A 56,547-nucleotide genomic window follows, 5' to 3' on the forward strand; every position below is an offset into this window, starting at 1 on the left:
GCACTGCGCGACGCCGCGGCTCTCGCCCGGGCCCTGGAGCGCGCCGCCCACGGCGACACACCCGTGGCGGAGGTCGTGGCCGAGTACGAGACCGAGATGCGCGCCGAGGTCTTCCCCATCCTGCGCGCCTCGGCCGACCCGCGGGCCGCCGACATCGACTTCCTGCCCGACGACCTCCCCGTCAGCCGCACCTGATCGCCGACTTCCCGACACGAGCCGCACCACGAGGAGAACCATGCCCGTCACCGAAGACATCGAGTTCCGAGTGTCGGAACTGACCCTGCGGGGCAAACTGTTCAGCCCGACCGACGGCCCCGAACGCCCGCCCGTCGCCATCCTCCAGGGCGGCCTGGGCGGTCCCGCGGAATCCATGTTCGCCATGGCCCGGGGCTTCACCGACGCCGGTCTGGCCTGCCTGATCTACGACCACCGCAACACCGGCTACAGCGACGGCGAACCCCGTCAGCAGTTCGATCCCTGGCAGCAGTGCCGGGACCTGCGCGACGTCATCACCCATCTGACCCTGCGCGAGGACATCGACCCCGACCGCATCGCCCTGTGGGGCATCAGCATCGGTGGCGCCAACTCCCTCTTCACGGCCGCCACCGACCGCCGGGTCAAAGCGGTGGTCAGCATCATCCCCCCGGTCAGCGGCTGGAGCGCGCGCACCCTGCAACCGGCCGACACGCTCGCGGAGCTGGAAGCCCTCATCCCCGCCGACCGTCAGGCCCAGCTGCGCGGCGAGCCGGCCGCGAGCATCCGCCTGCACGGCGTCCCGGAACCCGGGGACCCGGTCATGTTCAGCGACCAGGAGGGTCTGGAATTCGTCGAGAACATGATCCACCATCTGCCCAGCTTCCGGAACGAGATCACCATCTCGACCCTCGACCGCATCTTCGAGATGGAGGTGCGCGCCTACGCCGAACGCATCACCGCCCCGGTCCTGATGATCCTCGCCTCCAAGGACACCGTCGCCCCCGTCGAGGAGGCCCGCGAGATGTACGAGCGGATCCCCGACCCGAAGGAGGTCATCGAGTACCCGGGCCAGCACTACGAGATCCTCTCGAACCACTTCCCCGAGATCATCACCCGCAGCGCCGACTGGCTGGCAGCCACCCTGCGCGGCTGACCGCCCTGCCATCCGCCCCCGTCCGGTCCGCCGGAGCCCGCGTGGCCCGGCGGACCGACCCCATCCCCCGAACACCGAGAGGTGTCGTCGATGCGTCTGCTCGGACTTGCCTGCGGGCAGGAGGGCGGCAGTGCCGAGGTACTGCTGAAGGCCGCGCTCACCGCGGCCGCGCGCGAAGGGACAGCCGTGGCCTGGTTCTGCGACCAGCTGCTCGACGCGGACGGCGTGATCGTCAGCTCCCCCACCTACACCCGCAGCGCACCGGGCGCGTTGAAACTCCTCATCGACCGCGCCTTCGGTCCGCGCACGGACGTCATCTTCGTCCGTGAAGCCCTCGCCCACCGCGAACACGGCCCGGCCGAGCAGAAGGAGACTCGCGGCCTTCTGGGCCTCGACACGGCCCCCGACCCGCGGGTCCTCAAGCCGCGCGTGGCCGGCTTCATCGCCGTGGGAGGCTGCCCGTCACCCCACTGGCGCACGCTGACGCTGCCCACTCTGCACGCCCTGGCCTTCCCCCTGCACATGGCCGTCGCCGACCAGATGGAAGTCCCCACCCCCGGCGGCCTGGGCGGCATAGCCACCGACCCGGCAGCTGTGCTGGGCGCCGAGCGGCTGGGCGCCGCGGTTGCCCGGCAGCTCGGTCTGCCCCACGACGAGGTCCGGTTCCTGGGGGAGCCCGGCACCTGCCCGATGTGCCACCTCGACCTGATCGTGCTGCGCGGCGGCCGCGCCGAATGCGGCACGTGGAACTGTTGAGCGCCGCCTCACTGGAGCCGGACCCCCAGGAGATCGACAAGCACGCCGCCGCGTTCCGTGACAGCGTCCCCGTCCTGCGCCCACCGCGGCCGTAGACGACCGTTCGCGGGCTCTCAGGCACCGACGATGCCGGGGCCGTCAGCGGACCGGTCGACCCCAGGATGCACCGGCGTGTGGGACATGCTCGGCGAGATCCAGTACGAGTTCGCGCTGCCGTCCATGAGGACCACCGGCACCCTCTCGGTCCGGGGCAGGTCATACAGGGTCTCCGGTGAGAGCCGGCTCGACCGGCAGAGGGGCCGGGTGCCAGCGTCCCCCTCGATGCGCTGGACCTGGATGAACCTCAGCTCCACGGGCACGGCCCCAGGTGACGTCGACCTGCTGGCGGCCTGCACCCGGGCCCTGGGGACCGCCAGGTCGCCGCCTGGGACCTGGACACCGAGCCGGAGTCCGTCCGCAACGGCCCGTTCGAGGGCCGCGCCCCGTAGCGGGCCGATGCCCGGCAAGCCGTCCGCCTGAGGACTGGAGGAACTCGGCTGTCACCACCGAACTGGCGGTCAGATGTCCGCTTTCTACCAGGCCGACGCGGTCGGCCGCTGCGGGTGTGATGGCGACGAGGCACCGGTGCCGCCCTCCGTGGCCGCAACAAGCCCTGCACAGTGCGAGTGCCCGCCCGTGGCCCGATTGGCATTGCGGCTATGCCCTGCGCCATCTCGTGACAGTGGAGGTGGCCGCCGCAACCCCTTGCGAGCCGGGGTTGCGGCGGATCAGGAGCGGGGCGTGACCAGCCCGGCGTCATAGGCCATGATCACGGCTTGAATGCGGTCGCGCGCACCGATCTTCGCGAGGACCCGGCCGACGTGTTTCTTGACGGTGGATTCCGTGAGGACCAGCCGCTCGGCTATCTCCGCGTTGGTCCAGCCTTTGCCGATCGCCACCAGGACCTCGTGCTCGCGCTCGCTCAGCGTCCGCAGCCTGGGATCGGTGTGCGGCTCTGCGGGGGAGGCGGGAGAGAGCACCCGATGGGCGTGGGCGTCCAGCAGGCGTCTGGTCAGTCTGGGAGCGACGACCGCGTCGCCCGTCGCCACGGCATGGATCCCGGCGACGACTTCCTCGGGGCGGGCGTCCTTGAGCAGGAAGCCGCTCGCTCCGGCGCGCAGCCCCTCGTACGCGTACTCGTCCAGGTCGAAGGTGGTGAGGATCAGCACGCGGGTACGGCCGCCGGCGGCGACGATCCGCCGGGTGGCCTCGATGCCGTCCATGCCGGGCATGCGGACGTCCATGAGGACGACGTCCGGGCGCAGTTCGGCGGCGATGCGGACGGCTTCGGCGCCGTGTCCGGCCTCGCCCACGCACTCCATGCCCGGGGTGCCCTGGAGAAGCATGCGGAAGCCGAGGCGTTGCAGAGGCTGGTCGTCGGCGATCAGCACGGTGGTCATGGGGTCTGCTCTCCCTGGGGCTGCGGGTCTCCTGGGGCGGGGGCTTGTGCGGGGGACGGGGCAGACGCCGGCGGATCGGTGAGTGTCACGTCCACGGTCCAGCCGGGCCGGTCGTCACGCGGCCCCGCGGTGACGGTGCCGCCGTACATTGCGGTCCGCTGTCGGATACCGACCAGTCCGTGTCCCGGACCGTCGGCCTCTGCCAGGGGCCGCGCAGATGTCCGGGCGCCGGGGGGCGGCCCGGTGTCGGAGACGCTGATCCGGATGTGTCCGTTCCCGGCGGTGACGGTGACGTTCGCTGCCGAGCCGGTGCCGGCGTGCTTGAGGGTGTTGGTCAGGGCTTCCTGGACGACGCGGTAGACGGTCAGTTGCACCCCGCTGCCGAGGGCGTCGATGTCTCCTGACGTCCGGCAGGTGACATTCACACCGGCCGCACGGACCCGGGTCAGCAGTGGGTCCAGATCGCGGACGCCGGGCTGCGGGCTGAGCCGCTCGGCCTGGTCGTCGGATTCGTCGCCCAGGACACCCAGGACGCGCCGCAGTTCGCTCATCGCCTGCCGTCCGGTGTCCCCGATCATGCGCAGGGCCTCTTCGGACCGCTCACCCGTGCTGGAGGCGAGGGTGGCGGCGCCGTCCGCGAGTCCCACCATGACAGACAGGTTGTGGCCGACGATGTCGTGCATCTCGCGGGCCACCCGGGAGCGTTCGGCGGCGGCGGTCAGCCTCTCGCGCTGCTCACGCTCGATCTCCAGTCGGGCCGCCCGGTCCTCCAGCGCCGCGAGGTACACCCGCCGGGTGCGCAGGGCCAGGCCCAGGGCGATCGCGGCGATCTCCTGGCTCGCCACCGTCAGCAGGCCCTGCCACAGCCGGTCGGCGGGTGCGAGGAACCACACCGCCGCGTTCAGCTCGACGGTCGTCGCGGCGGCCGCCCAGCCAAGCCTGCGCAGGGGGCCGTTCAGTGCCAGGTTGAACAGGGCGATGAGCAGACACCCGCCCGTCGGCAGCAGCAGGCCGAGCGCCATGAGGGCCGGGGCGCACACCGCGATCACCGTGAAGACGGCCGTCGGCGCCCTGCGCCGCCACCACAGCGGCACGACGAGCATGGCGGACAAGGCCGTCTCGAGGCCCAACGGCAGGTCGGCGAGCGCCCGGATCTCGCCGAACGGGCCGTGCTCGCCCGGGGAGCGGAACACCGTCACAGCGGCGACGACCAGCACGATTGCCGAGTCGAACAGCCACGGATGCCGACGGCCGCCCCACTTCAGGTGCCGCTGCGCGCGCAGCAGACGCCCCATGAGCGGATGCGACCAGGCCGCCTCCAAGCCGGGGGGCGGCGCGAGGGCCAGCCGGCCGGAGCAGGGGCGGCGGCCCGCGCTCCCGGCCTCCGCCCGTCCTGTCGTACCCGTCGCAGGCATGCTCTCGCCCAATCGGTCAGACGTCCGCACGGACAAGCCGGTATGCCGCCCCGGCCAGTGTCAGCGCCACCCATCCGGCGAACACCGCCAGGCCCGCCCAAGGGCCGAGCGAGTCGGTGGCCTGGTGCAGGTGCGTCACCGCTTGGCCGGCGTTGCTGGGCAGATACGGCGTGATGTCGTCCTTCCAGGACGCGGGCAGCAGCGAGGTCAGGCCCGGCAGGATCAGCAGGCTGCTCACCAGCACGGTGATGCCGCTGGCGGTGGAGCGCAACAGCGAGCCCAGGGCCACACCCCACACACCCACCAGTCCCAGATAGAGGCCCGCTCCGATCAGGGAACGCAGCACCCCGTCGTCCCCGAGGGACATGGAGATGCTCTGGCCGTCCAGGGACGCAACACCCAGCCCGAACGCTGCCAGCGCGCCGATGACGGCCACGGGCACAACGAGAACGCCGGTGACGACGCTCTTCGACCACAGCACCGGCAGCCGCCTGGGCACCGCCGCCAGCGTGGAGCGGATCATGCCCGTACTGTACTCACCGGCTGACATCAGGACCCCCAGGACGCCAACGGCCAGTGAGGCGAACGTCAGGCCCGTCAGGGCCACGCTGACGGCGTCCTCGGGGCCGGAGGACGATCCGGGCGGACCGCCGCCATTGCTGCCCGGGCTGTATGTGGCGGCGGCGATTGCACCGATGGCGGTCAGCAGGAACAGGGACACGCCCAGGGTGATCCAACTGGACCGCAGCGACCAGAACTTGCCCCACTCCGAGCGCAGCACCCCGAGCGCCGTGACCCGGTAGGCGGGCCGGTCGGGGCGGGCAAGTGCGGCGTCCGCGATGTCCGGCGTGACGGTGATGGTCATCAGGCGGCCCTCCGGGCGGCAGTGTCGGCGGGGACGCTGTGGTACTCCACCGCGTCGCTGGTGATGCCCATGAACGCCTCCTCCAAGGAAACGGTCTGCGGGGTGAGCTCGTACAGCGGAATCCCGTGTTGCGCGGCGATCGCGCCGATGCCACGCGCGTCCACGCCCAGGACGACCAGTTCCTCCGCGGTCGAGGACGTGACGCTGACGCCCGGCCCCGACAGCAGCGAGCGCAGTTGTTCCGGCTCGGTGGTGGCGACCTTCACGCCCCTGCCTCCGACCTCCTGGATCAGGCCGTCGACCGTGGTGTCCGCCAGCAGCCGGCCCCGGCCGACGACGACCAGATGGTCGGCGATCAGCGCCGTCTCACTCATCAGATGCGAGGACAGCATCACCGTCCGTCCCTCGGCGGCCAGCCCCGCCAGCAACTGGCGCACCCACAGCACGCCCTCCGGGTCCAGACCGTTGACCGGCTCGTCGAGCATGATGATCTCCGGGTCGCCGAGCAGCGCCGCCGCGATGCCGAGCCGCTGGCCCATGCCCAGGGAGAAGGCCCCGGCCCGCTTGTGAGCCACACTGTGCAGCCCGGCCAGGTCGATGACCTCGTCGACGCGGCGACGCGGGATCCCGTGAGTACGGGCGAGGGCCATCAGGTGGGTGAAGGCGGTGCGGCCCGGGTGGACGGACCTGGCCTCCAGCAGCGAACCGATCTCCTGCAGTGGCGCGGCGTGCCGGGCGTAGCGGCGGCCGTTCACCATCGCCGAGCCGCTGGTAGGCGCGTCCAGGCCGATGATCACGCGCATCGTGGTGGACTTGCCGGCTCCGTTGGGACCGAGGAAACCGGTGACCTGGCCTGGCTTCACGCTGAAGCTCAGCCGGTCCACCGCGGTCTTGTCACCATATCGTTTGGTCAACTCTCGAACTTCGATCATGGGTTGATCCCGATCCACTCCCGCTGCTCCGGCCGGTCCGGAGCGCGTGTCTCAAAGCTAGGTACGGAACGGGCCGCGTCCCTGGGACCAGGGGGGACACTTCGGCATCGCCGTGGTACCTCGGTACCAGTGGGGTCGCACAACGTTGACCCCACCACCGGCGAGATCCGCCGCCACCGCGTCGCAGTTGCCGCTGCGCGGTCCAGGGGCTGTCGGGGCTGTGCTCTGGAAGAGCCAGGCGCTGCCGGGCATGCAGGCCGGTTCGACCGTCCGGTAAGAGCTCAAGACCTTCAGGAGGCTGAACAGCTGAACTTGACGGGGAACTCGACCAACACGGGGGAGGACGACACCACCACGGGAGAGCGCACTGCTGCCGAGTTCGTCGCCACAGCGTTGAGCGACGCCGGCTATGAAGTGCACTACGTCGACGCCGGCAACGACCGTCACTCAGTGGTGGTCCGCCTGGAAGGGACCGACAAGAACCGAGGCGCGCTCCTGGTCCACGGCCATCTGGACGTCGTTCCCGCCGACCCGCTCGACTGGACCGTCCACCCCCTCTCCGGTGAGATCCGCGACGGCTACGTCTGGGGCCGCGGTGCCGTGGACATGAAGAACATGGTCGCCATGAGCCTCGCGCTCGCCATCCGGTACAAGCGCTACGGCATCGTCCCCGCCCGCGACATCGTCTTCGCCTTCGTGGCCGGCGAGGAAGCGGGCGGAAGAATGGGTTCGGGGTATCTCGTCGAGAACCACCCGGACCTACTGGGCGGAGTCACCGAGGCGATCGGCGAGGTCGGCGGCTTCTCTCACACGCTGGACAACGGGACCCGCGCCTACCTCATCCAGACAGCCGAGAAGAGCAAGCGCTGGTTGAAGATCCGCGCCCACGGAGTGGCCGGTCACGGCTCCATGCTGGCCGAGGACAATCCGATCGGCCGGCTCGGCGAAGCAGTCGCCACGCTGAGCAAGCACCGGTTCCCCCTCACTCTCACCCCGACGGTGCGGCAATTCCTGGAAGGCATCAGCAAGGCCGGCGGATGGGAGTTCACCGAGGACACGCAGGCCGAGGAGATCGTGGGTCGCCTCGGCGGACTCGGGCGGATCATCGGGGCGACGATCCGCGACACCGCCAACGTCACGGTCGTGAACGCCGGCTACAAGTCGAACGTGATCCCGGCAGTCGCGGAGGCCGAGGTCGACTGCCGCCTGCTCCCCGGCCGCCAGGAAGCCTTCGACACCGAGCTGGCCCAACTCCTCGGCCCCGGGATCGAGCTGGAGTGGCACGAACAGGAAAGCCTCGTCACGACGTTCGACGGCGACATCGTCGACGCCATGGTCGGCGCACTGCTTGAGCACGACCCGAACGCGATCGTGCTGCCCTACATGATGTCGGGAGGGACGGACGCGAAACGCTTCGCACGCCTCGGTATCCGGAACTTCGGCTTCTCGCCTCTCCTTCTGCCTCCCGACCTGGACTTCGCCGCGCTGTTCCATGGCGTCGACGAGCGCGTGCCCGTGGACTCCATCCGCTTCGGGGAACGGGTCCTCGACGAATTCCTGCGCACCGCCTGACAGTTCGCATGTGGCTTCGTCCGAGCGCGTGGCGTCCGAGGGCGGCAGACCTGTGCTCGGCGGCACGGGGATCCGCGGGGGAGGGGACAGCCAGGGACGCGGGTGACGTCGTCGCCATCTCCTCCGGTGCGGGAGCGCTCCTGCGTCGCTCTGCACACCGTCGGCAGTTGGTGCGCGGCTCTTGACCCCCGGGGGATCTCGGCCTTAGCGTTCCGGCGTTTACATCGTATTGAAACGATTCAACACCTCTGCTGCCTCCCTCTCTCCGATCCCTTGTCCACTGCCTGAACCACACCTTGGGGCGAACCATGCACAAGCCCATTCCGCAGCGTGGCGGGATATCCCGGCGCGCGGTACTGACCGTCACCCTGGCCGCGGGCGCGGCCACGGCGCTCACCGCGGCCGGTGCGCCGCTTGCCGGTGCCGTACCGCTCACGGGGCAGGAGCAGTCGGCCGGCGCCTGGTTCACCGCGCCCCCGCGCTCCGTGCGCCCCAAGTTCCGCTGGTGGTGGCCCGACGGGCTGGTCGACCCGGGGGAGGTCGCCCGTGAGATCGACCAGATCGCGGACGCCGGCTTCGGCGGGGCGGAGATCGCCGCCGTACACCACAGCATCAAGGACAAGTCCGTCCTGGACACGGCCCGTCACGGCTGGGGCAGCGCACCCTGGCGCAAGGGCGTCGAGGCCGCCCTGAGACAGGCGGCCCGCCGCGGCCTGACCGTCGACCTCACCCTCGGCCCCAGCTGGCCCGCGGCCGTCCCCGGGCTCGCTCCCGACGACGAGGCCGCCGCCCAGGAACTCGCCTACGGCCGCACCCCGGTGGCCGCCGGCGCCACCTACCGGGGCCCGGTTCCCGAGCCGGTGCGCGAGGCCGCGGACGGTGCCACCCGGCGCAGCCTGCTGGCCGTCCAGGCCGCCCGCGTCAACCCGGCCAACGCCACCCGCAAGGAAACCGGCCTGGACCTCGACAGCGTTCAGGACCTCACCGACACCGTCCGCGACGGCACCCTGACCTGGACCGCGCCCACCGACGGCGACTGGGTGCTGATCTCCTACTGGCAGCGCGGCACCGCCCAGCAGCCCGAGTCCGGCCCGCACTCCGCCCCGGCCGCCTACGTCGTCGATCACTTCAGCTCCGCCGGCACCGCCGCCGTCACCGGATTCTGGGAGCGCACCGTCCTGACCGGTACGGTGCGCAGACTCCTCAAGGCCGCCGGCGGCGCCTTCTTCGAGGACTCCATCGAGCTGGAGACCGACGCGCTGGTGTGGACCCCGGCACTGCCCGAAGCCTTCCGGACGAAGAGAGGTCGCTCCCTCCTGCCGTACCTGCCCGCCGTCGTCCTCGACAACAGCAACCAGGTCTTCGCCTTCGACGCCCAGACCACCCGGCAGATCAGACACGACTTCTGGCAGACCGTCTCCGAACTCTTCAACACCCACCACGTCACCGCTCTGCGGGAGTGGGCCCACTCGCTCGGCATGGAACTGCGGTCGCAGCCCTACGGCCTGCAGACCGACGCCATCGCCTCCGCCGCGATCCTCGACATCCCCGAGGGAGAGTCGCTCGGCTTCAAGAACCTGGACGACTACCGCTGCCTGGCGGGCGGACGGGACATGGCCGGACACACCGTGCTGTCCTGCGAGTCGGGCGCCTACAACGGCTCGGCGTACAGCACGACCTGGGACCGGTTCCTGCGCACCATGGGCGGTGCCTACGCCGCCGGCGTCAACCAGACGGTGGTGCACGGCTTCTCGTACGCGACCGCCCCCGGAGCCGCATGGCCCGGCTTCGCCGCCTTCAGCCCCTACAACGGCGCCCCCGGTTACGGCGAGTCGTGGGGCCCCCGACAGCCCACCTGGCGGCACGTCGAGGACATCGCCGGCTACCTCGGCCGCGTGCACCAGGTCCTGCAGACCGGCGCACCCCGTGCGGACGTCGCGGTCTTCCGGCAGACCGGCTACACCGCCACCGGCATCGGCGCCTCCTGGTTCACCGCGACCGGCGTCCCGCTCGGCTGGACCCACCAGTTCCTCAGCGGCCCCCTGCTCGACCTGCCCGGCGCCCGTGTGTCGAACGGCCGCCTGGCCCCCGACGGCCCCGCCTACAAAGCCCTGTTCGTCGAAGGCGACTTCTTCTACGGCTCCACCCCGACCCTCGCCCTCGCCGACGCCCGCAAGCTGCTGAAACTGGCCCGGGCAGGACTGCCCATGGTCCTGCTCGGCGCCTTCGACCAGGCCCTGACCCCCGGCGTACCCGCCCAGGACGAGCCGGCGCGCCTGCGCGAGGTGCTCGCGAGCCTCCTCGCCCTGCCCCACGTCAAGGCCGTCACCGACAAGAGCGCCGTCGGCGAGGCCCTCGCCGCCCTCGGCATCACCCCCGACGTCCGCTACGCCACCACCTCCACGCTCCTCAACGCCCACCGCGTCACCGGCGACACCGACCTCTACTACCTCTGCAACGGCAAGCACGCCGAGACCGTCAAACCGCCCGTCGCGGCCATCGACCACGACATCACCCTGCGCCGCACCCGCCGCGGCACGACCGTTCCCTACCTGCTCGACCCATGGACGGGAGAAGCTGCCCGGATCGGCCGCTACACCGAGAACGCTGCCGGCATCACCGTGCGCGTCACCCTCCAACCCGGTCAGGCGACCGTCATCGCCCTTGGCCGGCCAGGGCTTTTCGGGGACCACAACGGCAACCGGCAGCACGCCGTGGACAGCACCGCCGAGCGCGTGTTGTTCACCGACCGCGGCCTTGCCGTCCGCGCCGCGACCGGGGGCACGTACACGACCAGGCTCTCCGAAGGCCGTACGGTCACCACGACACTGCCGCCGGTGCCCGCCCCCATCACACCCGACCGTTGGCAGCTCGACGTCGAGGACTGGCACCCCGGCGCGCAGCCGACCTCCACCGAGATCGTCCGGCGCACGCTGGCTCTCGACACCCTCCTGCCCTGGTCGCAGATCCCCGAACTGGCCGACTCGGCCGGCATCGGCCGCTACCGCACCACCGTGACCCTGCCCGCCGACTGGGCCGCGGCCCACGGCGCGTACCTCGAACTCGGCACCGTCAGCGACACGTTCCGTGTCACGGTCAACGGCACCCCGCTGGCCCCCGCCGACCGTCTCCGCCCGGTCGTCGACCTCGGCGGACACCTGCGACCCGGCGCGAACACGATCGAGGTGGAGGTGGCGATCCCCCTCATCAACCGCCTCCGCGTCAGCCAACCGTCCGTCTTCGGCACGGCCGCCCGCCAGGCGTACGGCCTGTCCGGCCTCGTCCGCCTGGTGCCGTACGCCCAGGTGCGGGTGAGCTGACGGCACCTGCGTGCGGAGCGGCCCGCTGCCGCCGGGGGCGGTGCGGGCGTTCGCCCTCTGCCACCGCGCCGTACGGCCCCCTCCCGGCAGAGGCAATCCCGCGTGGCAGAAGGCTCACCCGGCGCCACGAGGTTCACGGTGCCGGTACGGCACCGATCTGCTGCATCACCCCGAGGAGATCGGGCTGGCCCCGTTCGCCGACGATCCGGCCGTCGGCCAGGTAGTAGAAGTTCATGGCCTGCACCGAGATCTTGTTGCCGCTCGCCGGGACCCCGAAGAATTCACCGTCGTGGGTTCCCCGCATGGTGAACCGCGCAGCCACGGTGTCGCCTTGGGCGACCGTCTCCTCCAGCGTCCACTGGACGTCGGGGAAGGCGCTGCGCATCATCCCGATGACTTCCATGTACCCATCGGGCCCGCGCAGTGGTTCCGGGTGGCTTGGTGCGTGGAACACCGCGTCCGGAGAAATGACCTCGCGGGCGAGATCCTCGTTGCCCGTGTTGATGAACTCGACGAAACGGTTCATCACTGACTCGGTGGACTGCGATGGCATCTTGCTGTGCCTCTCCGGAGACGTTTGGACGGATACCCGGGAGCGTAACATCGAATCGATGTCCACATCGATTCGATGTTCGCGTGCGAGGATGGACTCATGCTGGAACTCGCGATACTCGGCTTCCTCGCCGAGGGACCCCTGCCCGGACACGAGCTGCGCCGCCGCGTCTCACAGCTGACGGGCTACACGCGGCCGGTCAGTGACGGCAGCCTGTATCCGGCGATCAATCGCCTGACCAGGGCGGGCTTGATCGAGCGGCGCGCCGACCCGGCCGCGGGGGCGGCCCGGTACGTGCTCAGCCTGACCGAGGCCGGGCGGGCCGACATGCTTCAGCGCCTGCGCAAGCCCGCCGATCACGAGATCACCGACTTCACCCGGTTCTACGTCGTCCTGGCATTCCTCTCCCACCTGCCCGGCGTGGCCGAACAGCACGCGGTGCTGCGCAGACGGCTGGAGTTCCTGGAAGAACCGGCGAGTTTCTTCTACGACAACGAGCGGCCCCTGCGTGCCGAGGAGATCGCCGACCCCTACCGGCGGGGCATGCTGCTCACCGCCCGTGCCACCAGCCGCGCCGAACGGACCTGGCTGCGCGAGACCCTCGGGGAGGAACCGCCCGTATTCGACACCGGATACACCGACAGCGATCCGCATGCGCCCGCTGCTCCCACGAGCTGACCGTCCACGGAGGTACCCCCATGCTTGCTTCCTGGTACGACGACCAGGGCCCCGCCGCCGATGTCCTGCACGTCGGTGAACTCCCTGATCCCGTCCCCGGCCCCGGCGAGGTCCGAGTCCGCGTCACCGTCTCGGGCGTCAACCCCGGCGACACCAAGAAGCGGCGCGGCTGGCTCGGCTCGTCCATGCCCTTCCCACGGGTGATCCCGCACAGCGACGCCGCCGGAGTCATCGACGCCGTGGGCGCCGGAGTCGACGTCCACCGCGTCGGACAACGGGTCTGGGTCCACGGCGCCCAGTCCTACCGCCCCTTCGGCACCGCCGCCCAGTACACCGTCGTCCCCGATCACCAGGCCGCACCCCTGCCCGACCACCTCAGTGACGAGCTGGGCGCGAGCCTCGGCATCCCCGGGATCACCGCCCACCGCACCGTCTTCGCCGACGGCCCGGTCCACGGCCGACTGGTCCTGGTCCACGGGGTTCTCGGCGGCGTCGGCTCCCTGGCCGCCCAACTCGCCCACTGGGCCGGTGCCACCGTGATCGCCACCGTCCGCCGCATCGCGGACCTCGACCGCGTCGACCCGGCCGTCGCCCACGCCATCGCCCTGGACACCGGCGACCCCGCCGCTGCCATCCGCTCGTACGCGCCGCGAGGCGTCGACCGGATCATCGAGGTCGCGCTGTCCGACAACGCCGATCTCGACAACGCCGTCGCCGCCCAGGGGGCCGTCATCGCCGCCTACGCCACCCGCGCGGACCGCACCGAGATCCCCTTCTGGCCTCTGCTCTTCAACAACGTCACCCTGCGACTGCTCGGCAGCGACGACTTCCCCGCCGAGGCCAAGCGCCAGGCCGCCCGCGACCTCACCTCCGCCGCGGCCGTCGGCGCCCTTACTGTCGCCGTCGGCGACTGTTACCCGCTGGACGACATCGCCAAGGCCCACGACCACGTCGACGCCGGCGGTGGCCACGGCCGCATCCTGGTCACCATCCCCCAATAGCGCAGACTCGGAACCCTGCCCTGCTCAACTGCCCGGCCCTGCGGGGCGGACCGTAGCGCTGCCAAGTATTCGGACCAGTTCCCGTCGGCGGGGGTGGCCCAGCGTTCGGTTGTCTTGGGGTGGATTGCGATCAGGTCGGCGATGACCATGGGCGGCAGGTCCACCAGGGCGCCCATCATGGCGGCTGACAACCACCGGTGCGGGGCGTTGCCAAGGCAGTCAGGAGGTGAGGGAACGGTAGTTGACGAGCCGGCTCCATGGTTTGCGTTTCACTCGATCGCATGACTGACCTGCCGTTTCGCCCCCGGCTTGGTATCAGCTGCGATTCTTGCGGTGAATCGATCTACGGAGCGTGACGAGTTGGCGGGCAAGAGGGGCACGGCACCAGGGGCCGCGCGGTTGCGTCTGGCCGGCGGGGTGCCGTTACTGCGGCCGGGTGAGCAGGCCTTCGAGGCGATGCTGGACGGCTGGCTGCATGTCACCGCACTGACGCTTGGCGGAGGCCCGGCATGCGCAGACCACTAGGCCGGGGGCCTGGTGGGCGGCAGCACCCACCCGTTGATCCTCGGCAACGACGGCTTCTATTGATCAAAGGCATCATCGGCAGCGCGTTCGCTCTCATCCTCGCTCCGGTTCTCGTGGCGATCGTCGTCGGATGGCTGTCGTCGGGCGCCGATGACGGCCCCGAGGAGACCCCCGGCCCATCGCCGTCAGGTCCTGACTTCGCTGTCGTTGCGCGGTTGATGAACCAGACCGGCTGCACAGCCTTCGCCAACACCCTCTCCTCTCCTGAGGACAGGGCAGAGCTCAGTACGCAGTCCGACGCCAGCGCCGTCATCCAGAGGAACAACGGCGCCCGCGCCTCCGAGCTGAGCGTCAGCATCACCCTCCAGGGCAGCGACCGCGCGCTCACCATCGAATCGATCGACATCGAGCCCAAGACCCCTCGCCCGACAGCTCCGCTCGACGGGGGCCTCATCTGTGAGCCTTCCTCAGGAGGGCAGTCGAAGATCAAGCTGCACGCCGACATGGACGCCGCGAAACCGGCGTTTCGCAGTAGGGACTCCGGCGCCACGCCGTACTTCCGCGACAACGCCATCACGCTCGCCCCGCACGAACAGGTGCCCCTCCACATGGCCTTCAGCGCTCGGCGGGGCTATCGCGCATTCGAACTGGTCATCCACTACACGATGTCGGGCAGGGCCGAGAAGCGTGTCGTGCCCGCGCCCGCGGGCAGCCGGTGGGCCGTGACCGCCCTGGCCAAGACATACGGATCCGTCTACGAGGGGACGGTCGGCGGTCCGTTTGAACTCTCCGGGGAGGCGGACCGGTGCGGACAGGTACCGAAACCGGTGGGCTGCTGATGCGCCGCCCCGCCGCCTACGTAGCTGGAGCGCTCGCCCTCTTCTTCGTCCTCGCAGCGTGCACCGGGGCCGACGACGGAACCGGGGACGGGAAGCCCGTGTCGTCGGCGCGCGCGAATGCGTTTGAGGCTCTCTGGTCCCGGTCGGTCCCCGGTCAGTCGGGGGCTGCGGCGGTGGCGGACGATGTGGTGCTCATCCCGCACGACAACATGATCGACGTTCGTGATGCGCGCACGGGAAAGAATCGCAGAACCCTGCGGGCGGACCCAACGGATCAGATCGTGGGCGCCTACCTCACTGGTGATGTGATCGTGGCCCGTGTAGCGCACAACTCCTTCACGATCCTTCTGGGCTTCGACTTGCGTACCGGCAGGCAATTGTGGAATCAACCGTACGAGACGAGAGCGATGGTCCTGCCCGGGGAAGAGCCGGAGCTGGAGCTGATCGACTCCGGGCCGGTCACCGTCACCGAGCGTGGCGTTGTCGTCCACGCCCACGACGGTCGCAACATCGGCCTGAACCCCAGGACCGGGGAGATGACCTGGCAGCGGCAGGCGGAATGCGACAGCAGGGCGCACACGGCTGCAGGCGCCATGGGTGACTCGTTTTACGCGGCCATCACGGGCGCCACCGCCCGCTACTCGATCACGCTTTGCCTGGAGGGCTCAAAGGCCGTCCTCAAGGCCACCGACCCGCGCGACGGTGACAGCGTGTGGCGGGCAGATGTGAAGAAGCACGACGGTGGCACGACGTTTTCCACCAGCGAGGACGTCGTCGGCGTGCGGTCCGCCGACGCCGGGAACCACAAGGCCACCTTCTCCCTCTTCGACGAGTCCGGTGATCACCTGGCCGACGGCACCGTGAAGGATCCGGCGGGTGATATCCGGACCGTGGGCCGGGTCGGGGACACGGTGTACTTCCATGACGGGCGGCAGCTTCACGCAGTGCGGGCCGACGGAACGACGCTGTGGGTCCAGGACGCTCCCAGCCACGTTGGATTGAGCGCCCGGGCCATCGTCTCCGATCGCGAGACGCTTACGCCCCAGAGCGTGCAGCGCACCGGCGTGAGCGTGGTCATCGACCTGTCCGGCAAGACACGAGCGACGCTGCCGTGGCCGCTCCGCGGCGAACTCATCGGGATGAGTGGCGAACTCCTGGTCATCCGCGGCGAGGAGGAGGACGGCGCCCGGTACACGGCGTTGCGCCCGACGCGACGGGATCTCAAGGAACCTGCCCTGGGCGGAGTCGCGCCGTCGGACTGGCCGGACGCCTGCTCCCTCCTCTCGGACAAACAGCTCAACGGGCTGGGCGGGGACTATCTCCGGCTTCCCGTCGACAAGAGCCGCACCGTCTTCGGCGTCAGAGTGCCACATGAGACTCAGTGCCGGTTCGCCACCGAGTCGGGATCCGACAAGGACATCGTCCAGATCACCCTACGGTGGGTGGCCGCCGACTCCGCCACAGCACGGGAGATCTCGGCGAGCGACCTCCCGTGGGGCACCGGGGTGCAGAGACTGAGCCCGAGCGTACATCTCGTCGAGCCCCCGGAGAGAGGCCTACATCTGGCAAGGTCCGCCGTAGTGGCCTCCGGCCGCTACGTCCTCGACGTCAGCGCTCCGAAGAACGAGAAACTGGTCCGAACGGTCGCTTCGCTCCTGGCCGACTGAGCACCGCGCTGTGGTCCAGCATCGGAACCTGCCCCTAGATCCCCGACGGGCAGGCCGGAGGCGCTGTGCCGCATCTGCACGGGCTCGTGGAACACCCCGAGCATGTTCACCGACCACCACGGCGCACCGGAGAACTCCAAGATCACCGACGGAGTCGAGCTAAAGGTCCTGCTCGGCGGGGACGGCTGCGTCCAGTGGTACGGCGGAGAGGGTGAAGGGGAGTACCTCGGGCGGGAGTCCGTTGATCCAGCGGTTGTACTGGCTGTTGACGACCAGGGCCCGGTCGCGCGCGAGGGAGATGGAGCTGGGGTGGTGGAAGCCGCCGGGTGCGAGCAGCCGACTCGTGTAGCGGCCCTGGGACAGGTCGGGGGACATGGCGATGACGGTGACCTGGGGCGTGAGGCCGGGGATGTTGTTGATGTTGCCCTGGACCACGTACAGCCGCCCGTCGCGGTAGGCCAGCCCGTCGCCGTTGGGGAGTCGGTGGCCGCCGAGGTCGACCTGGAGTGCCTGGCGTGTGTGCCGGTCGATGCGCCACAGCTGTCCGGTGGAGCTGTTGACGGTCAGTAAGTGGCCGCCGACGCAGGTGATGCCGTTGAGGTTGTGCTTACCGTCGATCCATTCGACGGGGGTCGTGGTGACGTCGAGCCAGCGTTCGAGGTGCGGGCCGCTGCTGGAATGGGTGAGTCGGTAGACGACGGGCCGGAAGGAGTCGGTGACGTACGCGGTGCCGTCCGGCGCGACGGCGATCTCGTTGACGAAGCCGCCGTCCACGCCGTGCAGCAGGGCCAGCAGGGCGCCGCGCTCGGTGTCGTACACGCGCAGGGTGCCGGTGTCCGCTCCGCCGACGATGAGTCGTCCGGCGGAGTCGATCGCCATCCCGGACGTGGTGCTGCGGCCGTCGGTGCCGTCGGGCGACCAAGGGCGCAGCGCGGGCTTGGTCAGGTGACCGCGGTAGAGGGTGCCGTCCGCGGCGCTGCCGACATAGAGGTGTCCGGTGCGTGCGTCGTAGGCATGGCCGCTGGGGAAGACCCGGTCCCCGGGAAGGACGTACTCCGTCGGCAGTCGGGCGGGACCGGGCGGCGCGCTGCCGCCGGCCTGTGCGGTGGTCGGCGCCGTCCGGGTCCAGGCCGTCGCGGACATCGCGGCCGCGGTGCCGAATGCGGCGGTCAGCATCCTCCGCCGTGACACAGGGTGTTGTCCCATAAGATGCTCCGTCTCGTCGGGGCCGGGCACGGTCGTGGCCGGCGGTGCGTGCCAGGTCGTCATGGCCCGGCGGGCGGCGGGGCTCCGACGCGCCGCCGTTCCAGGGGACCGGCAGGGGAGTGAACGACATGTAGGTGGTGGAGATCGCTGAAGTTTGCCTGCGGCCTCGAACCCGGTGTGTCGATGGCGTCGGCGAGGTCGCCGATGGCCGACGCCGGCACTACGACAGGCGCGGCTCACCCCGCATTTCGAGCCTTGGCCGGGCCGGTTCCCGCGCCGGTGGCGGTGATGGCGGCGCCGATCTCGTCCAGGTCGGCGGCGGTCAGTTCCAGATCCCCGGCCCCGATCCAGCCGTCGACCTGGGAGGGCGTGCGCGCGCCCACGATGGCGCCGCTCATACCCGGCCAGGCCAGTACCCAGGCGATGGCGACCTCGGCCACGCTCACACCGTGTCGCGCGGCGATCGGCTTCAGCGCGTCGGCGAGCCGGAGATTGGCGGCCAGTCCGGTGGTGAAGTCGGCATGCGAGGAACGCCAGTCGTCGACGCCCAGCGACGCCGCCCGCTCGGCGGTGAACGCGCCGCTCAGCAGTCCGGACTGCATCGGCGAGTAGGCGATCACGCCGGTGCCGTTGGCGGCTGCCCACGCGACCTCGGCCGCGGCCGACCGGTCGATCGCCGAGAAGGGCGGCTGGATCGCGTCCACGTGCGCGATCTTCTCGGCCGCCTCCAACTGCGCCACGTCGTGGTTGGACAGTCCGATCGCACCGATCTTGCCTTCGGCCTTCAGATCGGCCATGACCTGCCAGTACTCCTCCAGCCGAGTGGCGTTGGGCGATACCGTGCCGAAGCCGTCACCGGCGTACTCCAGGGACTCGCCGGTGTCGGGCCAGTGCACTTGATACAGGTCGATCCGCTCCACGCCGAGCCGCCGCAGCGAGTCCTCGACCTCGCGGCGCACGCTGGCGGGCTTCATGATCCGCCGGGGCGCGGCCGATGGGTCGTCCCGGTCCCACACCAGGCCGGCCTTGGTGAAGACGTACGGCTTCTCGGAAAGGTTCGCGATCGCCTTTCCGACCAGCTCCTCCGCGTGGCCGAGGCCGTACACGGCGGCGGTGTCGATCCAGTTCACGCCCGAGGCGATCGCGTGCCGGATGGCGGCGATCGACTCGGCGTCGTCGGTGTCGCCCCAGCTGAACCTCCAGCCGGACCCGGCCACCACCCAGGATCCCAACCCCACCCGGCTGATCTCCATCCCGGTACGGCCCAGCGTTTGCTTGGCAAGCATGGCTCTCTCCTTCTCTTTCCATGACAGTGGACGTCTTTCCAGGACAGTGGTCGGCGGCGGGATTCCCGGCATGCCGGACGGCTTCCAGCCGGATCGCCCACATGACCTGGCGCGCGTTCTCGCGCCGCCTGGCGAATGAATGACAGGTGGTTCCACCCCGGTTACGGCAGGGCTCCGCCCTCGGCGCCGAGCACCCGCACCCGGCCGGGTGGAAGGTGCGGCGGGTGGCGCGTCAGCGCCACAGCTGGTAGCCGCTGAGTTCCAGGTGATGAAAGTCGCCGGCGATCCTGCCCTCGGCCCTGGCGCCGTTGTCGGCGCTCAGGTGGAAGCTCGTCCCGCGGACCACATAACTGCCCTTGTATGCCGCCCGGGTGCCGTTGAGATCCTCCTCGAAGGTGCCGTCACGGTCGAGCCGCAGGACGAGGTCGCCGTCCTTACTGGCCCAGGTGCCGACGAGCGCGGCGGGTATGCCCACGCTCCCCGGCGTGCCCGAGGTGCTCCGCGGGGGCGTGCCGGAGGTGCTCTGCGTGGGCGTGCCCGCCGGCGCCGGGGGTCGGGTGGTCGCGTCCCTCGCGGTCCCGGTCTCGGCGCTGCAGGCCGTGAGGGCCATGAAGACGGCGATCACGATGGCTTTGTGCCTCATGCCGACCACTGTCTGCCGGGCCGCGCGAGCCGCACCAGGGCAGGACCATCCTGGGGAAAAGCCCCCCACCCTGGCGGGGTGGTACCCGCCCATAATGAGGGTGTGGATCGACGGACAGAGCTGAGCATGTTTCTGCGCTCGCGGCGGGCCCGCGTGACGCCGCAGGAGGTCGGGCTGACCTCACACGGCCGGCGCCGGGTGCCGGGCCTGCGGAGAGAGGAACTCGCCCACCTCGCCGGGGTGAGCATCGATCACTACGTACGGCTGGAGCAGGGACGCAATCCCCACGTGTCCGAGCACGTCCTCGACGCGATCGCCCGGGCCCTGCGGCTCAGCGCCGACGAGACCCGCCACCTGCGCAACCTGGCCCGTCCCGAGTCCCGCCGCGTCCAGCAGGAGCCGGTGGCCGGCGTACGTGCCTCGTTACGGATGCTCCTTGACACCCTGGCCGGACCGGCGTACATCGTGGGACCACGCGCGGAGTTCCTCGCCTGGAACGACCTGGCCAGGGGCGTGTTCGCTGACTTCCCCACACTGCCGGCAGCCGAACGCAACGCCGCCCGGCTGGTCTTCCTCGACCAGACCTTCCGCCAGTTGTTCGGGCAGAGCCTGCCGCGCAAGTGTGCCGACACCGTCTCCTACCTGCGCCTGAACGCCGGCCGGCACGCCGACGACCCGCAACTCATCGAGCTCATCGGCACGTTGTCCATGCGCAGCCAGGAGTTCCGCCAGCTGTGGGCGCAGCAGGACGTCAACGACAAGTCCCACGGCCGCTACCAGCTCGACCACCCGCTGGTAGGACCGCTCGACCTGCACTACGAGGCCGTGGACGTGGCCGAGACGGCCGGCTGGAAGCTGATCGCCTACTCGGCCCAGCCGGGCTCCCCGTCCACCGACGCGCTGCGACTGATCGGCAGCTGGATCTCCAGCTGATCCACGCACCATGGCGAAGCAGTCGGCGTGGTGGACGTAAGCGGCCCCCGGCAGATCGGTGACGGGAACCTTGCCCGCGTCGGTGAGGTCCGCGTCGATCTCGTTGCCGACGGCTGCCGGTCCCATGCCGGGGCATCCAACTTGCGGAGGAATTGAACCCCCACCCGCTTGTCGTTCGAGAGCGGAGCCGATACGACCGGTCAGCGCCCGGTGGGCTCCCACCACACCAGGTTGGCGGCCGCCTGGGCCACCGGCTCGATGATCTCCCACGCCTCGGCGATCAGCCCTTCGTCAATCCGCCAGATATCGATGACTGCGATTTCCGGGCCGGCATCGGGGAGTTGTCGCCGCGAGTGCATCACGACATGATCACCGTCGGCCAGCAGGTGGTGGACCTCCACCCGCATATCGGCGAGCGGGGTGAGTGCTGCCTGTACGGCGGCGAGCCATTCCACTTTGGTCGAGGAAGTCGAGTCCGGCCTGTGATGGACGAAGTCATCGCTCAGCAACGGTTCGAGCGCGCCGATGCTGCCCGTCTCGATCAGTTCCGCCAGTGCCCGTTGCACGATGCCCTTGTTGTCTGTGGTCATGGACGCAGTGTTTCTGCAGTCGCAACGGTTGTCGATGAAGTCGGATTTCATGGCGCGCGGTTCCACGATGAGTACGCTCGACGACCATGCATATGGTTGGGGAGCTCCTGCGGCAGTGGCGGCATCGCCGACGACTCAGCCAACTCGATCTCGCGATCGCGGCCGACGTGTCGGCTCGTCACGTCAGCCTGGTCGAGACAGGCAAGTCCAACCCGAGCGCCGACATGGTCCTCCGGCTCGCGGCCCACCTCGATGTGCCGTTGCGTGACCGCAATCGGCTGTTGCTCGCGGCCGGCTTCGCACCTCGGTACGCCGAGCGGCCACTCGATGACGGTGCGCTGTCGGCGGCCCGGGACGCGGTCGAGAGGGTGCTGCGTGCGCATGAGCCCTACCCGGCGGTGGCCTTCGACCGCCGGTGGAACATCGTGATGACCAACCGCGCGGTCGAGCCGTTCTTCGCGGATGTCCATCCCGACCTGCTGCAGCCGCCGATGAACCTGGTGCGGCTGGGACTCGACCCGCGAGGCTTCGCCCCGCTGGTCGTCAACCTGGCCGACGTGCGTGCGGTGTTCCGCTCCCGTATCAGGCGTCAGCTCGCCGTCGCTCCCGACGCCGAGCTCATCGCGCTCTACCAGGAACTGCTGGAGCCCAGCTCCGAGGACGCGTCGAGCCTTTCGGTCGAATCCGATGTCCTGATCCCGATGGTCCTTCGCTTCAACGGACGAGAGCTGCGGCTGTTCTCGACCATCACCACGTTCGGCACTCCGATGGACATCACGCTGGACGAGGTCGCGATCGAGTCGTACTACCCGGCGGACGCGGAGAGCGCCGCCTACTTCGAGGGATCCAACGGTGACGTTCGAGCAGCTGCCCACCCCTGACCGGTGAGGATCGGATGGCCACTGACCCGGTCAGATTCGCACGGTCCGCTGGTTCCTGGGGGCCGATGCCCTGCTTGCGGGACGACGAAGGCGAGGTGCTGTGTGCCCGTGCGCGCACCGAAGCGGCCCTCGACGGCGTGCGGAATGAATTCCCTGGCGAATGGCTCAACGACTATCAGCAGGTGAACGGCTCGGCTGCCGACCGCGACGGATTGATTGGGACAGCGGAGATGGATTTCGATCAGGCAGTGAGGCCGTGTCCCTGTTGTCTGCGGCCCTGTTGGACGCAGAACGCCTGGCGGCCAGGGCCGGACGCCTGGTGACGGACGAGGACCAGCAGGTCGTTGACGATCGTCCGCCGGGGTGCTGAAGACCCCCTGAGGCTCGCTGATCTGCCCAGTGGGGGAGGGGAGTTGGGGCGCCGCGACCTGCGGTACAGTTGATCACGAGCTGGTCGCTGCAACTCACGTCGACCGGTGTTGCGTTGGTGGTCCAAGGAAAGACGCCCCGCTTCCTGCGGGGAAATGCAGGTGCAAGGCCTGCCCGGCGCTCGATCTGGGGCCTGTCCGTATGCGGACGGGCCCCATACGTTTTGTGAGGGACGCTCCGAAGCCGATCAGCCGCATTTGCTGCGCAACCGCGGCGGGTCCAGGCGGGTCGGCGCGTGGTCCTCGTACCCAGCGGTGTGTGCGGGGCGTCGGAGGACCGGAGTACCGACCGAGGGACCGGCCGTGACAGACGGCAGCACCTGTGCCGTCACCTTGTCCGACCTCAGCGGCACCCACCTGGAGCCCACGCCGCTCCACCGCCGAGGGCCGTGGAACGCGACGAGGCGGATCCGAGTCCGGCCGGTCCGAAGCCTGCGGCCCGCGCAACGGGGGACGAGTCAACCCGGTGCGAACCGCAGAACACCGAACACCCCACCGTGCTGCTGGCCAGGTCGGGGGAGTGCGCGGGTGGCCGGACCCGTGTCGCGCCCGGCCACCGGTGATGCGTACGGCGCCGCTACGGAGCCATCTCGTACGCGCCGGACAGTGCCTCGACCTGCTGCCAGACCCGCTCCGTACGCGCTGCGTCGACGACCGGTCGGCGGACCGAGCTCAGCGCCCACTCCTGCTGCTGTTCGGTGGCCGAGTCCTTGCCGTGCAGTTCGACGGCGTGCCCGGAGAAGTCCCGTACGAGGACGGCGAAGAGTTCGTCGAGGACGTCCTCGTCGAGTCCGGTCAGAGCGGCCTGCTCCAGGACGAGCTGGCCGTGTACGACGAGGGCGAAGAGCTGTCCGATCGACAGGACGAGGTCGAGGTCGCGGCTCTGCTCCGCGTCGGGGCCTGCCGTGGCGACGAACTCGCAGAGTGCGTCGGCCTGTTCACGCAGGCGGGCGACGTTCGGAAGGTGCGCGTACGTCTCGAAGGCCGGACGCCAGTCGTGGAAGCGCACCGAGCTGAGGCCGCGGGCGGGGCCCTGCCGGAACAGGAAGTCGTCGTCGGCCGCGTCGAGGCGGGTCGGGACGGCGGGGTACTCGGCCGGGTCGAGAAGGTGGCTGCGCATGAACTTCAGGATCAGTGCCAGGTTGACGTGGACCGTGCCCTCCAGCTTCGGCAGGCTGCGGATCTCCACGGCCGCCTGGCCGAAGTAGTTGTCCTTCTCGAAGCCCTTGGCGGCGATCACGTCCCACATCAGGTCGATGACCTTCTCGCCCTCCGTGGTCACCTTCATCTTCGTCATCGGGTTGAAGAGCAGGTAGCGGCGGTCGTCGGGGCCGGCGGAGCGGAAGTAGTCGACGGCGCGGTCGCTGAACAACTTCATGCCGACGAGCCGGACGTATGCGTCGGTCAGCTCGCGGCGTACGTGCGGGAAGGCGGTGACGGGACGACCGTAGAGGATGCGGTTGTGGGCGTGGGTGACGGCCTCGTACATCGCGTGTTCGCAGATGCCGATCGAGGCGGTGCACAGGTTGAACTTGCCGACGTTGACCGTGTTGAGGGCGGCGTCGAAGGCGGCACGGCCGGTGTGCAGGACGTCCTCGGCCGTGACGGGGTAGTCCTCCAGGCGGAACTCGCTGACGAACTTGGAGGAATCGACGACGTTCTTGACCAGGCGGTAGTTGGGGTGGCGGCTGTCGGCGGCGAAGAAGACGTAGCCGTCGGGGCCCTCGATGTCGGTGCGGCGGCCGAAGACGGAGACGAGTCCGGCGGCGTTGCCGTTGCCGATGTAGTACTTGGAGCCGGTGGCGCGGAAGCCGCCGTCGCCGGTGGGCTCGAGGAGCATGTCGGTGGAGTAGATGTCCGCGCCGTGAGCCTTCTCGGACAGGCCGAACGCGAACACTTCACCCTGGGCGAGGAGTTCGACGGCGCGGGCACGGACGGCGGTGTTGTCGCTCTGCCAGACCGGGCCGAGGCCGAGGATGGTGACTTGCCAGGCGTACCAGTAGTCCAGGCCGTAGAAGCCGAGGATCTCGTTGAGCGCGGCGATGCGGGCGGTGTCCCAGCGCTTGTCGGGCTCTTCCTGTCCGGTGGCGGACGACGGCGTCAGGAAGGTGGCGAACAGGTTCTCCTTCGCGGCGAAGGCGAGGAAGTCCCCGAGCCAGGCGCGGGTCCGGTAGTCCTCGATCAGTTGCCGCTTCCCCCGCTTCTCGAACCAGTCGACGGTGGCACGCAGCAGTCGGCGCGTCTCGGCGTCGAAGTGCGTGGGGTCGTAGGTGCGCGGGTTGAAGAGCAGCTGGTCAGCCATGGTGAGGGCCTCTTTCGGCAGGCGGGCGGAGGGCAATTGCGGGTGGAGTGGCCAAGGGGATCGCAGTCGAGGTCGGCAGGCGGGGATGCGTCAGCGGCCTGGGCCGAACCGGGCCAACGTCGTGAGCACGTCGTCCAGCCAGCCGATCATCATCCGCTCGTACGCGATGCCGCCGCGCAGGACGACATGCTGGAGCTCTCGCTCCGGATCGAGCGGCGCTCGCGCGGCGGCCGCGTTCGCCTCGGGACCCGTGAAGTCCCGCTCCTCGCCCGCGAGATAGTGCTCCAGCCGGTCCTGGTGTGCCTGCCGGTGCCGCTTCACCTCGTGGATCAGGGCGGTCGGGTCGTCGAACGCGGCACCACGGATCTTCACGGCCAGGTCGTGGCGGACGCTGTCCGGCTCGATCGGATCGTGCAGCCACGAGGACAGCGCGGCCCGGCCGAGGTCGGCGACGGAGTACTCCTTCTTGTCCGGCCGGCCCTGCTGCGGGACGTCCCGGACGTCGACCCAGCCGTCGTTCTCCATGCGCTTGAGCACGCGGTAGATCTGCTGGTGCGTCGCGGTCCAGAAGTAGCCGATGGACCGCTCGAAACGCCGGGCCAGCTCGTAGCCGGATCCCGGCCTCTCCAGGAGCGACACCAAGATCGCGTGTTCGAGCGCCATGGGCACCGATCGTGCTATGCAACTCGTTGCATAGCAAGTCCCACGGGCTCCGGTGCGATACGGCTCACTCTCGTTGGCCGTTCCGCATCGCGTTCACCTGGCTGTGCTTCGATCCCCGCACCCAGGTGTAGTACGAACGCCGCACTCAGGAGGGCAAGACCGACGCGAGATCGTCCGATACCTTGGGCGACATGCTGCCCGAGCGGTGTTTAACCTGGTCAGGGCGGTGTGCAGCGCCTCCTTGTTAGTCCAGCGCCCCTTCGTCACAGGGGCGCCTGTGACAGGAGTGGCGCCACGGAACCTCCCGCCGGCTCGCCTCCATCTACGGGGCTCCGTGATCGCCGAGGGCCCGGACGGCGCCGCGACGGCGAAAAACATGGTGTGCGGGGCCGACGGAACCGGGTACCGTCATGGTCATGTTCTTCCAGACGCTGATTTACGAGTGAGAGCGTGATGGGCCCCTGCTGACGTCCTTCGATGTCGCCGCGCCCGTCCCCCACCGATGAATCCGTAGATCATTTCACCTCACTTCGGGAGAACCCGTGAGCAAGAACATCAACAACCCCGTAGGCATGGGCGGCGGCCAGCGCAAGAAGCTGTCGCGCGCCGAACGGCAGAACAACGGTCCGTACCGCAACCTCGACCGCCAGAGTGCCGCCGACCAGAAGGCGGAGCTGGTGCGCAAGATGCGCGAGAAGGCAGGCGCAGCCGAGAGCGCCGGGCAGACGGGCGACGACACCGCACAGAGCTGATCCACCGCCGCCGGAGGGTGGCACCGCACGAGGCAGGGCCGGACCGCGACGCGCGGTTCGGCCCTGATGCCGTATTGGAGGGTGCCCAATGCCCTTGGTCAAGACATCTCAGGGGCCTAGGAAGTCAAGCTGGTGGACCGGGTTGGTGACCTGCTGGCGGCTCCAGACGGTGTCCTGCTGTGCTCGGGCCAGCACCGCGATGGCCTGAGCGAGTTCGCTGTCGGCAGGCAGCGGCCGGTGGGCGTGCATGTCGGTGCGCAGGATGTTCTCCAGGATCAGGGCGAGGGCGTCGCCCGGGTCGGACCTGTTGCGGCTGACGCCGTGTCGGTCGCGGTAGCGGGAGGCCGCCAACGGGTTGCTCGCGAAGACCTTGCGGCTGCCTGTGCTCAGCAAGATCCGTTCATTGATGCAGGTCACGAGCACATGCGGGTCGCGCAGCGTCCTGATCCCACGACTCACAGGTCCGCCATCTCAGTAGCTGTTCGCGACACCCGCGCGCCCCAGGTGCTCGGTCTGTCTGCAGAGCTCGCAGGCTCGCGGATGAAACAAGAGGTCGCCCCTGGGGCGGGCTCGCGCCGTGACGATCAGCGTCCGGCCGGCCGCCGGGAGTTTCGCGGTTCTCACGGAGGCGCCGGGCTGTGCCGCTCTTGACAGAGATCTCGAAGGACCAGGGAGGCGAAGGCATCAGCCCGGCGCCCGCGTCATCACCGCGAGGCGCGGACGGCAGGGGAGTCCGTGGCCATGGCGCAGGCGCCGGGTCTCGCCGCTCTAGGCGAAGGCCTCTCGGGTCAGGCTGATATCAAGCGTTGCCCGACGCCCACGACACCCCCCACGGATCCCACCGGTGGACAGCGGCGCCAGTCTCAGAGCGGGTCTCCAGGACCATGAGGACCGAAGGCGTTCCGCTGCCCGTTGTCGACCGCTCACCCAGCCCCTTGCCGAGACCGAACCGAGCCGCCTACACCCCGGATTGGGCAGTGTGTCCTGTGGATCACCGCGTGAGGTAGTTGGTCTATGAGCTACTTCATGTACGACGTCATGGGCGGGACGGTCGACGAGCCTGATCCGGAGACGATGAAGCGAGTGCTCGGCGGTCTGGCGGAGGCCGACGACGAGCACCCCGACGTGTCGCTGACCCATGAGAGCGGGTGGTGCCTCAGCGCGTTCCACGGCGGCCTGTTGGTCTGGGAGAACCCGGACGACGACTCGATGGCCGCGGGGGAGATGCGCGAGGTCGCCCGCGAGGAGATTCTCCGGCTCTTCGGGCTGCTGGCAGCGGGTGATATCGCATCGGTTGAGGCGCTTCCATGGCAGACGTGACGGCTCTTCCTGCCAGGTTCGCGTCCAGAGGAAGATCGCTGCGACGTGAATGCCGCGAGGTAGTGCACGGCGAGTTTGCCGGTGCGCATGGCGATGCCGCGCCACTGCTTGAGCCGGTTGATGCACTGCTCGACGGTGTTGCGGTGCTTGTATGTGTGGGGGTCGAAGCACGGTCGCCGACCGCCTCGCGATCCGCGTCGCTTGCGGTTGGCGATCTGATCAGCGGGCTCCAGGATCACCGCAGTGATGCCGCGACGACGCAAGTAAATGCGGATCGCGCGGGAGGAGTACGCACGGTCCGCACTCACACGGTCCGGCCTCGTCCTGGGCCTGCCGTTCCCGATTCTGGGCACTCGGATGCCGGCCATGACGGCCTCGAAGTACACAGAGTCGTGGCGGTGTCCGGCTGCGCCCAGGAGAGACAGCGGACGGTACCGGCTGTCGACTGCCGAATGGACTTCGGTCGTTATGCCGCCGCGGGATCGCCCGAGGGCGTGGTCGTCCGGTTCTCCCGCTGGAGCCCTTTCTGCGGGCGCCGGCTGCGTGCTGGTGGGCACCCGGCGGATTTGGCGACAACAGATGCCGGATCCACTCACAGCTCGCGTCACTCAACGCACCCCTGAACTCCGGGTCGGATCAAACGACCAACTGATCCACGGGAAAACTGCCTAGGGGAACGGGGGTGCGTTGGGTCGGGGAGCCGGGCAGCATGGCGGGGTGGCTGATCTGCTGTGGGATGACGTGAGTTCCTTCTTTGACCCGGACTTGATGGGGTCGTTGCCGGACGTGCGTGTCCCGGATGCCTCGGTGCAGGACTGGCAGGCGGTCTTCGATCTTGTCGCGGATAAGGGCTGGAAAAGTCAGTACTCTGAGGGAGGGACGGTGCTTCCTGTGCCCCGGGCTGAGGCCGTGCTGGCCCGCCCGGCGGACGCCGAGTGCCCGAACCTGCGGGTCTGGCCGACTGTCGATGTGCTGGCGATCTTCCGGTTCCATGCCGACGACGAAGTCGACTTCGACGTCGACCTGCGGGAGTTGCAGGGCCAGGATCGACTTGATGTTTTCTGCGGCTTCCTGCGAGAGATCGGAAACCGGCTGAACAAGCCCGTGCTAATGGAGCCGGAAGGCCACTATGGCCATCCAGTGATCGGCTTCGATGTCGAAGCCGATCGAGTCGTTCTCCTCGCAGACCCGTAGGCCAGGTGGCTGAGGCAGACGACTGAGGTTCGTAGAAGGTTCCTTCGCGGAGCATCGCGAACAGGACGTCGGCCCTGCTTCTGGCTAGGCAGAGCAGGGCTTGAGTGTGGTGCTTGCCCTGAGCGATTTTCTTGTCGTAGTAGGCCCGGGAGAGCCCTCCATCACGGAGCCACGAAGACAGTGCCGGGGGCGCTGCCGTATAGCGAGTGCGGCGATCCCGCTCAGCTCTCGGCCGAGCAACAACCAGCGCCCCAGCGCCGGACGGACGTGACCCGCAAGGCGGCCCAGTGGTGGACGCACGTGCCCTACGCGCCGTCACCGCACGGGGCGGGAGGCGCGGTGGGGTCCGCCGGGAGTCAGGTGGTCGGCAGGAGGACGACTCCGTCGTGGTCGGCGTGCAGGATGTCGCCGGTGGTGAACGTGACGCCGCCGAACGACACGGGTGCATCGACGGCGCTCGTGCCGGCTTTCCCGCTCTTGCGAGGGCTGGTGCCCAGGGCGTGGATGCCGATGTCCATGCCGGCGAGGAGGGCGCTGTCGCGGACGGCCCCGTACACGACGACGCCGGCCCAGCCGTTGTCACGCGCCCGCTCGGCCATCATGTCGCCGAGGAGCGCGGCGTTCAGTGAGGCTCCGCCGGCGACGACCGCGACGCAGCCCTTCCCGGGTGTGCGGAGCAATGCGTGCAGCAGGGCGTTGTCGCCGGGGGACGAGAGGGTGCGCACGGGGCGGGCGAAGGAGTGCACGGCCCCGTAGGAGGTGAACTGCACGTCGCAGACGCGCAGTTGGTCGCCGTACTTGTCGGCGAGGTCGGCGGTGGCGATGGGGGATGTCCTGTGCACTGCAAACTCCAAGGTGTTGAGTGAAGGTCCCCCGTGAGGTGCGTCGGACTCCGGCGAGGGCCGGGAGGGAGGGACGCGAGGTGGAGACGAGCGTCGAGGCGAGCACGAGCACGAACGCGAACCCGGGGCCCAGGAGGGCGCTGCCGTCCCCGGCTCTGTCGGTGACGGCAGCGCTGACCATCGCCGGGACCAGGTCAGGTTCCGGACCATCGCGGGGTCCGAGTCAGGTTCCGTCGGCGGCGTCGGCGTGGCCGAGTCGCCACCCCGCTGTCGCTCCGAGGCTGGTGTCGATGTGCTTGCGCATGATGTCCGCCTCGCCGGCGCTGTCGCCCAGGGCGACACATTCGACGAGTGCGTCATGCTCCTTGGCCTTCTGGTCCCGGGCGTCCTGGCCCGGGTCGGTACGGAGATCCAGGAGACGATAGCGGTCGGCCTTGTCCCACAGCGCCTCCAGCGTCCCGATCAGCAGGTCGTTGTGGGACGCCGTGTAGATCGCGCCGTGGAAACGGCGGTGCGCCACCAGTTGCTCGACGCTCGGGTGGGGGTGAAGCGAAGCCAGCCCCTCCGCCGCGGCGCGGATGGCAGGCTCCGCGACGCCGGGTAGCGGGGGAGTCCTCCCCCGAGTGTTGAGGCGCTCGACATGTGCGTCGGCGAACTCGAGTCATGCCTCGAATCTGGTCTTCTCCTCCCCGGTCGGCAGAGCTTCTACTTGGGCTCGGGCGGCGGCGATGTATCTGCTCAGCCTCTGCAGCCAGCGAGTTCGTGCTCTGCGCGGGGGCGGCACCCTGAACTCACAGTGCCGGTGTCACGCGATCACGCAAAATTATATCTTTCGCGGATATCAGGTGGAATTCCGTGATGAAAAGCTCTCCGAACGAAGACGTGTCACCTGAACAGGTGTCGTGCATGGGGGCGGCCCCGTCCATAGCGTTGTGGCAGGCGGACGGGCCAGGCGAGCGAGACGGATCGTCCCGCCCAACCAATATCCGGCGTCCGGGGACACCCGGCGCCACACGACCGACGGAGGTGGCTTTCATGGCCAACGTGTATGAGGTTCCCACTCTGATCGAGGTCGGCGACTTCGCCGAGCTCACCCAGCTCACGTCGCGGGGCTACTGGCTCGACAGCCCGTGGGGCGCCTGGTGGTTCTGAGCCACTCGTAGGCCCCACGGGGCCGAGTGACACGGGCGGCACCGCCGGAACAGCAGTTTGACGAACCGGTCGTACCGCATCCCGGTCACTCCCCCTCGGGGTGGCCCGACCGACGCCACATGCCGGTCGGGCCACCCCACTCTGGCACTCCGGTGGAGGAAACGCATGGAATTCGTGGTACTTCCCGACCATTCGGCCGGCGTCGCGGCCCTCGCACCGGCGCTGTCTTCCGGGCTGTTGCATCCCAAGGTGATCGAGCACCACTCCGGGCGACCTTGGCTCGTGGGCGACTGGCCGGACGACGAGATCGTGTTCGCCTCCGTCGGCCCTCGCCGGTTGGCCCTGCTCGGCTGCACGACCGTTCGACCCGATGTCCTGGAGGCCCGGCTGGGCCGGGTCCGGTCCCTGGCGGACCTGGACGAACTCGGTCGGCTGTACGCCGGCAGCTTCCACCTCGTGGCCTCGTTCGACGGCGACGTCCGGGTCCAGGGCACGCTGTCCACCGCGTGCCAGGTCTTCTACGCGCGGGTCGGCGGCGTGACGCTGGCGGCCTCCCGGGCCGAGACCCTGGCGCTGCGCATCGGCGTGAGCGTCGACATGGAACGAGTAGCGCTCGAACTGCTGTCCCCGTTCGGACCTCCCGAGCCGCTCAGCGAGGGTTCGGTGTGGCGCGGCGTGCGCAGCCCACGCATCGGGCACTGCCTGGAGATCGGCAGCGACGGAGCCGGGCGTACCCGGCGCTGGTGGACGCCGCCCGAGCCCGAACGGCCCCTGGGCGACGGCGGTTTCGTCCGCGAAGCGCTGTTCGACGCCGTCGCTGCGCGGACCGCGGGTCAGAAGGTGGTGAGCGCCGACCTCTCCGGCGGGCTCGACTCGACGAGCCTCTGTTTCGTCGCCGACCGCTCTGTCGGCACAGACCTGGCCACCCTGCACTACGAGGCGCACGGCGGCCGGGGAGAGGATTTGGCCCATGCGCGCCGGGCAGCGGCCGCACTGCCGCAGGCCCGCCACGTGGTGGTGCCGCCGGCGGACACGCCGGACTGGTATGCGCCGTTCGAGCACACCCCGCACGACCGGGAGGGCCCGCTGATGTTCGTCCGGTCCAGGGCCACCGTCGAGCACCAGGCGGGCGTCGTCGCCTCCCTGGGCGCACGGCGTCACCTCCAGGGCGTCGGGGGCGACGAGCTGTTCCTCCCCGGCACGATGGCCCTGCACGGGCTGCTCCGGCGGGATCCGGCCGCCGCCCTGCCGCACCTGCGCGCGATGCGGTCCAAGCGCCGCTGGTCGATCGCCACGACGGTGCGCACGATGGCGGCCGCGCCGTCCTACCGGCGATGGCTGGCCACCGAGACGGACGAACTAGCCGCGGACCGGGCCTGGGGCTCGGGAGCGTACTGGGAGGTCTCGGCGAAGCTGCCGCCCTGGATCACCCCGGACGCCGCGTCGAGCGTGCGCCGTCTGCTGCGCGAGGCGATCGCGATGGGCCGTGAGCCGCTGGCCGCGCTCCCGGTGCAGCACGAGATGATCTGGATCAACCGGGTCAACGGCACGGTCATGCGCCGCAATTCGAGCATCGGAGGGCATGCGGGCGTCACGTTCCACGCCCCCTACACCGACAACCGGGTGCTGGAGGCCGTCCTGTCCGTGCGGCTGGCCGACCGGGTGGCCACGAACCGGCTCAAGCCCGTGCTCGCGCGGGCACTGGACGGCGTCGTGCCGGCTGAGATTCTGCACCGAACCGGTAAGGACGATGCCAGTCCTACCCTGTACGCGGGTCTGCGCCGACGCCGCGGCGAGCTGCTCGACTTCGCGGCGGACACGCACCTGGCCCGCATGGGCCTGATCGACGGGGCGGCCCTGCGCCGTCTGCTGGTCACCACCCACGCCGACACCCGGCCACTGATGCCCTTCGACCCCACCCTCGCCTGCGAGTTGTGGCTACGGGCCCTGCACCCTGCGGACACGACCACCACCGTGCCCTCGTCCCGAACCACGTAAGGAGGCGTGATGACCTTCGCCCTGCTTCCTGGGGTGTCCGTCGCCGACACCGAGAACGGCACCGTGCTGCTCGACGAGCGCGACGGCCGCTACTGGATGCTGAACGGCACCGGTGCCGTCGTGCTGCGCTGTCTGCTGGACGGCGAGTCGCCGCAGGAGGCTGCCCAGACGCTGCTGCGCCTCTACCCTGACGCTCCCAACCTCGCCACCGCACACGTGGAGAGCCTGCTCGACGCCCTGCGCACGGCCAAGGTGATCGTCCCGTGAGCGGCGGCACCACCTTGCGCCTCGAGTCGGCCGACCCTCCGCCCCGGTTGCTGCGCCCCGCCGCTGTACTCGCTGCCGGAGCCGCACGCGTCCTGACCCGGATGCCCCCGGCCAGGCTGCGTCGTGTACTGGCGTTCGCGAGCCGGGGCGCACGCCCCGCGACCGTGGCTCAGGCACTGCGGGCACGTAACGCGGTGGTGTACGTGAGCCTTGCCTGCGCCGGCCCGCGCTGTCTGCAACGGTCTGTGGCGGCGGCTCTGTTGTGCCGACTGGGCGGCACCTGGCCCCAATGGTGCACCGGCGTGGTCACCGAACCCTTCGGGGCGCACGCCTGGGTGGCCGTGAACGGCGAGCCCGTCGGCGAGGACGCCGCGCACGTCCGCGCCTTCCACGTCATCATGACCGTACCGCCGCGCCGGTGAGTGCCCTCGCACACGCGGCGATCCGCACCCGCGGCCTCCGGCGCGTCTACGGCGACACCGTGGCGGTGCACGGCCTGGACCTGACGGTGGCGGAGGGGGAGAAGTTCGGCTTCCTCGGCCCCAACGGCGCGGGTAAGTCCACCACCATCAGCATGCTGTCCACCTTGTTGCGCCCCAGCGCGGGGCGGGCGGCAGTGGCCGGAGCTGATGTTGCGCACCGTCCCGACGAGGTCAGGCGCAGGATCGGAGTCGTCTTCCAGGAGCCGACCGCCGACCGCGACCTGACGGGATGGCAGAACTTGTACTTCCACGCCCGCCTGCACGGCATGCCGCGGCGCGAAGTACGCTCCCAGGCCCGCTCGTTGCTCGACATGGTGGGCCTCGCCGACCGGAGCGACACACCGGTCGGCACCTACTCCGGCGGCATGCAGCGCAGGCTGGAGGTGGCGCGGGCCTTGATGCACCGGCCGCGCGTGCTGTTCCTCGACGAGCCGACGACCGGACTCGACCCGCAGAGCCGGGCCCAGGTCTGGCAGAAACTGCACGAACTGGGCCGGCAGGACGCAGTCACCGTCTTCCTGACCACGCACTATCTGGAGGAGGCCGAGAACTGCGACCGGATCGCGGTGATGGACCACGGCCGTTTGGTGGCGCAGGGGACTCCTCACGAACTCAAGTCGGCGATCGGCGTGGATGTCGTGCACCTGCGAACGGGCGACGATGAGAACGCGGTCCGGTCCATCCGCGAGCGGTTCGGCCTGGACGCCGAGACGACGCCGGACGGTGTGCGGGTCAGGACGGCGGACGGGGCGGGCTGGGTTCCGCGACTGTGTGCCCACCTGACCACGGGCGTCACGTCGGTGGCTGTCGCGCGGCCCAGCCTGGACGATGTGTTCCTGCACTACACCGGCCGCTCCATGCGCAATCCGTAGAGGGACGAGCAAGAGGAAAAGGGAGGGAGCCGACGTGCTGGAGTCCACCGCGGAGCGCCCCGGCCGACTCACGGAGCGGCCGCCCGGCCGGCGCGCCGCCGAGTTGGCCGCGCTGCGGGCACTGGTCCGACGCGAGATGACCCGGTTGATCGCGAGTCCCGCCCAGGCGGGGCTGACGCTGTTGAATCCGCTGCTCTACTTCGTTGTGCTGGGGACCGGGCTGAGCGCCATGGTCGGGTCCACGTCCGGCACCGGGGACTACATGATGTACGTCTACCCGGGGATCTTGATGATGGCCGTGCAGATGCCCGCGCTGAACGCCGGGATGTCCATCGTGCGCGACCGCGAGACGGGGCTGCTGCGTGCCGTACTGGTTGCACCGGTCCGGCGGGATACCGTCCTGGTCGGCAAGTGCCTGGGCAGCACGGCGACGGCGACGGTGCAGAGCGGGCTGCTGCTCGCGTTCGCCGGACTGGCCGGCCTGCCCTACGATCCGCTGCTGCTGCTCGCCCTGCTCGGGGAACTGGCACTGGTGGCGTTCACTCTGACCGCGTTCGTGACCCTGGCGGCCGTCCGTATCACCCGGATCGAGACGTTCCAGTCCGCGCTCGGTGTGACCATGCTGCCACTGTTCTTCCTGTCGGGCGCGATGTTCTCGGTGGAGGGCCTGCCGGTGTGGCTGGGCGCGCTGACGCTCGTCAACCCGCTGACCTACGCCGTGGACGCGCTGCGGCAGACCGTGGCCTGGACCGCGCCGGGCAGCGTGCTCCCGACCGGGCCCGAATGGGGCGGCTGGGCGCCGCCGCTCCTCGTCGAACTGCTGGTGATGTGCGTGCTCGGCCTCGCTGCCCTGGCACTCGCGGCCCGCCGCTTCTCCCGCGCCGTTTAGACCGTCCGGTCTCAGCTACCGGCCCTCACGCAGGCGGTGGTGTCCACTCGGCGGAGTACGCCAGCTCGGCGGGGGTGACCAGGCCGTCCTCGATCGCACGGGCCAGCATGTCGGTCTTCGTCGGTGCGGACCGACCGGCCTGGGCGTACTTGACCCGAGCCCGCTTGATGTACATGTCCACGGTGTGCACGGACACGCCCATACGCCGTGCCACCGACGCCTTGGACATGGACTGGAACCACCACAGCAGCGACGTCCGCTCCTGCTGGGACAACTGAGGGGCAATCGGATTGCGGTCGGACACCAGAACCCCGGCCGTTGTCGGCGGCACGTAGGGCCGGTCTGCCGCGGCGGCGCGCACCGCGTGCAGCAGATGGGCCTGGCCCTCGCTCTTGGTGACGAACCCGGCAACGCCCATGCTCAGCACGTCCATCACCAGCGACTCGTCGGTCAATTGCGAGAAGACGACCAGCCGCTGGCCCTCGGCCGCTAGCTGGCCGATGTCCGACAGCACAAGCCGCCCGTTGAGGTTGAGGTCGACGATCAGGACGTCCACCGCGCCGGAGCGCAGGTCCGCCGGGGTTTCGCCGGTGTGTCTGACGCGTACGCTCGGCTCCTCGGCCAACCAGGCCCGGACACCGTCGATCACGACCGGGTGGTCGTCGACGATGCCGACGTCGAACGCGGTCCCGGTACGCGCCATCGGGATTCCAGCCATAGGAGGTTCTCCTTCTCGTCGAACAGCACCGATGTGCCGGCGGAACGGATCACGCGCGGCGCTGCGGGCGCCGCGGCGTCGGCCACCACGCTCACCGCTACCTCGCCGGCTGTCACGACGACGGTGACCCGGGCGGAGGCCTTCGCCGACGCCAGAGCCAGGAGCGGGCCTTCGGTCAGCTGCCTGCGCACCGACACGGGGACGTCGGGCAGTTCCCCGTAGCAGACGAACGTGACGTCCACATCCCGTCGTTCGGCGATGTCGGCGCAGGCGCGCAACTCGTGCAGCAGCGGATGGGCCGCGTCCTCCGTCTCGGCGAAAAGCCTTCGCAGCCGCGTCGCCTCGATCGCGCTCGACCGCTGCACGGCGTCGTCCCCCGGATGCGCCCGGCCCTCGGCCAGGTCGTGCAGCAGCGGCGCGATCCGGTCACGCAGGTAGCGGTAGCGCCGTCGCCGCTCGGCGTGCCGGGCCTCCTCGGCCGCCCTTCGTGCCATGCGGTTGGCCTGCGCCCGCGCCGCGCCGATCGTGAGCCGGGCGGCGTGGTGCAACTCCCGGGTGAGCAGGACGAAGGCGAGCTGGATACCAGCCGTGGTGTAGGACTGGGCGATCAGACGGGACCAGGTCACATGGGTGTCCAGGTTGCCGTTCGCCCCGAGCGCGACCGTCGTCATCGCGATGGTGCAGGCCAGCAGGGCGACCAGTTCGTGCATCGGACGCTGCATCAAGAGCAGTACACCGAACCATCCGACCGTGTTGGCGGCCCAGCTGACGTCGCTGATCGCCCCGCCCCTCGGATACGTCGCGACAGCGCCGACGCCGGCCAGTAGCGCGACGGACGTCAGTAACGGGGCCAGACGGCCACGTAGTCCGGAGCGGAGCAGGAGGACTGAGCCGACCAACTGGACGACGGAGAGCACCAGCCAGGAGGACAGTGCCGCCCACGCGGGCTCGTACTGCGACCAGCCCCGGATCAGGATCAGCGAGTCGTAGCCGAAGTGCCAGACGGCAACGATGACCACCACCACGACGTTGATCACCTGGGAGTACCGGACCGCGACCCAGTCGCCCGCGGGCGCGCCCGTATCGCTCCTCAACGGGGCCACCGCAGCATGACGTGCACCCCGTCGCCCGGCCGCGTCTCGATGCGCGCGCCGCCGCCCACCGCTGCCATCCGCCCCGTGATCGACTCCCGCAGGCCCCTGCGATGAGCGGGCACGGCAGCGGGATCGAAGCCGCGTCCCTCGTCGAGCACGTCCACGACCACACCGGCACCGACCGGCTGCGCGCGCACTTGGGCCGCCGCGGTGCCGGCGTGCCGGACGATGTTCGTCAGAGCCTCCCCGACGGCGTCGGCGAGCGCGGTGACGACTGGGCGGGGCAGGAGTACCGGAACGATTCCGAACGTCACGGTCAGCGCGGGCAGTCCGGGCCTCGGCGCGAAGGCAGCAGTGCGCAGCGCCGCGTCCAGGGGGACCAGGGGCGTGGTCGTGTCGCCGGGGTTCGTCGTCCGGGCCTGGTACGCGGTGTCGTCCGTGTCCGCCGCAAGATCCTGGATCACGCGGAGGTCGGCCACGGCGCGGCGCCGCAGCACCTCGGAACGCTCGGTGATCACTCCCGTGCTCACCATGGTGAGGGTGGCGAGCACGGTGTCGTGCAGCCGCCGCTGCTGGTCGCGTTCGTCCGCACGGGCCGCCGCCCTGGCCACGTCGTTCGCGCGGGCCTCGGCCTTTGCCGCCAGCGTGGAGTCCGCCGACCGGGCTGCCCGGCGAAGCAGGATGAACATTCCGGCGCTGAGGATGCCTTGGAGCAGGAGCACCACGGGCGCCTCCCGCAGTCCCGGGGCGCCGATGGTGTAGGCCGTGGCGATCACGACGGTCGCGAGCAGTCCGTAGGGCTGGCGCAGGAAGCACTGCGCGTTGAGGACGGTGACACTGGCTATGAGGTCGACCCATCCGGATCCGGCGGATGCCGTCAGCACCGAGGCGGGGACTAGTTGGCTGTGGAGCAGGCAAAGGACGGCGCAGAGCACGACGTCCCCGGCACCGGACCGGAAGACCGGCCCTCCGCGAAGCGTGCGGATGCCGAAAATGCCCGCCCAGACCAGCATTCCGGCGACGGACAGCAGCACCCACACGGGGTTCTCCGCAGATGCCACCCCCAGCAGTGCGACCACTGCGGCCACTGCCGCGCTGGACGTCCGCAGTACCACGGTGACCAGCATGGCCTGACGCTGCAGGCTCAGCGTGGCGGGACCGGCGGTTGCTGTCACCGCGGGCCGTCCCCGCACCGACGCCGAGACCTGCTCGGCGTGCTCGCGTTGCTCGGACATCAGTCCATTGCCTCCAAGAGGGCTGGTCACCCCCTGAATGACCCGAGGAGGCCTGACCCTTCCGTTTTATGCCGCAAGGCCGAGTTATTGTCGACAGCGGGTTCTCGCCTCGTACGGTGTGACGCGTCATTGGGGACGGCGAAGAAGCTCATGTCGCAGCATTGTCGAATCAGTACTCACGGTTCGGGCGACGCTCCGTCTGATATCCAAATTTGCCAGCGCCTCCCGGAATTCACGAGACATGTACTGCAACCCGGGCTCCGAAAATCTTCCCTCAGGCGCCCGCTGCCTTCTTGTCCGATGAATGCGGGCCCATCCGTAAATTGTCAAGCATTTTTCATCTTCAGCCCGGCCCTGCGACGGACTCCCCAGAACCTTACGGCGATTGCGGGTTTCAGGGTTTGCCGTACGTGCTGTGAACTTTGTCAGTTGTGCACAGCGCCAAGACGACCTCTGCCTGAGGCAAGGCTTCTGTGCGCGCGGCGAAGTCATTGCGTAGCGAGGGAGGCTCCTGCCAAGCTTATTTGACCGACGATCTCGAGGGGGAGCTGTGAGGGCACGGGCGGTGGTGCGGCCAGGCCGCCGCTACGGCCGGGGTATAGGCGAGTCCGTGTCATGAGCCCGGTCCTGGACACCACGTTCATACGGCCGCAGGACCGAGAGGAAGCGGTTCGGAACGCGCTGTGGACATCCATGTTTGCCATGACGCGTGACGTGGAGTGTGTGGCGGTGCTGGAACCCACGGTCAAGGGCTTCTGACCTACGGTTTCGTGAGTGCCCATAATGCTGCTCGTGGACCAGTGGTTGGTTGGCGCGTCCGACGGCGTAGGAGGCCGCTCCGCCTCCGCGTATCTTCCGGATTCATGGGTGATCTGGCAGGGCGCTGGCGGGAGTTGAACAAGGCGTACTGGGACGAGCGGGTGCCCATCCATCTGGGCGGGGCGTTCTACGACATGGAGGGGTTCCGCGCCCGGCCCGATTCGCTGAAGGACTTCGAGACGGCCGAGGTGGGGGACGTCAGGGGTAAGCGTCTGATCCATCTGCAGTGCCACTTCGGCCGGGACACGCTCTCGTGGGCGGTACGAGGAGCCCAGGTCACCGGGCTGGACTTCTCCCCACCTGCGATCGAGGCGGCTTCACGACTCGCCACCGAACTCGGCATCGACGCACGCTTCCTGACCGCGGACGTCTACGACGCGGTCTCGGCAGTCGCGGGGGAGACCTTCGACATCGTCTACGTCAGCTCCGTCCTCAACGACGAGACCGGGAGTACGGTCACACGCGACTACTGGAGCCGGGCTACGGATCCAGTTTCTTCACGAGCACGGTCACACCTTCTACCTCCAACGCCAGTCGCTGGAGCGCCACGACGGCGACATCTACCGGCATCCCGAGGGCGCCCCGCGCATCCCCCTCACCTACTCGATCCGCGCCGAGAAGGCTTGAGCCACTCGATCCGGCGCGGATCGGGTCTGCGGGTCCCCGGGCTCCGACAGGTGTGAAGCCCCTGGCAGGACAGGCCTCCTCACAGGTCCGCAGCTCCACGAAGACGCCGACCCCCGCGCCGATACACAAGCGCTGCGTGAACTCCCCCACCGTGACCACGACGGCGCATGGGAAAGCGTACGGCGCCGTGGAGCCCAGGTGAAAACCCTGTGGAAGTGGTGTCAGTGGTGCCGTTTATGCTGCCTCTCACGATCACGCGGTACCAGGGGAGGGCGCGGCATGCTGGGCAGGTTGTTCGGGAGAGGTGCGGAGAGATCGGCGGCGCATCCGCATGCCCTTCCCGTCGCGGGCAAGAGGAAGCACGGGACGTACGCGTTGCGCGCGCTGGGGGACAGGCGGGTGCTCGCGCTGGTCGAGGCGGCCGACGCGGGTGACTGGGCGGAGGTCAAGGCGGCGCTGGCGCCGTTCGACCTCGGCCGCGAGCAGGCGGTTCTGGGGCAACTGACCGATGTGGACGGTGTGGAGGAGTGGATCGTCCGGGCCGCCGAGGAGGACAGGGACGACAAGGTGCTGCGGGCGACCGCACTGTTGATATCGGGCGCGCGCCATGTCTCCTGGGGCTGGGAGGCGCGCACGTCCGCCCTCGCCGTGGACGTCAGCCGGGAGCAGTGGCAGACCTTCTACGAGCGGCTGCGCATCGCCGAGGAGCATCTCCTCGAGGCCGCCGAACTGCAGCCCGACTGGGTCACACCGTGGCGCCATCTGCTCACCTCGGGACGCGGCATGTCCGTCGACGACAGCATCCAGGAAGCCCGGCTCGCGGCCGGCCTGCGCCGTGATCCGCTGAATGTCGACATCCATCTGGAGTGGGTGTCACATCTGCAGCCCCGCTGGGGCGGAGAGCCGGGCCAGGCCCTGGAGTACGCCCGGAAGGCCTTCGCCGCCGCACCCGACGGACACCCGCTCGGCTGTGCCGTCGCCATGGCGCACATCGAGGACTGGGTGGAGTCCGACAACCGCGACTGCCTGCAACAGCCGCGCATCCGGACCGAGTTGAGAGAGGCCGCGGAGCGCAGCATCCTGCACCACGCCTACGAGCGTCGCCTGGGCTGGCAGGGCGAGTACAACATCTTCGCCATGGCCCTCTCGCTGGCGGGCAGCAGCAAGGCGTCCAACGTCTTCCGTGAGCTGGACGGTGTGATCACCCGGTGGCCGTGGACCTTCATGGCGGACCCGGAGAAGGCGTACGCGCGCTTCCGCAAGGCCTTCTGAGCCGACTTCCACCCTGTCCCACCACCGTCCCGCCCGTCTTCGTCTACGGCCGGTCCCGCGGACCACCGCCCCCTCCTGCCGTTGCCCTCACCCCGGACTACCCCATGCCCCTGCGCGACAACACCGCCGCCCATGCCGCCACCGACCGCACCTTCCAGGTCGACCTGCGCGGCCTGGTGGACCTCCTCTCTCACCACCTCTACTCCAGCCCCCGCGTCTATCTGCGCGAACTCCTGCAGAACGCGGTCGACGCCCTCACCGCACGGCACGCCATCGAGCCCCACGGCGCCTTCGGTATCCGCCTGTACGCCGACGGCTCCGTCGTACGGGTCGAGGACGACGGCGTCGGTCTCACCGAGGCCGATGTGCACACCTTCCTCGCCACGATCGGCCGCAGCAGCAAGCGCGCCGAGCAGGTCGCCGAGCAACGCGCCGACTTCATCGGGCAGTTCGGCATCGGACTGCTGTCGTGCTTCCTGGTCGCGGACGAGATCCACGTCGTCAGCCGCTCCGCTCGCACCCCCGACGCGCCCGCCGTCGAGTGGCGAGGCCGCGGTGACGGCAGCTACACCGTCCGCACCCTGCCCGCCTCCGCCCGTCCCCGGCCCGGCACCACGGTCACGCTGACGCCGCGAACCGACGCGGGGGAGTGGACCCGCCCGGCTCAAGTGCACGCGCTGGCCCGGCACTTCGGCTCCCTGCTGCGTCACCCGGTGACCTTCGACGACGGCACGGGAGGCGCGGGCGCACCGGTGAACCCCGAGCCCGCGCCCTGGTCGCGTACCTACCCCACCCCGGGAGCCCGCTCCCGCGCGCTGGCCGCCTACGGCGAAGAGGTCTTCGGATTCACTCCGTTGGACACCATCGAACTGGACCTCCCGGCCGTCGGCCTGAAGGGCATCGCCTGCGTGCTCCCGGAGGCGGTGCCGACCGGGCGCCGGCACGGCCACCGCGTGCACGTCAAGGGCATGCTGCTGTCCGAGCAGGCCGAGGAGATCCTGCCCGACTGGGCGTTCTTCGTCCGCTGCGTCGTCGACGCGGACAGCCTGCGCCCGACGGCGTCCCGTGAAGCCCTGTACGAGGACGACACCCTCGCCGCGGTCCGCGACGCCCTCGCCGAGCGGCTGCGCGACTGGATCGCCCGGGCCGCCGCCAGCGACCCGGACCTGCTCGGCCGCTTCCTCCAGGCCCACCACCTGGCCGTGAAGTCGCTCGCGGTGCACGACGACGAGATCCTGCGGATGCTGCTGCCCTGGCTGCCGTTCGAGACGACCGACGGGCACTGCACCCTGGACGAGTTCGCCCGCACCCACCGCACCGTGCTGGTGACCTCCAGCGTGGAGGAGTTCCGCCAGGTCGCCGCGATCGCCTCGGCCGCCGGGCTCGGGGTCGTCAACGGCGGTTACACCTACGACCGTCAGTTGGTCCACCGGCTGCCCGAGATCAGGCCCGAGGTCAGCGTCGCCGACCTCGACCCGGCGACCCTCACCGCCCATCTCGACCCCGTCGACCGGGAGACGGAACTGGCCGCCGCGGCCTACCTCGCCCAGGCCCGTGACGCCCTGGCCGTCTTCGACTGCGACGTCGCCCTGCGCACCTTCCAGCCCGCGTCCGCCCCCGCCCTCCTCGTCGACAGCCGCGAGGCCCGGCACGAGCGCACCCGCTCCCAGCTCGCCCGTGAGCAGGAGGGCGGCCTGTGGGGCGACATCCTCGGTGCCCTGCGCCAGGAGGCCCCGCGGGCCCAGCTGATCCTCAACCAGCTCAACCCCCTGGTCCGCACCGCCGTCGCCATCGACGAGCCCGAACTGGCCCGCACCAGCGCCGAAGCCCTCTACGGACAGGCCGCGATGCTCTCCCGGCGCCCACTGCGGCCCGCCGAGTCGAGCCTCATCAACCGCTCCTTCCTCGACCTCCTCGCCCACGCCCTCCGCAAGGACAGCTGACGATGCCTATCGCTCCCCAGACCACCGACGAGCTGTTCCAGGCGCTCCAGGAGAACGACCGGCGCCCGTACGGCCGGACCCGTACCGTCACCGCCGAGGAACTCGTCGACGCCGCCGAGCAGTTCGAGGACCCCGCCGTCCTCGTCCACGCGCTCCTGGAACTGCAGGAGGCCTACACCTACGGCTCCGAACCACGGAAGTCCCCGGTCGTCTTCGCCCGGCTGCTCACAGTCTTCGACGAGCAGCCCGACGTCTTCGACGAGCGGCTGCGCCACCAGCTGTTCTGGCGGTTCAAGTGGGTGGCCCACGCCCTGCGCCAGCTGCCCGAGATACCGCTGACCAGCCTGCGCCAGTGGCTGCAGGAGATGCGTGAGCGGTACGAGAAGGCCGACCTCGGGCTCCAGCCGTACTACGGACAGGCGTACCAGCTCGCCGCCCATGTCGGTGAGGACACCGCCCTCGCCTACGAGTTGTGGGCGGGCCGCACCCGGACCCGGCTCAGCGACTGCGAGGCCTGCGAGATCTGCCAGCGCGCCCTGTTCCACCTCAGGGCGGGTGTCGACGAGCGGGCCCTGCGTGCCTTCGAGCCCGTGCTGGCCGGGAAGGAGTCCTGCAAGGAGGAGCCGGCGCGCTCCGCCTCCTACGCGCTGCTGCCCCTACTGCGCACCGGCCGCGCCGACCGGGCCCGCGAACTGCACCTCACCGGCTACCGCGCCTGCCGTCGCAACCCCTCGATGTCCGAGGAGGTCGGCCGGCACCTGGAGTTCTGTGCGCTCACCGGCAACGAGGCACGGGGTCTGGAACTGCTCGCCGAGAACCGGAACCTGTTCGAGGAGGTCGACTCGCCGCTGGACCAGTACGGCTTCCTCACCGGGGTGGAGGTCCTGCTCCAGCGCGTCGAACTCCTCGGCCACGGCGAACTGCCCGCCGCCGGGTACGCGGGCCGTACCTGGACGGTGGCCGAGCTGCGCGCCGAGGTGCGCGGCCGCGCCGACGACCTCGCCGCCCGCTTCGACGCCCGCAACGGCACCACGACCCACACCGACCGACGCAGGGCCCGCCTGGAGCGTGCCCCGCTCGTGGAGTCGCTGGAACTGACGCTGCGCACCCGCGCCCTCGACGACGTGGCCCCTACCGCCCAGGTCGCCGCGCCCGCGGCCCGTCCGGCCGCCGCGGTCCCCGACGATCTGACCCAACTCATCCTGCGGGCAAGGGCGTTGGACGAGGAGGGGCACCCGGACGCACCGGCCTGCTGGGAGCGGCTGCGCACGCTCGTCGCCGCCCGCGACTACGCCCACCCCGACGACTCGGCCGTCGGCCCGCTCGTACGGCTGCGCGCGGACCTGCTGGCCGAAGAGGCGAACCGGGCGGGCAACAAGGACGAGTACGTGGAGTCCGCGGCCCTCCACGAGGAGGCAGCGGCCCTGTACGAGGACGCGGGGGAGCCCGGCCACGCGGCGGTCTGCCGTGCCTCCGCCCTGCTCGCGACCGCGGAGATCCCCGCCGCGGAGGGCGCCGACGGAGCCGAGGCGAAGGACGCCGAACTGGCCGAGGTCCATGCGGCCATGGTCCGCCTCCACGAGGACACGCCCGGCCACGCGCCGTTCCTCGAGGCCCGTCTGCTGCGGCTGCGGGTGACCGCGCTCGCCCTGCGTCTGCAGGCCTCGGGCGACAAGGAGCAGGTCGCGACGGTGTTCGCCGAGGTGGACCGCCTGCACGCGTTCGCCACCCGGCACGACATCGCCGGGCAGGTCTCCGGGACCCTGCTGCTGCGGGCCAGCACCCACGCCCTCTCCGGCGACCTGCCCGCCGCGGTCACCGAGATCGACGCCCTGCTGGACCGGCTCAGGGCGCACGGCCCCGCCTGGCACCTGCCCCGTACCCTCGGCCTGCGCGGCCGGTTCCAGTTCGGTCTGCGGGACGCGCAGGCCGCGTACGACAACCTCGCCGAGGCCCTGCGACTGGCCGCCCAGTGGCCGTCCGACACCGTCGACACCTCCCGCCTGCACAGCGACCTCGCCGAGGCATGCATGCACCTGGGCCGCCCCGACGAGGCACTGCGGCACCTCACGCGCTCGGCGGAGGTGGCCCTTCGCCGCGGCAGCCGGGTGGACGCGTTCTGCACCTACAGCAACGCCGCCCAGCTCAGCCTGGACCTCGGCCGCATCGAGGACTGCATCGCGCTCCTCGACTCCCTGCTGACCGAGCCCGACGTCACCGCCGGAGAGCTGGACGACCGACTCGTCGCCCAACTCCGCCTGACTCGCGCCCGCGCCCTGCACGCGGGGGAGGACCTCAAGGCGGCGACGACGGAGTTCGTCACCCTGGCGGCCGAGTCCGCCGCCTGGGACGACGACCCAGGCAGCCACGCCATGATCGCCGCCGAGACCGCCGTACTCCTCGGCGAGTCCGGCGAGTTCGACCGCGCCCGTAAAGTCGCGGACCAGGCACTCGCCGCCCACACCCGGGAGGCGCGCTACGAGCTACTCAGCAACTCACTGCGCGAACTCGCCCGCCTCCAGGCCCAGCAGCAGGGCCCCGAAGGCCTGCCCGGCGCGCTCGCCTTCCTGGCCGACGCGGGCCGCATCGCCGACGAGGCCCGCGCCGCCGGCTACGAGGCCCACGGCCGCGCCCTGGACCCGGCCCTGGCCTATGAACACGGCCGGGTCAACGCCCACGCGGGCGAGTACGAGGACGCCCTGACCGCCCTGGACAAGGCACTCGGCCTGCTCGGCGAGCCGGGCCGGGACGAAGACGCCGGCGAGTGGGCCGAGTGCGTCCGCCTCGCTGGCGCCGTGGAGGGCATCTACCTGGAACGTCCCGCCCCGGCCCTCACCCGCCTCGACGCCGCAATCTCCCACCTGACCGCCCTGGGACACACCGAGGAGACCGAGCCCCTTACCTCCCTGGCGGCCCGGCTGCGCGACGAACAGTAGCGAGCGGGTGCCGTTCTGGAGAACTGCCGGCTCGTGTTGCCCTGTCAGGGATCGTCGGCGGGAAAGGTGGGCAAGACGCCCGCTGCCCGGGTTGTGATCTTGACCGGGGCCGGTGGTTGCTCCTAGTCCGGCATGCCAGAAGGGGCGTCCGCGGCCCAGGTGTATTCGTCGGCCCCCCGGTGGCCGAAGAAGAGGGTGCCGACATACTCGTCGGAAAGCCGCACGGGGGTGTTGGTCGGGTTGTTGCTGCGCAGTGGCCGTGACCAGCGGTGCGTCTCGCCGGTGAAGGTCTGGGCCGGAGCGGTCGTGGGGCGATGCTCACCGGGCCGGGCGGCCCAGCCGGCGCCCTCTCTGCGGCAGGCCCAGAGACTCTGATTGCAGCCAACGACCACCGACCGGGAACAACCTCAAGGCCGCACGCTCGTCAATGTCTTACCAGAACAACAGTCGATGTATCCGTTCTCCGGAACGTTCTCCTCGGGGCCCGGGGCTGTGACCGGCTGGTAGGACTCCACACAGGCTGGGGCGGGCGGCCGCGCCCTCCCGCCCCGGCCGACCCGTAAGAGTTGGAGAAGCATTGAGCGACGGCATCACGTGGCTCGCTGACGCCTGGCGTGGAGACGCCCCCATCCTGTTCGTCACCTTCGCACGCGGCATCAGGCCAGGCGAGCTCGTTGGCCGGCTCGGTGCCCGGCCCGGAGAAGTGCTCGCCCCGATCACCTTCGGCGAGGCCGAGCGGCTGACGTTCAACGACCGCGAATCAGCCCGCGTGGCCCGCTTCGGTGAATGCGCGGGTTGGTCATATGCGATGGAGCAGGGCTGGCCCTCCAAGGCTTGGTGGGCTCACCCCGATGTCTCCGCGGGCGGAGTCGAAGTCTTGCACCTGACCCCGAAGCCGGACGACCCGCCCAGGGAGTGCTGGTACCACCGTGACGGCCAAACGGTCGGTCGCTGCGACATCGGCGACACCCCGGACGAGGGCATGGCGTTCCTGCTCCCGGCCTTCGAAGCAGCCGGACTCCTCGACGATGACCTGAGTGAGGACTTCGACTCGCTGCGCGCGACCCTGACTGCCTTGCAGCAGCACTTCGGGCTGTCACTGCCACGCGAGGAAATCCTGAATGGTCGACTGCCCGCGGCAGTGACAGCCACCGTGCCGCCAGAGAACCTGGGGGACTAGAGCGTGTTGCAGAAGGCCGTGTTCGGGCGGTCAGGGCCCGTGGAGGCAGTCCTCTGGTCATGACCCGAGGGCGAGGTTGTGGATGTGTGCGACGGCTTGTCCACGGGATCGGTCACAGTGACGCACCGCCGCAGACGACCCAGGTCTGACCGGTGACGGACCGGCCGTCCGGGCCCAGCAGGAAGGCGGTCAGGCCGGCGATCTCCGTCGGGTCGACCAGGCGTCCCAACGGGGGCGCCACGGGGGGAGTGCGGGCGCGCCCGGGGTCGTGGAGCATCGGGGTGTCGGTCGGTCCGGGCGCCACCACGTTCACCGTCACGCGTCGTGGGGCCAGTTCCGCCGCCCACGACCGGGCGAGCGCCGAGAGGGCCGCCTTGGATGCCGCGTACTGGCTCTTGCCCGGTACGCCCGCCATCGTGCGGCTGCCGATCAGGACGATCCGGCCGCCGTCGCGCAGGCGGTCGACGAGCGAGTCCACCAGGACGCAGGCCGCTTGTACGTGAACCTGCCACATCAGTGCGCCGTCGTCCGCGGAGAGCCGGCCGAGGGGGGCGGTGCGCTGGAGTCCGGCGGCATGCACGACCGCGTCGAGCGAGGTGGTGGCCCGCAGTGTGTCGGACAGCAGCTGCGGGCGGCTCAGGTCCGCCGGCAGCCACTGGAGCCCCGGGCGGGAGGCCGGCGGCGTTCTGCTCATGCCGGTCACTTTCCATCCGTCGTCCAGCAGCCGGGCTGTGATGGCCGCGCCGATGCCCGAACTCACGCCGGTGACCAGGGCATGCCGGGCCGTCACCGCGAGGGGGTCAGCCGTCACGGGCCCAGTCCGGCCGGACGCGGACGTACTTGATCGCCTGGCGCCAGTAGGTGTAGGCGAGGTGCAGTGTGCCGTCGGACGTCTGCAGGATCGACGGGTAGGAGAACTCGCGGTTGAGTCGGTCCCGGGAGTTGTTGGTCAGGCAGTGGCCGTCTCCGGTCTCCAGGTCGCGGCTGACGGGCCAGGTGGCACCGCCGTCCGGGGAGAGGGAGAGGGTCATGGGGGCGCGCGGCGCGCCCCAGAACGCGCTGCCCGGTGTCTCCTTCGGCGCACTGTCTTGCGGCGGCGCCGCCGGGGTCGCGGCCAGCCCGTCGTCGTCGATCTCGTCGTACAGGGAGAGTCGTCGTGCTGTGGCGTCGGCGGCGCTGCTGTTGTTGTGGGCGAGTGCCAGGCGGCCGTCGGTCAGGCGGACGTACTGGATGGACGAGTTGTTGTTGGGCAGGGTGCCGGGGGCGGGAGGGGTCCAGGTCACTCCGCCGTCGGAGGAGCGGGCGGTCAGGACGTGGTCCGCGCGGCGGCTGCGGAAGAGGGCGAGCAGCGTGCCGTCGGCGAGGGGCCGGACGTTCATGTGGACGGCGCCCTCGCTGTCCGGCACCGGCCGCTCCCGCCATGTCCGTCCCTCGTCGTCGCTGATCATGACCGAGCTGGTGTCGTGGTCGCCGCTCCATCTGCGCCCGGGGGTGCTCACGCAGCGGAACACCGGCAGCAGCCAGCGGCCCGAGTCCAGGACGACGACCGGCTGGCGGACGAAGACGCCGCTCGTGCCGTCCGCGGGGAACAGGGTGCGCGGCGGCGACCAGGTGCGGGCCGAGTCCGTCGAGATACGCACGCGTACCTCCGCGGTGTCCTGGTTGCCTGCTTTCTGGGCGGTGTGCAGGAGCCACACCTCGCCGTGCGGTGTGGTGAACAGCAGGGGGTTCTGCTCGGAGCGGGTGTCGTCGTCGGAGAGCGGGACGGGGTCCGACCAGCGGTCGGCGGCGGCGTCCAGGCGCGAGAACCAGACGCGGATGTCCGACACACCCTCCTGCGTGCCGCCGAACCACACGCACGCCAGATCCCCGTCGGGCAGCAGGGCGAGGTTGGCCGCGTGGTTCTGCACGGCGGGCGCGGGCAGGAACGCCTCGTGGCGTGCCGGGTCGTCGGTCCGGGACCTGACCACGCCGTCGGGGCTCGGTGGGGGAGGGGGGCTCGGCCGGGGTGCGGTGGCCTGGGATTCGTGCACGGGGCTCACGGGATTCCTCGGGTGGGGGAGACGGGGGACGGCTGCCGGTCAGCCCTGTGCGGTACGGAGATGCTGTGCGGCGATCTGCTGGAGGTGGACGATGTCCGAGGCGACGGAGGCGAAGGTGAATCCCTCGGCCAGCCTGCGGGCGGCGTTGTCGCCGTCGGGGGTGTGGATGCCGGCGGCGATCCCGGCGGTCTCGGCCGCCTTGCGGACGCGTTCCAGGGCGGTCTCGAAGTCGTTCTGTACCGCGGGGTCGCCGGCGGTCCGGCCGCCGATGGCGAGGCGCAGGTCGGACGGGCCCACGTAGATGCCGTCCAGCCCGGGGACGGCGCAGATCTCCTCGACGTGTCCGAGGCCGTCGGCGGTCTCGATCATCGCCAGTACGGCGATGGCGTCGTGGGTGTCCGCGGGGTCGGGCCCGATGCGCAGCTGGGCGCGCATCGGGCCGTAGGACCGGATGCCCAGGGGCGGGTAGCGCACCGAGGCGACCGCGCGTGCGGCGTCGGCGGCGGTGTTCACCAGGGGGACGATCACGGCGGTGGCGCCGGCGTCCAGGGCGCGGCCGATGCACGTGGGTTCGTTGGCCTCCACCCGTACGGCGCCGACGGCGGTGGAGCCCTTGGTGTCGGTGGCGAGCAGGTTGTTCAGCATGCCCTGGTAGCCGAACAGTCCGTGCTGGGCGTCGAAGGCAAGGTAGTCGTAGCCGAGCCGGGCCAGCCGTTCGGCGGCGACCGGTGAGTCGATGAGCGACCAGTAGCCGATCAGGCGGCGACGGGCGCGCAGGTCCGCGGTGAACTCGGCGGGGGTGCGGGAGTGGGGCAACGGAACCTCCGGGGCGCGGTCAGCGGTTGTAGGCGGGCATCGGGCCGCGCAGCCGGGCACCGATGGCGTCGCAGGCCGCGGTGACGTCGGCGGGCAGGGGGCCCTTCGCGGCGGCGGCGAGGTTGGCGGCCAGGTGGGCGGTCTTCGAGCCGCCCAGGAGCAGCGCGTCGGTGGACGGGCGGTCCAGCAGCCAGCGCAGCGCCAGTTCCGTGAGGGGGATGCCGGCCGTGTCCGCCACCGTGGTCAGTTCCGAGACGGCGGTGAACAGGTCCTCGTCCCAGTAGCGTTCGCGGTACATCGCGGCCAGACGCGAATCGCCGAACCGGCCGGAGTCCGGCAGGGACCCGAAGTGGTGACGGCCGCTCAGAAGCCCGCCGCCCAGGGGGTTGTACACCATGGTGCGCAGCTTCGTCGTCGACGCGTACTCGGTGTACTCCTCCTCGATGCGGCGGGCGAGGAGGTTGTGGAGCTGCTGGGCCACGACGGGGCGGGGCGCGCCCACCTCGTCGGCGGTGCGCACGAGTTCGGAGATCTGCCAGGCGGCGTAGTTCGACACGCCCAGGGCGCCGATCTTCCCCTCGGCGGCGAACTCGGCCACGGTGGCGAGGGTGTCGGCGAGCGGGGTCGCGCGGTCCGGCTGATGAAGGTAGAAGAGGTCGACGCGGTCGGTGCCCAGGCGCTTGAGGCTGCCGTCCAGGGCGGCGCGCAGCCCGGCGGGCGACAGGGGGTGGTGCTCGCCCTGGTCGGGGTGGGGAATCCCGGCCTTGGTGGCCAGTACGATCCGGTCGCGGCGGCCCGGGAGCAGCTCGCCGAGCAGCCGCTCGCTCTCCCCGCCCGCGTACCCGTTGGCGGTGTCGACGCCGGTGACGCCGGCGTCCAGGGCCATGTCGAGCATGGCGGCGGCCGTGTCGCGGTCGACGGTGTCACCGAAGGTCATGGTGCCGAGCACCAGCCGGGACAGCGGCAGTCGGGTGTTCGGCAGGGTGATGCCGGTGGTCACGAGGGGGTTCCTTCCAGGACGTGGCGGGGCTTCAGGCCGCGCATCGCGGTGGGGTCGAGGGCGGCGCGGCGCAGGGCGCGGGTGTAGGGGTCGGTGGGGGAGGCGAGTACGTCCGCGGTCCGGCCGGTCTCGACGGTGCGGCCGGCCCGCATCACCACGACGTCGGTACTGATCTCGCGCACCACGCCGAGGTGGTGCGCGATGACGAGGTAGGCGATGCCGGTCTCCTCCTGCAATTCCCTGAGCAGGGAGAGCACTTGGGCCTGGACGGAGACGTCGAGCGCGGAGGTCGCCTCGTCGCACACCAGCAGATCGGGGCGGGAGGCGAGCGCGCGGGCGATGCCGATGCGCTGGCGCTGGCCGCCGGAGAAGTCGGCCGGGCGGCGGTGCAGCGCGGAGGAGGGCAGACCGACCTGGTCGATCAACTCGGCGGCGCGTCGGGCGCGTTCGGCCCGGTCGGACCCGCCCGCCAGGCGCAGCGGCTCGGCGACGATCTGCTGCGCGGTCAGATGGGGGTCCAGGGAGCCGTAGGGATCCTGGAACACCATCTGCACGCGTCGGCGCAGCGGGCGTAGCCTGCGCTCCGGCAGGGTGGCGATGTCCGTGCCGTCCAGCACGATGCGGCCCGAGAGCGGCTTGAGCAGCCGGACGAGAGCGCGGGCGAGCGTGGACTTGCCGCAGCCGGACTCGCCGACCACGGCGAGCGAACCGCCCCGCCGCAGTTGGAAGCCGACGCGGTCGACGGCGCGGAACGGGCCGTCCGCCGTCGGATACTCGACGACGAGGTCCTCGACGGACAGCAGGGGGTGCTCTTCGGTCATCGGGGCTCCTCCCCGGGCGGTCGAGCCGGTGATGAGGCCGCCTCCCGGACGGCGGGTTCGCCCTCGTCCCAGGCACCCAGGCGGGGTACGGCGGCGAGGAGGGCGCGGGTGTACGGCTCGGCGGGCCGCTCGACGATCCGGTCGGCGGGCCCCGACTCCACGAACCGGCCGTCCTTCATGACGTGGATGCGGTCGGAGACGAGTCGGGCCACGCCCAGGTCGTGGGTGATCATCAGCATGCCGATGCCGGTGCGTTCCTGGAGCTCCATCAGCAGGTCGAGCACGCTCGCCTGGACGGTGGCGTCCAGCGCGGAGGTGGGTTCGTCGGCGACGAGGAGTTCGGGCTCCGCGGCCAGCGCGATGGCGATGAGGACGCGCTGCAGCATGCCGCCGGAGAGCTGGTGCGGGTAGGTCTTCCAGTGGGTCTCGGGCTTGCTGATGCGCACCTGGGCGAGGAGCTCGGTGCCCTTCTCCCGGGCCTGGGCGCGCGACAGTCCGGGTCGGCGCAGCCGGATCGCGCCGCCGAGTTGCCGGCCGATGGTGTGGACCGGGCTGAGCGCGGTCATCGGGTCCTGCGGGATCAGCGACACCGTGCGCCCGCGCACACCGCGCGCGGCGGCCGGATCGGCCACGACGTCCCGTCCGGCGATGCGGACACTGCCGGACAGTACGGCGAGGCCCTCGGGCAGCAGCCGCAGGATGCCCATCGCCGTGGTCGACTTGCCGGAGCCCGACTCGCCGATGAGCGTCACGGTCTCACCGTGGCCGACGGTGAAGCTCACGCCGTCGACGGCCCGTACGACACCGTGTGCGGTGATGAGTTCGATCTGCAGGTTCCGTACGTCGAGCAGAGGCGATTGCCCGGTCATGCGCGTGCTCCCTTCCGGCGGCGCGTGCGGTCCCGCAGGCCGTCGCCGAGCAGATTGACGCCGACCACCAGCAGGGCGATCACCAGTCCGGGCAGCGTGACCAGCCACCACGAGGTGGTGATGTAGGCCTGGCCGTCGGAGATGATCCGGCCCCAGGTCGCGAACGGCCGCTGGGGTCCGGCCCCGAGGAAACTGAGCGCGCTCTCCAGCAGGACGGCCTGGGCGATCAGGAGCAGGACGACGAGGCTCACCGGGCGCACGACGTTGGGCACGACGTGGCGGGCCAGCACGGTCCAGCCGCGCAGTCCCAGCACCCGGGCCGCGGCGACGTAGGGTTTCTCCCGCTCGACCAGGACCAGGGAGCGGGTCAGCCGTGCCACCTCCGGCCACTGGGCGACGGCGATCACGCAGGTGATCACGGTGATCGAGGGCCCGAACAGGGCGACCACGAGGAGCAGCATCATCAGCAGCGGCAGGGCCAGTTGCGCTTCCAGGAAGCGGGAGACGAGGGCGTCGACCCAGCCGCCGAAGAACCCGGCCGCGGCTCCGGCGGCCATGCCGATCAGCCCGGAGACCAGGACGGCCAGGACGCCGACGGACAGGGACACCTGTCCGCCGTGGAGGATGCGGGAGAGGAGATCGCGGCCGAGCTGGTCGGTGCCGAACAGGTGGCCGCCGCTGAGGGGCGGCAGGCGGCGCTGCGACAGGTCCTGCGCGTTGGCGTCGGGCAGGGGCAGCAGGCCGGCGAGGGCCACCGGCAGCACGACGAGGGCGGTGCACAGGGCGCCGGCCCAGATCTTGAAGCGCGCGCCGCGCCGCTGCCGGGTCGCGGTGGCCCGGGCCAGGTCGCGCGCGGTGACCGCGCTCGGCCGCTCGGGGCCGACAACCGTACCGGTCATGGGTCAGGCCGCCTTTCCGAGTCGTACCCGCGGATCGAGCAGCGGGTAGGCGAGGTCGACGAGTAGTTGGACGAGGATGGCGAGAGTGGCGGTGACCAGGACGGTGGCCTGGATGAGCGGGTAGTCGCGGGTGGCGAGGGCGCGGACGACGAGCGAGCCGACGCCGGGCCAGCCGAAGACGACCTCCACGACCACGACACCGTTGAGCAGGGCGGCGAAGCGTGTCCCCAGGGCGGTCACCAGGGGCACGGCGGAGTTCCTCAGGCCGTAGCTCCAGGTCAGGGCCCGCTCGGAGACACCGCGGGAGCGGGCGATCGTGGTGTACGGGGCGGCGAGCGCGGTGACCATCTCGCGCCGCACCAGCCGGGACACCAGGGCGAGTTGGAGGACCGCGACGGTCACGGTCGGCAGGACCAGTCCGCTCCACGTGGTGAACCCGGAGGCGGGCAGCACCGGCAGCAGCACGGCGAACAGGGTCAGCAGCATCACGCCGGTCCAGAAGTCGGGCATCGACTGGCCGGTGATGGTCAGCACGTTGGCCCCGAGTTCCCGTTTGGTGTCGGCCCGTCGGGCCATCCACACGCCGAGCGGCACGGCGACGACGGTGGTGACGGTGATCGCCGCGACGGCGAGAGTGATCGTGTACGGCATCCGGTCCATGACCACGTCGAAGGCCGGGGCATGGAAGGAGTAGCTGGTGCCGAGATTCCCGGTGAACAGGTCGCGCAGGAAGATCCCGTACTGGTTGATCAGCGGCTCGTCGAGGCCGAACTGCGCGCGGATACGGTCGAGTTCGGCGCTGCTCGCGGTCGGCGCGGCGTAGGCGGCGGCCGGGTCGCCCGGCGCGAGGCGGACCAGCAGGAAGACCGTGGTCAGGGTGAGGAAGATCGCCAGCAGGCTCTGGCCGACGCGGCGGAGGAGGTAGGTCGGCACGGCTCAGCCCTCCAGCCGTACGGCGGACAGGTCATAGGAGTTGAGCTTCAGCAGGCCCAGGTCGTGCACGCGGTCCCGGCGGGCCAGCAGCGTCTTGGGCGCGAACGCCCACAGCATGGGCCAGGTGTCCCAGATGTCGTGCTGGACGGCGGCCAGCTTCCGCTCGCGGGTGGCGTCGTCGGTCTCGGTGGCCGCGTCGGCGAGTTTGCGCTGGACGTCCGGGACGACGTACCCCATGTAGGTGTCGCGGGTGCGCTCCTTCTCGGGCGTGCCGCCGTACATGCCCTGCAGCGAGGTGAGGGCCTGGCCGGTCGGGCCCGGGAAGCCGTTGCCGATGACGTCCCAGTCGCCGCCGCGTCCCTGACGCCACTTCAGGATGTCGCCGCCCGGCTCGAACTCCAGGAGCGTGGCGCGCACGCCGATGTCGCGGAACATGTCGGCGACGGCTTCCATGACGGAGCTGTCGGCGGCGAACTCGCCGGTCTCCCAGATGATCCGGATCCGCAGCCCGTCCGCGCCCAGGGCCTTCAGGCGTGCCCGGGCCCGGCCCGGGTCGTAGGCGAACTCGCCGGTGCGTACGGCGCCTTCGAGGGCGAGGGGGACCACTCCCCGGGCCTCTTCGGCGGAGCCGGTCAGGACGTCGCGGATCAGGGAGCCGCCGTCGACGGCGAGGCTGAGGGCGCGCCGGACGCGGGCGTCGGCGAGCGGATGGGGGTTCTTCTTGCGGAAGTTGTAGAAGAGCTGGCAGATACGGGTCCCGGAGGTCTCCTGGAGTGCGACGCCCGGCAGGCCGGTCAGCTGCTCGGCGGAGTCCGGAGTGAGTGTGTCGACGACGTCCAGCTCGCCGCTGCGCAGGGCGATGACGCGGCTGGACTCCTCGGGCACGAAACGGACGCGGACGGTGTCGACGTGCGGCGCGCGGCCCCAGTAGCGGGGGTTGCGGGCGAGCGTGTACTCGCCGGCGCCGCTGTTGGCCCTGGCGACCTGGTACGGGCCCGAGCCGACGCCGCTCTGCAACTCCTCGGGGCGGTTGGCGGCGGCCGGGGTGATGTGGATGCTGGCCATCAGCCCGTCGAGGCCGGGCACGGGACGCTTCGTGTGCAGCGTGAAGGTGCGCTCGCCGGTCTTCTCGACGGTGGGCAGTTCCGGGAAGAGGCTGAGAATGAAGGAGCCGTTGACCTTGCCGTACATCGTGAGGGCGGTGGCGACGTCCTCGACGGTGACGGGGCTGCCGTCGGAGTAGCACACGCCCTCGCGCAGCCGCACGCTCCAGGCGGTCGGCCCGCTCATGGTGAAGCGGTCGGCGAGGACGAGCTGCGGTTTCATGCCGGGCCCGATGCGGGTGAGGGCCTGGCGGACCGCGCGCTGCACGGTGACCGCCGCGTCGAACTGGTTGAGCTTGTTGTCCAGGCTGACGAGGGAGCGGTTCAGGCCGAGGGTGAGGGTGCCGGGACCGGGGGCTCCGGTCGGTCCGGCACAGGCGGACAGCGGGCCGAGGGCGAGGCCCGCGCCGCCGAGCGCGCTCCAGCGCAGCAGGGTGCGGCGGGTGAGGGACTCGTGGGGCGGGCGGTCCGGGGGTGCGCTTGGGGAGGTTGGGGTCATCGTCGACCTTCTCGCGTTCCGGGGTGCGACCGGCTCGTGGTGTTCGTGCGGCTCTCGCGGCGGGCCGGGGCGGGCCCGACAGCGGGAAGCGAACGGTGTCGCGCCGGAAAAGGTGGCACGATTGCGCGATGTGCGCAAGAGGTCTCGCGCATATCGCGCAGTCCGTGTCATCATCGGTCACCGAGGCGGCCCGACCGGGGCCGTCCGAGGAGGTACCCGTGTCCCTCGTCCCCGACCGCCGCGTACTCGCCCTCGCCGACGATCTGACCGGTGCCGCCGAGACCGCGGTGGCACTCCGCCCGCCGGCCGGGATCCTGCTCGGGCCGGTCCCGGACCCGGTCCCGGACCCG

53 protein-coding genes and 4 pseudogenes (2 of these 57 cut by a window edge) are annotated in these 56,547 nt (G+C 70.4%); 26 read left to right on the forward strand and 31 right to left on the reverse strand.

Going from position 1 to position 56,547, the window contains the following annotated elements:
• From K4B79_RS10235 to K4B79_RS10245, 3 genes are all read left to right on the forward strand, one after another.
• Positions 1-195, forward strand: the end of a protein-coding gene (locus tag K4B79_RS10235) for an FAD-dependent oxidoreductase (RefSeq protein ID WP_232026139.1). The gene continues 1,026 nt to the left of window position 1, outside the view; 195 of the gene's 1,221 nt are visible here — the last part of the coding sequence; its start codon lies beyond the left edge, outside the window; the stop codon is at positions 193-195.
• A gap of 40 nt (positions 196-235) precedes the next feature.
• A complete protein-coding gene (locus K4B79_RS10240) occupies positions 236-1,129 on the forward strand; it encodes an alpha/beta hydrolase (protein WP_232026140.1) in 894 nt (297 codons plus the stop codon).
• Positions 1,130-1,219: 90 nt separating this feature from the next.
• On the forward strand, positions 1,220-1,885 hold the full coding sequence (locus tag K4B79_RS10245) for an NAD(P)H-dependent oxidoreductase (RefSeq protein WP_232026141.1): 666 nt from the start codon (positions 1,220-1,222) through the stop codon (positions 1,883-1,885).
• 113 nt (positions 1,886-1,998) lie between these two features.
• Here K4B79_RS10245 and K4B79_RS10250 read toward each other — a convergent pair whose 3' ends face one another.
• From K4B79_RS10250 to K4B79_RS10270, 5 genes are all read right to left on the reverse strand, one after another.
• Complete coding sequence (locus tag K4B79_RS10250; protein WP_232026142.1) at positions 1,999-2,244, reverse strand: hypothetical protein; 246 nt, start codon at positions 2,242-2,244, stop codon at positions 1,999-2,001.
• Positions 2,245-2,652: 408 nt separating this feature from the next.
• Positions 2,653-3,324, reverse strand: coding sequence for a response regulator (locus K4B79_RS10255; RefSeq protein ID WP_232026143.1), 672 nt, complete (start codon positions 3,322-3,324; stop codon positions 2,653-2,655).
• Entirely contained in the window at positions 3,321-4,739 is a 1,419-nt protein-coding gene (locus K4B79_RS10260; protein WP_308280422.1) for a sensor histidine kinase, read from the reverse strand. Before K4B79_RS10260 ends, K4B79_RS10255 begins: the two co-directional genes overlap by 4 nt.
• Before the next feature lie 16 nt (positions 4,740-4,755).
• Positions 4,756-5,604, reverse strand: a complete 849-nt coding sequence (locus tag K4B79_RS10265) for an ABC transporter permease (RefSeq protein ID WP_232026144.1) — start codon at positions 5,602-5,604, stop codon at positions 4,756-4,758.
• A complete protein-coding gene (locus K4B79_RS10270) occupies positions 5,604-6,536 on the reverse strand; it encodes an ATP-binding cassette domain-containing protein (protein WP_232026145.1) in 933 nt (310 codons plus the stop codon). The genes K4B79_RS10265 and K4B79_RS10270 overlap by 1 nt, the downstream gene beginning before the upstream one ends.
• Before the next feature lie 312 nt (positions 6,537-6,848).
• Here K4B79_RS10270 and K4B79_RS10275 point away from each other — a divergent pair, with 312 nt between their 5' ends.
• Together K4B79_RS10275 and K4B79_RS10280 are read left to right on the forward strand one after the other, a co-directional pair.
• A complete protein-coding gene (locus tag K4B79_RS10275; RefSeq protein ID WP_232026146.1) occupies positions 6,849-8,108 on the forward strand; it encodes a M20/M25/M40 family metallo-hydrolase in 1,260 nt (419 codons plus the stop codon).
• A gap of 308 nt (positions 8,109-8,416) precedes the next feature.
• On the forward strand, positions 8,417-11,428 hold the full coding sequence (locus tag K4B79_RS10280; protein WP_232026147.1) for a glycosyl hydrolase: 3,012 nt from the start codon (positions 8,417-8,419) through the stop codon (positions 11,426-11,428).
• Positions 11,429-11,561: 133 nt separating this feature from the next.
• Here the strand turns inward: K4B79_RS10280 and K4B79_RS10285 are convergent, their stop codons facing one another.
• On the reverse strand, positions 11,562-11,954 hold the full coding sequence (locus K4B79_RS10285; protein ID WP_232026148.1) for an ester cyclase: 393 nt from the start codon (positions 11,952-11,954) through the stop codon (positions 11,562-11,564).
• Between the two features lie 126 nt (positions 11,955-12,080).
• On the opposite strand from K4B79_RS10285, the gene K4B79_RS10290 reads away from it, so the two are divergent.
• The 4 genes from K4B79_RS10290 (at position 12,081) to K4B79_RS10305 (ending at position 16,691) form a co-directional block, all read left to right on the forward strand.
• Positions 12,081-12,659, forward strand: coding sequence for a PadR family transcriptional regulator (locus K4B79_RS10290; RefSeq protein ID WP_232026149.1), 579 nt, complete (start codon positions 12,081-12,083; stop codon positions 12,657-12,659).
• 20 nt (positions 12,660-12,679) lie between these two features.
• A complete protein-coding gene (locus K4B79_RS10295; protein WP_232026150.1) occupies positions 12,680-13,660 on the forward strand; it encodes an NADPH:quinone reductase in 981 nt (326 codons plus the stop codon).
• Between the two features lie 584 nt (positions 13,661-14,244).
• Positions 14,245-15,024: a hypothetical protein gene (locus K4B79_RS10300; protein WP_232026151.1), complete on the forward strand. Its 780-nt coding sequence runs from the start codon at positions 14,245-14,247 to the stop codon at positions 15,022-15,024.
• Positions 15,024-16,691 carry an outer membrane protein assembly factor BamB family protein gene (locus K4B79_RS10305; protein ID WP_232026152.1) on the forward strand — a complete coding sequence of 556 codons (1,668 nt, stop codon included), beginning with the start codon at positions 15,024-15,026 and terminating at the stop codon, positions 16,689-16,691. Before K4B79_RS10300 ends, K4B79_RS10305 begins: the two co-directional genes overlap by 1 nt.
• Before the next feature lie 159 nt (positions 16,692-16,850).
• On the opposite strand, the gene K4B79_RS10310 is transcribed toward K4B79_RS10305, so the two are convergent.
• The 3 genes from K4B79_RS10310 to K4B79_RS10320 all read right to left on the reverse strand — a co-directional run bounded on the left by K4B79_RS10310 (position 16,851) and on the right by K4B79_RS10320 (position 19,826).
• On the reverse strand, positions 16,851-17,867 hold the full coding sequence (locus K4B79_RS10310) for an SMP-30/gluconolactonase/LRE family protein (protein ID WP_232026153.1): 1,017 nt from the start codon (positions 17,865-17,867) through the stop codon (positions 16,851-16,853).
• Between the two features lie 266 nt (positions 17,868-18,133).
• On the reverse strand, positions 18,134-19,183 hold the full coding sequence (locus K4B79_RS10315) for an aldo/keto reductase (RefSeq protein ID WP_232026154.1): 1,050 nt from the start codon (positions 19,181-19,183) through the stop codon (positions 18,134-18,136).
• A 232-nt stretch (positions 19,184-19,415) separates the two neighbouring features.
• Positions 19,416-19,826: an Atu4866 domain-containing protein gene (locus K4B79_RS10320; protein WP_232026155.1), complete on the reverse strand. Its 411-nt coding sequence runs from the start codon at positions 19,824-19,826 to the stop codon at positions 19,416-19,418.
• A 102-nt stretch (positions 19,827-19,928) separates the two neighbouring features.
• On the opposite strand from K4B79_RS10320, the gene K4B79_RS10325 reads away from it, so the two are divergent.
• Complete coding sequence (locus tag K4B79_RS10325) at positions 19,929-20,759, forward strand: helix-turn-helix transcriptional regulator (protein WP_308280423.1); 831 nt, start codon at positions 19,929-19,931, stop codon at positions 20,757-20,759.
• On the opposite strand, the pseudogene K4B79_RS10330 reads toward K4B79_RS10325, so the two are convergent.
• Both K4B79_RS10330 and K4B79_RS10335 read right to left on the reverse strand, forming a co-directional pair.
• A pseudogene (locus K4B79_RS10330) lies at positions 20,760-20,897 on the reverse strand (3-oxoadipate CoA-transferase); the annotation flags it as partial.
• 62 nt (positions 20,898-20,959) lie between these two features.
• Positions 20,960-21,349 (reverse strand): nuclear transport factor 2 family protein, encoded by a 390-nt coding sequence (locus tag K4B79_RS10335; RefSeq protein WP_232026156.1) that lies wholly within the window; start codon positions 21,347-21,349, stop codon positions 20,960-20,962.
• An 86-nt stretch (positions 21,350-21,435) separates the two neighbouring features.
• Here K4B79_RS10335 and K4B79_RS10340 point away from each other — a divergent pair, with 86 nt between their 5' ends.
• On the forward strand, positions 21,436-22,230 hold the full coding sequence (locus K4B79_RS10340; protein WP_232026157.1) for a helix-turn-helix transcriptional regulator: 795 nt from the start codon (positions 21,436-21,438) through the stop codon (positions 22,228-22,230).
• Between the two features lie 1,005 nt (positions 22,231-23,235).
• Here the strand turns inward: K4B79_RS10340 and K4B79_RS10345 are convergent.
• Together K4B79_RS10345 and K4B79_RS10350 are read right to left on the reverse strand one after the other, a co-directional pair.
• Entirely contained in the window at positions 23,236-24,960 is a 1,725-nt protein-coding gene (locus tag K4B79_RS10345) for an acyl-CoA dehydrogenase family protein (protein WP_232026158.1), read from the reverse strand.
• Between the two features lie 90 nt (positions 24,961-25,050).
• Complete coding sequence (locus tag K4B79_RS10350; protein ID WP_232026159.1) at positions 25,051-25,623, reverse strand: PadR family transcriptional regulator; 573 nt, start codon at positions 25,621-25,623, stop codon at positions 25,051-25,053.
• A 542-nt stretch (positions 25,624-26,165) separates the two neighbouring features.
• Here K4B79_RS10350 and K4B79_RS10355 point away from each other — a divergent pair.
• The gene (locus K4B79_RS10355) at positions 26,166-26,375 is read left to right on the forward strand and encodes a DUF6243 family protein (RefSeq protein ID WP_067425192.1); all 210 of its coding nucleotides are present in this window, start codon (positions 26,166-26,168) and stop codon (positions 26,373-26,375) included.
• A gap of 126 nt (positions 26,376-26,501) precedes the next feature.
• Here K4B79_RS10355 and K4B79_RS10360 read toward each other — a convergent pair.
• Positions 26,502-26,765, reverse strand: a pseudogene (locus K4B79_RS10360) (IS110 family transposase); the annotation flags it as partial.
• 624 nt (positions 26,766-27,389) lie between these two features.
• On the opposite strand from K4B79_RS10360, the gene K4B79_RS10365 reads away from it, so the two are divergent.
• Positions 27,390-27,695, forward strand: coding sequence for a hypothetical protein (locus K4B79_RS10365; protein WP_232026257.1), 306 nt, complete (start codon positions 27,390-27,392; stop codon positions 27,693-27,695).
• On the opposite strand, the pseudogene K4B79_RS10370 reads toward K4B79_RS10365, so the two are convergent.
• Positions 27,696-28,250, reverse strand: a pseudogene (locus K4B79_RS10370) (IS5 family transposase); the annotation flags it as partial.
• A 162-nt stretch (positions 28,251-28,412) separates the two neighbouring features.
• On the opposite strand from K4B79_RS10370, the gene K4B79_RS10375 reads away from it, so the two are divergent.
• Positions 28,413-28,889: a hypothetical protein gene (locus tag K4B79_RS10375; RefSeq protein WP_232026160.1), complete on the forward strand. Its 477-nt coding sequence runs from the start codon at positions 28,413-28,415 to the stop codon at positions 28,887-28,889.
• A 19-nt stretch (positions 28,890-28,908) separates the two neighbouring features.
• On the opposite strand, the pseudogene K4B79_RS10380 reads toward K4B79_RS10375, so the two are convergent.
• The 3 genes and pseudogenes from K4B79_RS10380 to K4B79_RS10390 all read right to left on the reverse strand — a co-directional run.
• Positions 28,909-29,040: pseudogene (locus K4B79_RS10380) on the reverse strand (IS110 family transposase); the annotation flags it as partial.
• A gap of 205 nt (positions 29,041-29,245) precedes the next feature.
• Positions 29,246-29,731, reverse strand: coding sequence for a ribonuclease E activity regulator RraA (gene rraA / locus K4B79_RS10385; protein ID WP_232026161.1), 486 nt, complete (start codon positions 29,729-29,731; stop codon positions 29,246-29,248).
• A 223-nt stretch (positions 29,732-29,954) separates the two neighbouring features.
• A complete protein-coding gene (locus tag K4B79_RS10390; protein WP_308280427.1) occupies positions 29,955-30,311 on the reverse strand; it encodes an FCD domain-containing protein in 357 nt (118 codons plus the stop codon).
• Between the two features lie 455 nt (positions 30,312-30,766).
• On the opposite strand from K4B79_RS10390, the gene K4B79_RS10395 reads away from it, so the two are divergent.
• From K4B79_RS10395 to K4B79_RS10420, 6 genes are all read left to right on the forward strand, one after another.
• Positions 30,767-30,883, forward strand: coding sequence for a lasso RiPP family leader peptide-containing protein (locus K4B79_RS10395; protein ID WP_229894392.1), 117 nt, complete (start codon positions 30,767-30,769; stop codon positions 30,881-30,883).
• A gap of 165 nt (positions 30,884-31,048) precedes the next feature.
• On the forward strand, positions 31,049-32,881 hold the full coding sequence (locus K4B79_RS10400; protein ID WP_232026163.1) for an asparagine synthase-related protein: 1,833 nt from the start codon (positions 31,049-31,051) through the stop codon (positions 32,879-32,881).
• A 9-nt stretch (positions 32,882-32,890) separates the two neighbouring features.
• Entirely contained in the window at positions 32,891-33,148 is a 258-nt protein-coding gene (locus K4B79_RS10405; RefSeq protein ID WP_232026164.1) for a lasso peptide biosynthesis PqqD family chaperone, read from the forward strand.
• 101 nt (positions 33,149-33,249) lie between these two features.
• A complete protein-coding gene (locus tag K4B79_RS10410) occupies positions 33,250-33,570 on the forward strand; it encodes a lasso peptide biosynthesis B2 protein (RefSeq protein ID WP_374208452.1) in 321 nt (106 codons plus the stop codon).
• Positions 33,567-34,502 carry an ATP-binding cassette domain-containing protein gene (locus K4B79_RS10415; RefSeq protein ID WP_232026165.1) on the forward strand — a complete coding sequence of 312 codons (936 nt, stop codon included), beginning with the start codon at positions 33,567-33,569 and terminating at the stop codon, positions 34,500-34,502. Before K4B79_RS10410 ends, K4B79_RS10415 begins: the two co-directional genes overlap by 4 nt.
• Before the next feature lie 34 nt (positions 34,503-34,536).
• Positions 34,537-35,391, forward strand: coding sequence for an ABC transporter permease (locus K4B79_RS10420; RefSeq protein WP_232026166.1), 855 nt, complete (start codon positions 34,537-34,539; stop codon positions 35,389-35,391).
• A gap of 25 nt (positions 35,392-35,416) precedes the next feature.
• Here the strand turns inward: K4B79_RS10420 and K4B79_RS10425 are convergent, their stop codons facing one another.
• From K4B79_RS10425 to K4B79_RS10435, 3 genes are read right to left on the reverse strand one after another with little or no spacing between them, the layout of a single operon-like run.
• Positions 35,417-36,109: a response regulator transcription factor gene (locus K4B79_RS10425; protein WP_232026167.1), complete on the reverse strand. Its 693-nt coding sequence runs from the start codon at positions 36,107-36,109 to the stop codon at positions 35,417-35,419.
• Complete coding sequence (locus K4B79_RS10430) at positions 36,037-37,203, reverse strand: hypothetical protein (RefSeq protein ID WP_232026168.1); 1,167 nt, start codon at positions 37,201-37,203, stop codon at positions 36,037-36,039. The genes K4B79_RS10425 and K4B79_RS10430 overlap by 73 nt, the downstream gene beginning before the upstream one ends.
• The gene (locus K4B79_RS10435) at positions 37,200-38,438 is read right to left on the reverse strand and encodes a sensor histidine kinase (RefSeq protein ID WP_232026169.1); all 1,239 of its coding nucleotides are present in this window, start codon (positions 38,436-38,438) and stop codon (positions 37,200-37,202) included. Before K4B79_RS10435 ends, K4B79_RS10430 begins: the two co-directional genes overlap by 4 nt.
• Before the next feature lie 863 nt (positions 38,439-39,301).
• Between K4B79_RS10435 and K4B79_RS10440 the strand changes: the two genes are divergently transcribed.
• From K4B79_RS10440 to K4B79_RS10455, 4 genes are all read left to right on the forward strand, one after another.
• The gene (locus K4B79_RS10440) at positions 39,302-39,940 is read left to right on the forward strand and encodes a class I SAM-dependent methyltransferase (RefSeq protein WP_445276257.1); all 639 of its coding nucleotides are present in this window, start codon (positions 39,302-39,304) and stop codon (positions 39,938-39,940) included.
• Between the two features lie 223 nt (positions 39,941-40,163).
• Positions 40,164-41,156 (forward strand): hypothetical protein, encoded by a 993-nt coding sequence (locus tag K4B79_RS10445; protein ID WP_232026170.1) that lies wholly within the window; start codon positions 40,164-40,166, stop codon positions 41,154-41,156.
• A gap of 104 nt (positions 41,157-41,260) precedes the next feature.
• Positions 41,261-43,099 (forward strand): HSP90 family protein, encoded by a 1,839-nt coding sequence (locus K4B79_RS10450; protein ID WP_232026171.1) that lies wholly within the window; start codon positions 41,261-41,263, stop codon positions 43,097-43,099.
• A 2-nt stretch (positions 43,100-43,101) separates the two neighbouring features.
• Entirely contained in the window at positions 43,102-46,035 is a 2,934-nt protein-coding gene (locus K4B79_RS10455; protein WP_232026172.1) for a hypothetical protein, read from the forward strand.
• A gap of 122 nt (positions 46,036-46,157) precedes the next feature.
• Here K4B79_RS10455 and K4B79_RS10460 read toward each other — a convergent pair whose 3' ends face one another.
• Positions 46,158-46,427, reverse strand: a complete 270-nt coding sequence (locus K4B79_RS10460) for a hypothetical protein (RefSeq protein WP_232026173.1) — start codon at positions 46,425-46,427, stop codon at positions 46,158-46,160.
• Between the two features lie 185 nt (positions 46,428-46,612).
• Between K4B79_RS10460 and K4B79_RS10465 the strand changes: the two genes are divergently transcribed.
• Positions 46,613-47,215: a hypothetical protein gene (locus tag K4B79_RS10465; protein ID WP_232026174.1), complete on the forward strand. Its 603-nt coding sequence runs from the start codon at positions 46,613-46,615 to the stop codon at positions 47,213-47,215.
• A gap of 112 nt (positions 47,216-47,327) precedes the next feature.
• Here the strand turns inward: K4B79_RS10465 and K4B79_RS10470 are convergent, their stop codons facing one another.
• From K4B79_RS10470 to K4B79_RS10510, 9 genes are read right to left on the reverse strand one after another with little or no spacing between them, the layout of a single operon-like run.
• A complete protein-coding gene (locus tag K4B79_RS10470) occupies positions 47,328-48,026 on the reverse strand; it encodes an SDR family NAD(P)-dependent oxidoreductase (RefSeq protein WP_232026175.1) in 699 nt (232 codons plus the stop codon).
• Complete coding sequence (locus K4B79_RS10475; protein WP_232026176.1) at positions 48,016-49,248, reverse strand: sialidase family protein; 1,233 nt, start codon at positions 49,246-49,248, stop codon at positions 48,016-48,018. Before K4B79_RS10475 ends, K4B79_RS10470 begins: the two co-directional genes overlap by 11 nt.
• 48 nt (positions 49,249-49,296) lie before the next feature.
• The gene (locus K4B79_RS10480) at positions 49,297-50,073 is read right to left on the reverse strand and encodes an HpcH/HpaI aldolase family protein (RefSeq protein WP_232026177.1); all 777 of its coding nucleotides are present in this window, start codon (positions 50,071-50,073) and stop codon (positions 49,297-49,299) included.
• Positions 50,074-50,092: 19 nt separating this feature from the next.
• A complete protein-coding gene (locus tag K4B79_RS10485; RefSeq protein WP_232026178.1) occupies positions 50,093-51,073 on the reverse strand; it encodes an aldo/keto reductase in 981 nt (326 codons plus the stop codon).
• Positions 51,070-51,894, reverse strand: a complete 825-nt coding sequence (locus K4B79_RS10490) for an ATP-binding cassette domain-containing protein (RefSeq protein ID WP_232026179.1) — start codon at positions 51,892-51,894, stop codon at positions 51,070-51,072. Before K4B79_RS10490 ends, K4B79_RS10485 begins: the two co-directional genes overlap by 4 nt.
• A complete protein-coding gene (locus K4B79_RS10495) occupies positions 51,891-52,763 on the reverse strand; it encodes an ABC transporter ATP-binding protein (RefSeq protein WP_232026180.1) in 873 nt (290 codons plus the stop codon). The genes K4B79_RS10490 and K4B79_RS10495 overlap by 4 nt, the downstream gene beginning before the upstream one ends.
• Positions 52,760-53,662, reverse strand: coding sequence for an ABC transporter permease (locus K4B79_RS10500; RefSeq protein WP_232026181.1), 903 nt, complete (start codon positions 53,660-53,662; stop codon positions 52,760-52,762). The genes K4B79_RS10495 and K4B79_RS10500 overlap by 4 nt, the downstream gene beginning before the upstream one ends.
• Before the next feature lie 3 nt (positions 53,663-53,665).
• Entirely contained in the window at positions 53,666-54,595 is a 930-nt protein-coding gene (locus tag K4B79_RS10505; protein WP_232026182.1) for an ABC transporter permease, read from the reverse strand.
• 3 nt (positions 54,596-54,598) lie between these two features.
• Positions 54,599-56,197 (reverse strand): ABC transporter substrate-binding protein, encoded by a 1,599-nt coding sequence (locus K4B79_RS10510; protein ID WP_232026183.1) that lies wholly within the window; start codon positions 56,195-56,197, stop codon positions 54,599-54,601.
• 218 nt (positions 56,198-56,415) lie between these two features.
• Between K4B79_RS10510 and K4B79_RS10515 the strand changes: the two genes are divergently transcribed.
• Positions 56,416-56,547: the 5' portion of a four-carbon acid sugar kinase family protein gene (locus K4B79_RS10515; RefSeq protein ID WP_232026184.1), read on the forward strand. The gene runs 1,143 nt beyond the window's last position; only the first 132 of its 1,275 coding nucleotides appear in the window; the start codon lies at positions 56,416-56,418; the stop codon falls past the right edge of the window.

Source organism: Streptomyces lincolnensis (genome assembly GCF_021173675.1).
Classification (GTDB): domain Bacteria; phylum Actinomycetota; class Actinomycetes; order Streptomycetales; family Streptomycetaceae; genus Streptomyces; species Streptomyces lincolnensis_B.

Coding starts and splice junctions, on each gene's coding strand:
- K4B79_RS10440 (WP_445276257.1), top strand. CDS start 39,302: ATGGGTGATCTGGCAGGGCGCTGGCGGGAGTTGAACAAGGCGTACTGG.
- K4B79_RS10455 (WP_232026172.1), top strand. CDS start 43,102: ATGCCTATCGCTCCCCAGACCACCGACGAGCTGTTCCAGGCGCTCCAG.
- K4B79_RS10450 (WP_232026171.1), top strand. CDS start 41,261: ATGCCCCTGCGCGACAACACCGCCGCCCATGCCGCCACCGACCGCACC.
- K4B79_RS10295 (WP_232026150.1), top strand. CDS start 12,680: ATGCTTGCTTCCTGGTACGACGACCAGGGCCCCGCCGCCGATGTCCTG.
- K4B79_RS10405 (WP_232026164.1), top strand. CDS start 32,891: ATGACCTTCGCCCTGCTTCCTGGGGTGTCCGTCGCCGACACCGAGAAC.
- K4B79_RS10400 (WP_232026163.1), top strand. CDS start 31,049: ATGGAATTCGTGGTACTTCCCGACCATTCGGCCGGCGTCGCGGCCCTC.
- K4B79_RS10265 (WP_232026144.1), bottom strand. CDS start 5,604: ATGACCATCACCGTCACGCCGGACATCGCGGACGCCGCACTTGCCCGC.
- K4B79_RS10425 (WP_232026167.1), bottom strand. CDS start 36,109: ATGGCTGGAATCCCGATGGCGCGTACCGGGACCGCGTTCGACGTCGGC.
- K4B79_RS10335 (WP_232026156.1), bottom strand. CDS start 21,349: ATGACCACAGACAACAAGGGCATCGTGCAACGGGCACTGGCGGAACTG.
- K4B79_RS10395 (WP_229894392.1), top strand. CDS start 30,767: ATGGCCAACGTGTATGAGGTTCCCACTCTGATCGAGGTCGGCGACTTC.
- K4B79_RS10500 (WP_232026181.1), bottom strand. CDS start 53,662: ATGACCGGTACGGTTGTCGGCCCCGAGCGGCCGAGCGCGGTCACCGCG.
- K4B79_RS10260 (WP_308280422.1), bottom strand. CDS start 4,739: ATGCCTGCGACGGGTACGACAGGACGGGCGGAGGCCGGGAGCGCGGGC.
- K4B79_RS10495 (WP_232026180.1), bottom strand. CDS start 52,763: ATGACCGGGCAATCGCCTCTGCTCGACGTACGGAACCTGCAGATCGAA.
- K4B79_RS10280 (WP_232026147.1), top strand. CDS start 8,417: ATGCACAAGCCCATTCCGCAGCGTGGCGGGATATCCCGGCGCGCGGTA.
- K4B79_RS10410 (WP_374208452.1), top strand. CDS start 33,250: ATGCCCCCGGCCAGGCTGCGTCGTGTACTGGCGTTCGCGAGCCGGGGC.
- K4B79_RS10310 (WP_232026153.1), bottom strand. CDS start 17,867: ATGCTGACCGCCGCATTCGGCACCGCGGCCGCGATGTCCGCGACGGCC.
- K4B79_RS10340 (WP_232026157.1), top strand. CDS start 21,436: ATGCATATGGTTGGGGAGCTCCTGCGGCAGTGGCGGCATCGCCGACGA.
- K4B79_RS10285 (WP_232026148.1), bottom strand. CDS start 11,954: ATGAACCGTTTCGTCGAGTTCATCAACACGGGCAACGAGGATCTCGCC.
- K4B79_RS10305 (WP_232026152.1), top strand. CDS start 15,024: ATGCGCCGCCCCGCCGCCTACGTAGCTGGAGCGCTCGCCCTCTTCTTC.
- K4B79_RS10245 (WP_232026141.1), top strand. CDS start 1,220: ATGCGTCTGCTCGGACTTGCCTGCGGGCAGGAGGGCGGCAGTGCCGAG.
- K4B79_RS10240 (WP_232026140.1), top strand. CDS start 236: ATGCCCGTCACCGAAGACATCGAGTTCCGAGTGTCGGAACTGACCCTG.
- K4B79_RS10510 (WP_232026183.1), bottom strand. CDS start 56,197: ATGACCCCAACCTCCCCAAGCGCACCCCCGGACCGCCCGCCCCACGAG.
- K4B79_RS10350 (WP_232026159.1), bottom strand. CDS start 25,623: ATGGCGCTCGAACACGCGATCTTGGTGTCGCTCCTGGAGAGGCCGGGA.
- K4B79_RS10270 (WP_232026145.1), bottom strand. CDS start 6,536: ATGATCGAAGTTCGAGAGTTGACCAAACGATATGGTGACAAGACCGCG.
- K4B79_RS10255 (WP_232026143.1), bottom strand. CDS start 3,324: ATGACCACCGTGCTGATCGCCGACGACCAGCCTCTGCAACGCCTCGGC.
- K4B79_RS10290 (WP_232026149.1), top strand. CDS start 12,081: ATGCTGGAACTCGCGATACTCGGCTTCCTCGCCGAGGGACCCCTGCCC.
- K4B79_RS10365 (WP_232026257.1), top strand. CDS start 27,390: ATGAGCTACTTCATGTACGACGTCATGGGCGGGACGGTCGACGAGCCT.
- K4B79_RS10435 (WP_232026169.1), bottom strand. CDS start 38,438: ATGTCCGAGCAACGCGAGCACGCCGAGCAGGTCTCGGCGTCGGTGCGG.
- K4B79_RS10345 (WP_232026158.1), bottom strand. CDS start 24,960: ATGGCTGACCAGCTGCTCTTCAACCCGCGCACCTACGACCCCACGCAC.
- K4B79_RS10315 (WP_232026154.1), bottom strand. CDS start 19,183: ATGCTTGCCAAGCAAACGCTGGGCCGTACCGGGATGGAGATCAGCCGG.
- K4B79_RS10445 (WP_232026170.1), top strand. CDS start 40,164: ATGCTGGGCAGGTTGTTCGGGAGAGGTGCGGAGAGATCGGCGGCGCAT.
- K4B79_RS10490 (WP_232026179.1), bottom strand. CDS start 51,894: ATGACCGAAGAGCACCCCCTGCTGTCCGTCGAGGACCTCGTCGTCGAG.
- K4B79_RS10320 (WP_232026155.1), bottom strand. CDS start 19,826: ATGAGGCACAAAGCCATCGTGATCGCCGTCTTCATGGCCCTCACGGCC.